This is a genomic window from Cellulomonas sp. NPDC057328, assembly GCF_042667215.1.
Taxonomy (GTDB): domain Bacteria; phylum Actinomycetota; class Actinomycetes; order Actinomycetales; family Cellulomonadaceae; genus Cellulomonas.
Genome location: NZ_JBHUZW010000014.1, coordinates 1 through 55,979, shown reverse-complemented (window position 1 = coordinate 55,979; position 55,979 = coordinate 1). Strand labels below are relative to the sequence as shown.

Sequence of the window (55,979 nt, the reverse complement as noted above, 5' to 3'; positions counted from 1 at the left end):
CTTCCAGCTGGTCGACGGGTGGCGCCTGCTCAACACGGTCGTCGGCCTCGGCATCGTCTACCTCGCGGGGGTCCTGCCGTTCACGCTGTGGACGCTGCGCGGGTTCGTCAACGGCGTGCCCGTCGAGCTCGAGGAGGCCGCCATGATCGACGGCTGCTCGCGCGGGCGGGCGTTCTGGAAGGTGACCTTCCCGCTGCTCGCGCCGGGGCTCGTCGCGACCGGGGTGTTCGCGTTCCTGCAGGCGTGGAACGAGTTCATGATGGCCCTGATCATCATGACGCGGCCCGAGCAGATGACCCTGCCGGTCTGGCTGCGCACGTTCCAGCAGGCGACCAAGGCGACGGACTGGGGGGCGCTCATGGCGGGCTCGGTCCTCGTCGCGGTGCCCGTGATCATCTTCTTCCTGATCGTGCAGGGGCGGATGACCGGCGGGCTCGTGTCCGGAGCGGTCAAGGGCTGAGCGATGGAGACCACCACCCTGCGTGCCGGGGGAGCGGCGGCGCTGCGCGTCGCCGGGCCGGCCGGCACCCCCGACGGCGTGCGCGCGGCCCAGGCGGCGTCCCGGCCGCCCGGCTGGTCCGTGGGCGTCGACGTCGGCGGCACCAAGGTGCTCGCCGTGCTGCTCGACGCCGACGGGCGCGTCGCCCGGACGCACCGTGCCCCGACCGTGGCCGGGCCGGACGGCGTCCTCGACGCGGTCACGACGGCCGTGCGGTCGCTCGCGACGGCCCAGGGGCTCGCGCTCGAGCGGCTCGTCGGCGTGGGCGTCGGCGTGCCCGGCGTCGTCGACCCGGCGACCGGGACCCTCGAGCACGCCGTCAACGTCGGCGTCGCGCACCCGTTCGCCCTCGCCGCCGCCGCCACGGCCGTGCTCGGCGGGCGCACCGTCGTGCGCGTCGAGAACGACCTCAACGTCGCCGTGCTCGGCGCCGCGCACACCGTGCCGGGGCCCGACCGGGCGGGGCACGCGCGGGACCTCGCGTTCCTCGCGCTCGGCACGGGCGTCGCCGCCGGCCTGCTGCTCGACGGGCAGCTGCGCCGCGGCACGCACCGCGCGGCCGGCGAGGTCGGGCACCTGACGCTCGTGCCGGACGGCCTGCCGTGCAAGTGCGGGCAGCGCGGGTGCGTCGAGCAGTACGCGTCGGGCAGCGCGCTCGACGCCGCCTGGCCGTCGACCGACGGGCGGCCCGCGCCCGCGGTGCTGTTCGAGGCGGCCGCGGCCGGGGACCCCGACGCCGTGCGCGTCCGGGACCGGTACGCGTGGGCGGTCGGCGCCGCGGTGCGCGTCCTCGTGCTGACGTGCGACGTCGACCGGGTCGTCGTGGGCGGCGGGGTGAGCACCGTGGGCGAGCCGCTGCTGCGCGCCGTGCGTGCCGCGCTCGACGCCGAGGCCGCCGCGTCGCCGTTCCTCGCGTCGCTGCGCCTGGCGGACCGGGTGCGGCTCGCGCCGCCCGGGGTACCGGTGGGCGCGGTGGGTGCCGCGCTGGTCGGACGGGGGGAGGTCGTCTGATGGAGGTCGTCATCGCCCCCGCGGTGGAGCTCGCGCGGCTCGCCGCCGACGCCGTCGAGCGGCTGCTCGCGGCGCGTCCGCAGGCCGTCCTCGGGCTCGCCACGGGCTCCAGCCCGCTCGCCGTCTACGACGAGCTCGCCCGCCGGCACGCCGAGCAGGGTCTGTCGTTCGCGCGCGCCCGCGCGTTCCTGCTCGACGAGTACGTCGGGCTGCCGGCGGACCACCCCGAGCGGTACCGCACGGTCGTCGAGCGCGAGCTGGTGTCGCGCGTGGACCTCGACCCCGACGCCGTGCTCGGGCCCGACGGGCTCGCCGACGACCTCGCCGGCGCGTGCGCCGCGTACGAGCGCGCCATCGCCGACGCGGGCGGCGTCGACCTGCAGCTGCTCGGCATCGGCACCGACGGGCACGTCGCGTTCAACGAGCCCGGCTCCTCGCTCGCGTCGCGGACGCGGGTCAAGACGCTCACCCGGCAGACGCGCGAGGACAACGCGCGGTTCTTCGGCGGCGACGTCGACGCCGTCCCGACGCACTGCCTGACGCAGGGCCTGGCGACGATCCTGTCCGCGCGGCACCTCGTGCTGCTCGCGCAGGGGCGCGGCAAGGCCGAGGCGGTGCACCAGCTCGTCGAGGGGCCGGTGAGCGCGATGTGGCCCGCGACCGTCCTGCAGATGCACCCGCACGTGAGCGTGCTGGTCGACGAGCCGGCGGCGAGCCGCCTCCAGCTCGCGGGGTACTACCGCGAGACGTGGGCGTCGAAGCCGGCGTGGCAGGGGCTGTAGGGCCGCGGGACGGCGGGTCCGTGCCGGTCGGCGCGCGTGCCGGTCGGCGTCGGTGCCGGCCGGTGCGCGCGCCGGTCATCCGTGCGGGGGAGTGCGCCGCGCCGCGGTGCCGAGGAGGACGCCGCGCACGAGGTCGAGCGCCTCGTCCGGCGTGAGACCCGCCGAGCGCGCCGCGTCCGCGTACGCCGCGGCCGCGGCGCGCGGTGCGTCGTCCGCGGCGGTGGCGCCGGCGGCGACCTGCGTGCCGGCGCGGCGACGGGTCACGACGACGCCGGTCGCCTCCAGCTCGCGGAAGGCGCGGGCGACCGTGCCGGGCGCGACGCCGAGGTCGGTCGCGAGCGCCCGGATGGTGGGCAGCCGGTCGCCGGGACGCAGCCGCCCGGCCGCGACGTGCGCGACGACCTGGGCGCGGACCTGCTCGTACACGGGCACGCCGGAGTCGAGGTCGACCTCGAGCTGCACGCTCACGGCAGCGTCCCGGCGGGGACGACGGGGGCGCCGGCGTCGCGTGCCGCGCGGCGCAGGGCGCGCGCCGCGACGACGAGCGACGCGAGACCGACGAGCATCCCGGCCACCGCCGCCACCGTGCCGACGGCGACGACCCACGGCGCGCCGAGCGCGTACGACGCGCCGTCGACGGCGTACTCGTGCGCCCGGCCCACGAGGCGCAGCGTGGCCCCGCCCACGGCCAGGACGCCGGCGAGCGTGCTGCCGAGCACGAGCTGCGTGCCGGCGAGCACGCGGCGCGCGGACGCGCGCCGCAGCCGCACGTCGTCGTCCTCGGTGGTGGCGGCGACGACCGGGCGTGCGGCGACGAGCCGCAGCACGCCCTCGCCGGCGAGGAGGACGACCAGGGCGGCCGCGGTGAGCGGCACGCCGTACGCCCAGCCGGGGTAGGGGCCGCCGCCCCCGCTGTGCCCGGGTGCGTAGGTGACGGCCACCGAGCGGGCGTCCGGCGCCGCGGTCAGGCCGAACGCGAGCGTCGCGACGACGAGCCCGCCCGCCCACGCCCACGCGAGCCGGCGCAGCGCGGGCGGCGCGACGTCGCGCACGTGCCGGGGGCGCAGGGGCGCCCGGCGCCGCGCCCCGGCGGGTCGCGGCCACGTCCGCTCGCCGATCGCCGCCACCAGCAGGAACGCGAGCCCTGCGGTCACGGGCACGCAGCCCAGCAGCAGCCCCTGCCACCGGCCGGGCGCCGCGAGCACCGGCGCCGGCGTCAGCAGGACGACGGCGAGCAGGGCGCCCCACGCCAGGGCCGCGACGACGCCGGCGTGCCGTCGCGCGCGCCGGTACGCGGCCGGCGCGTGGTCGACGTCGACGGCGCCCGGGGGGCCGTCGGGCGCGGGGGTGGCGGCACCCGACCGCACCGCCACGGTGAGGGCGAGACCCACACCGAGCAGCGCGACGAGCACGAGGACGGCGTAGTGCGACATGCGACTCCTCCTGTAGCAATGTGCCATTACATTGATACAGAGCGGCGCGCGTGTCAAACGCCGTCCCGGTGCGCGCGGACCGGTGGGTGTGTCGGGCCCGGCACGTACGATGGAGGCCATGAGCGACCCGACCCCGCCGCCCGCCGGCCCCGACGACCCGTTCGGCCCGGACACCCGGGGCGGCACGTCGGTCCTCGAGCGCGAGGAGACGACGGAGCAGGTCGAGCCCGGCGACCACGAGCGCTTCTCGCACTACGTGCGCAAGGAGAAGATCATGGAGTCGGCCATGACCGGCCGACCCGTCGTGGCACTGTGCGGCAAGGTCTGGGTGCCGGGCCGCGACCCGAAGAAGTTCCCGGTCTGCCCCGTGTGCAAGGAGATCTACGAGGGTCTGCGCGAGCCGCAGGACGGCGGCGGCGACTCCGGGGGTGAGGGCTCGGGCGGGTCGGGCCGGCGCTGGGGCTTCGGCCGCGGCAAGGGCTCCGGGTCGGGCGGCGCGTGAGCGCGGCACCGCGCCCCACCACCACCCCGCAGCACCCCTCGTCGTCGGCAGCGTCGCAGCTGCCGCCGGCGTTCCCCGCGCGCGCGCCGTGGGGCGCGGCGGGGAGCCTGCGGGCCTGGCAGGCGGAGGCGATCGAGCAGTACCGGCGCGAGTCGCCGCGTGACTTCCTCGCGGTCGCCACGCCCGGCGCCGGCAAGACGACCTTCGCCCTGCGGATCGCGACCGAGCTGCTCGAGGCGCGCGTCGTCCGCCGCGTCACGGTCGTGGCCCCGACGGAGCACCTGAAGAAGCAGTGGGCGGACGCCGCCGCGCGCGTCGGCATCCGCCTCGACCCGCGGTTCACGAACGCGCAGGGCCGCCACGGCGCCGGCTACGACGGCGTGGCCGTGACGTACGCGCAGGTCGCCAGCAAGCCGGCCCTGCACGCCGCCCGCACGGGTGCCGAGCGCACGTTGGTCATCCTCGACGAGGTCCACCACGGCGGCGACGCCCTGTCGTGGGGCGACGCGGTCCGGGAGGCGTTCGAGGGTGCGACCCGCCGCCTCGCCCTGACGGGGACGCCGTTCCGCTCGGACACGGCCCCCATCCCGTTCGTCACGTACGCGCCGGACGGCCAGGGCATCCGCCGCTCGGTGGCCGACTACACGTACGGCTACGGCGACGCGCTGCGCGACCACGTCGTGCGGCCCGTGCTGTTCATGTCCTACTCGGGCTCGATGCGCTGGCGCACGCGCGCGGGCGACGAGATCGCGGCGCGCCTCGGCGAGCCGCTCACCAAGGACATGACCGCGCAGGCGTGGCGGACGGCCCTCGACCCGAACGGCGAGTGGATCCCCTCCGTCATCACGGCGGCCGACCGGCGCCTGACCGAGGTGCGCCGCACGGTGCCCGACGCCGGCGCCATGATCATCGCCACCGACCAGACGGACGCGCGCGCCTACGCCGGGCACATCGCCCGGATCACGGGGGAGTCGCCGACGATCGTCCTGTCCGACGACGACGGCGCCAGCGACCGCATCGAGGAGTTCTCCGCGAGCGACGCGCGCTGGCTCGTGGCCGTGCGGATGGTGTCCGAGGGCGTCGACGTGCCCCGCCTCGCGGTGGGCGTCTACGCGACGAGCGCCGCGACGCCGCTGTTCTTCGCGCAGGTGGTCGGGCGCTTCGTGCGTGCGCGCCGTCGCGGGGAGACCGCGTCGGTCTTCCTGCCGAGCGTGCCGCAGCTGCTCGAGCTCGCGTCGACGATGGAGGTCGAGCGCGACCACGCGCTCGACCGGCCGACGAAGGACGACGCCGACCCCGAGGCCGCGCTGCTCGCGGCCGCCGAGCGCGAGGCGTCGTCGCCCGACGCCGTCGGCAAGGACGGCGTGGCGGGCGCGTTCGAGGCGCTCGAGGCCCAGGCGTCCTTCGACCGCGTGCTGTTCGACGGCGGCGAGTTCGGGACGGGCGCCGAGGTCGGCTCGGAGGAGGAGCTCGACTTCCTCGGGCTCCCCGGGCTGCTCGACGCCGACCAGGTCGCCACGCTGCTGCGGCAGCGCCAGGCGGACCAGCAGGGTGCGCGGCGCGCCCGGGGGCAGGCGGCCGTCGCGCCGGCGGAGATGGACCACCGCAAGCAGGCGGAGCTCCGCAAGGAGCTCGCGCAGCTCGTCGGTGCGTGGGCGCGCCGCAGCGGGCAGCCGCACGCGACGGTGCACGCCGAGCTGCGGCGCCGGTGCGGCGGCCCCGAGGTCGCGCTGGCGGCGCCCGACGAGCTCCAGGCGCGGGTCGCGATGCTGCGCGGGTGGTTCGTCGGCAAGCGGTGACGAACCATCGCGTCTCACTATGCGGACAATGAGATGGGGATGAGATCGCAGGTCAGCGCGCTGGACACGCGACCACATACCAGCGGGTCTTGACGTCGCAAGTCGACCGTTCCGGATGCCGACCGGGCCGCGCGCTGCCAGGCTCTAGCCGTGACAAAACGGACCCGGGACCTCCGGGTCATCACAGGTGGGAGCCCGGCGGCGTGCGCGTCGTCGGCGTCCTAGAAAGAGGTGTCCACATGCCTGCATGGCTCATCCTCATCCTCGTCGGCGTCGTGCTGCTCGTCCTCGGTGTCGCCACCGGCATCGGCGAGTTCCTGATCTGGATCGGCGCCATCGTGCTCGTCGTCAGCCTGATCCTCGGCCTCGTCGGCCGCGGCCGGGGTCGCGCCAGGATCTGAGCACCGCCGCTCGCGCCACCGGCCCACGCGCCGGCCCGCCGCGAGCGGCCACCGCGGTCAGCACCCCCTCCGCCGACCGCGACGGACACCGGGCCGGGACGCCACCAGCGTCCCGGCCCGTTCCCGTGCGTGCGGCGGGCACGCGCCCGCGGGTGACACCCCCCGGTGCCCGCCGTCGTGCCGGCCGGCCGGGCCGGCGGCCGACGCGTCAGCCGACGCGGACCTCGACCGTCGGCACGGCCGCCTCGTCCGCGGACAGCCGGCGTGCGCCGCGCGGCAGCTCGTCCCGGGACGTGCGGTGGCGGCGTGCCGCGGCACGGACGCCCTCCGCGCCCGTCGCACCCGGCAGCACCTCGCCGTCGGCCACGAGCGGGACGTGCAGGAGGCGCAGGTCCGGGCTCGGCTCGCGGCGCTGCGCGGCCGTCCACGCGACCACCGCGTCCTCCGGGCCCGTCACGAGCACCTCCTCGACCGCGCGACCGTCGCCGTCGAGGCGCCGCGCGGCCGACTTCCGGCCGCCGAGGCTCGTCTTCGACCGGGACGCCTTCGCGACCGGCTGCAGGACGCCGTCGCGGTCCTCGCGCGCCACGAGCTTGTAGACCATGCCGCACGTCGGGGCGCCCGAGCCCGTCACCAGCGACGTCCCGACGCCGTAGGAGTCGACCGGCGCGACGGCGAGCGAGGCGATCGCGTGCTCGTCGAGGTCGGACGTCACGACGATCTGCGTGCCCCGGGCCCCGGCGGCGTCGAGCTGCGCACGCACCTCGTGCGCGAGCACGCCGAGGTCGCCGGAGTCGAGCCGGACGGCGCCCAGGCCCGTCCCCGCGGCCGCCAGCGCGTGCTCCACGCCGCGCCGCACGTCGTACGTGTCGACGAGCAGCGTGGTGCCCGACCCGAGCGCGGCGACCTGCGACGCGAACGCCGACGGCTCGTCGTCGTGCAGGAGCGTGTAGGCGTGCGCCGCCGTGCCGATCGTCGGCAGCCCGTACCGGCGGCCGGCCTCCAGGTTCGACGTCGCGGCGAACCCGGCGACCACCGCCGCGCGGGCCGCCGCCACCGCGGCGTGCTCGTGCGCGCGCCGGGCCCCCATCTCGAGGCAGGGCCGGTCGACCGCGGCGCTCGTCATGCGGGACGCGGCGGACGCGATCGCGGAGTCGTAGTTGAGCACCGACAGCACGAGCGTCTCGAGCAGGACCGCCTCGGCGAACGTGCCCTCGACGACCAGCACGGGGGACTGCGGGAAGAACATCTCGCCCTCGGCGTACCCGACGGCCGAGCCGGTGAACCGGTAGCCGGCCAGGAAGTCGAGGGTCGGGTCGTCGACGACGCCCTCGTCCGCGAGCCAGTCGAGCTCCGCGGTGCCGAACCGGAACGTGTCCAGCGCCTCGAGCACGCGGCCGGTGCCGGCGAGCACGCCGTAGCGGCGGCCGTGCGGCAGGCGGCGGCTGAACACCTCGAACACGCACCGGCGGTGCGCCGTGCCGTCGGCCAGCGCGGCCTGCAGCATCGTCAGCTCGTAGCGGTCCGTGAGCAGGGCCGTGCTCGCGTCCGCGCCCGGCCGGGGGAGGGCGGGGTCGGTCGCGGCCCGGGGCGCGACGGCGTCGCGCTCGCGCGTGTCGGTCATGGCGTCAACGTAGACGGCGGCGGTCACCCGCACACGCCGCGCGCCCGACCCCGCACGCGTGCCGCGGCGGGCACGGCGCGGACCGCGCGGCACGCCGTCCGGGCGACGCGGCGGTGGGGCCGCGTGGGCGCCCGCACCTACAGTGGTCACGTGCCCGCCCCGACCGCTGTCCCCGACACGACCGTCGAGGCCGACGAGGCCACCGGTCTCGCGGACGCCTGGGTGACCATCGTGTGGAACGACCCGGTGAACCTGATGTCGTACGTCACGTACGTCTTCCAGACGTACTTCCGCTTCCCGCGGGAGAAGGCGGAGCGGCTCATGCGGCAGGTGCACCAGGAGGGCCGCGCGGTCGTGTCGACCGGCAACCGTGAGGCGATGGAGGTCGACGTGCAGGCGATGCACGGGTACGGCCTGTGGGCGACGCTGCAGCGCGGGGGCGAGTGATGCGGGCGTTCCGCCGGCAGAAGGGCCGGTACGTGGCCCGCATGGACGCCGGCGAGCGTGCCGTCGTCGCGTCCGTCGTCGCCGACGTCGCCGAGCTGCTGGGGGCCGGGCGCTTCGAGGACGGCGTCCCGGCGGCCGGACCCGGGCCGCACGCGGCCGCCGGGCCCGCCCACGGCGCCCCCGCGGGTCCGTGGACCGTCCGCACCGCGCCGCTGCCGCCGCCCGACGACCCCGCGGTGCGTCGCCTCCTGCCCGACGCGTCGCGCGACGACGCCGAGGTGGCGCAGGAGTTCCGCCGCCTCACCGAGGACGACCTGCGCGCGCGCAAGGTCGCCCGGCTGCGGTCCCTGTGGACCGCGCTCGTGCACGGGGAGCCCGGGTGGCCGGACGACGCGTTCGTCGTCGCCCCCGCGTCCGCGGACGACGTCGCCGCGACCCTCACCGACCTGCGGCTCGTCCTGGCCGACCGCCTCGAGATCCGCACCGACGCCGACTCGGAGGCGCTCTACGACGGCCTCGCCGGCGCGGCCGAGGACGACGTGCGCGCGTACCTGGCGTCGGTGTACGGCGCGCTGTCGTGGCTCCAGGAGTCGCTGCTCGCTGTGATGCTCGCCGCACCCGACGAGCGTCGGCCGGGCCGCGGACGCTCCGACGGCTAGTCTCGGCAGGGTGAACGACGCCCCCATCGGCATCTTCGACTCCGGCGTGGGCGGGCTCACGGTCGCACGCGCGGTCCTCGACCAGCTGCCGACGGAGTCGACGCTGTACATCGGCGACACCCTGAACGGCCCCTACGGCCCGAAGCCGCTCGCGGCGGTCCGCGCCCACGCGCTCGAGATCATGGACGACCTCGTCGACGCGGGCGTCAAGATGCTCGTCATCGCGTGCAACAGCGCGTCGTCGGCGGTGCTGCGCGACGCGCGCGAGCGCTACACGCTGCGTCGCGGGCTGCCGGTCGTCGAGGTGATCCTGCCGGCGGCGCGCCGGGCGGTCGCCGCGACGCGCAACGGCCGCATCGGCGTCATCGGGACGCGCGCGACCATCGACTCCCGGTCGTACGACGACGCGTTCGCCGTCGCGCGCGTCGAGCTGACGTCGCAGGCGTGCCCGCGCTTCGTGGAGCTCGTCGAGGCCGGCGTCACGTCCGGCCCCGAGGTCCTCGACGTCGCGCACGAGTACCTCGACCCGGTGCGGGCGGCCGGCGTCGACACGCTCGTCCTCGGCTGCACGCACTACCCCCTGCTCACGGGCGCCATCTCCTACGTCATGGGCGACGACGTCACGCTCGTCTCGAGCGCCGAGGAGACGGCCAAGGACGTGTACCGCCAGCTCGTCGCGCACGACCTCGAGCGCGACCCCGCCGCCGGTCCGCCCACGCACCGCTTCCTCGCCACCGGCGACCCGGTGGGGTTCACGGCCCTCGCGCGCCGGTTCCTCGGCCCGGAGGTCGACGCCGTCGAGCCGCGCGTCGCCCTGCGGGGGGCCCTGCGATGAGGCTCGTCGTGGTCGGCTGCGCCGGCTCGTTCCCCGGGCCGGACTCCGCCGCGTCGTCCTACCTCGTGCAGGCGGACGACGCCGACGGTCGGACGTGGTCGGTCGTGCTCGACCTCGGCAACGGCGCGCTCGGGCCCCTGCAGCGCTACGGCGACCCGGCGGCGCTGGACGCGGTCGCGCTGTCGCACCTGCACGCCGACCACGTCGCCGACATGGCCGTGCTCGGCGTCCTGCGCCGCTACCGCCCGGCCGGGGCGCTGCCGCCGCTGCGGGTGCTCGGGCCCGTCGGCACCGTCGACCGCCTCGCGCAGCTGTCCGGCAAGGACCCGGCGACGCACACCGGCGAGCAGTTCGCCGTCGAGACGTGGGAGCCGGGCCGGACCGTGACGGTCGGCCCGCTGACGCTCGAGCCCGTGCCGGTCGTCCACCCCATCCCGGCGTTCGGCGTGCGCGTCACGGGCCCGTCCGAGGACGACCCCGCCCGCACCGTCACGCTCGCGTACAGCGGCGACACCGACTCGTGCCCGGGCCTCGACGCGCTCGCCGCCGACGCGGACCTGCTGCTCGCGGAGGCGGCCTACGTCGAGGGGCGCGACGACCACCTGCGCGGCGTGCACCTGACGGGCCGCCGCGCCGGCGAGGCGGCCGCCCGCGGCCGGTCCCGACGCCTCGTCCTCACGCACGTGCCCGCCTGGAACGACCCCGCCGTCGCCCTCGCCGAGGCCCGCACCGCGTACGACGGCGACGTCACCCTCGCCCACCCGGGCCTGACGATCCCCCTCTGACCCCCGGTAGCCCCCCCACCCACCCGCGGCACCACGTCGAGTGCGGCACCTCCCACCGAGTGCGGCGGGTGCAGCACCCGCGCTCGGTGCGACGTGCCGCACTCGGCACCCGGTGCCCGGCGCGGTCCGCCAGCCGCGCCGCGGACGTCCGCCGAGTGCTGCATGTACCGCCGAGTGCTGCACGTACCACCGAGTGCGGTAGGTGCACCACCCGCGCTCGGTGCGACGTGCCGCGCTCGGCGTGGTCGTCGGGACACGCGTGGTCGTGTCGACCGTCCGGGGGTGTGGACGGCGGCGCGTGCGCTCCCGCGCCGGCTGGCACCGTGCACCCGTGGACGGGGACGCGGTGACGACGGTGCTCGGGGGACGGGGCGTGCTGGACGCACGTGCCGGTGAGGCCCGTGGGCGGCCGCCGTGGCGCGACGTGCGTCTGCACCGCGTCCGGCGGGGTGCGTACGCGCCGGCGGAGGAGTGGGCGGCATGGAGCCCGGACGACCGTGCGCGGGCCGGCGTGGACGCCGTGGCGGCGGCGGCGCAGCGGCCACCGCTCTTCTCGCACCGGTCGGCGGCGGCCGTGCACGGGCTGCCGGTCGTCGGGTGGCCCGACGACCGTGTGCACGTGACCACCGGCCGGTCGCCCGGCGGGCGGTCCCACGGCGACGTCACGCGGCACACGACGGCGGCTCCTCCGGCGTCGCTCGTCGTCCGGGGCGTCCACGTCACCTCCGTCGCGCGCACCGTGGTCGACCTCGCGCGCCACGGCGGCGTGCTCCCCGCCGTCGTGGCGGGCGACCACGCAGTGCGTACCGGCGCGACGTCGGTGCACGAGGTCGAGGAGGAGCTCGCGTCCCTGCCGCCCGGTACGCGCGGTGTGCGGCGTGCCCGCGCCGCCCTCGGGCTGCTCGACGCCCGCGCCGAGTCGCCGGGGGAGTCGTTGAGCCGCGTCCGGATGGCGGAGAGCGGGTTGGTGGCACCCGTCCTGCAGCACGTCGTCGTCGACGCCCGCGGCGTGGTCGCGCGCGTGGACTTCTGGTGGCCGCGGTGCCGTGTCGTCGGCGAGTTCGACGGCCGCGTGAAGTACCGGTCCGACGTCGTGCCGGGAACCCGCGGCGGCGTCGACCCCGCGGACGTCGTCTGGCGCGAGAAGCTGCGGGAGGACCGCATCCGTGCGACCGGCGCGACGGTCGTGCGCTGGACGTGGGACGAGGCGTGGTCGGGACGCGCCATGACCGACCGCCTCCGCGCCGCGGGCGTCCCGGGCTGACCGCACGACCGGCCGCCGAGACTCCCGACCGCCGAGTGCGGCAGCTCGCGCCGAGTGCGGCAGGTGCAACCACCGCGCTCGGTGCGAGCTACCGCAGTCGGCGCGAGGGGTGGGGGAGGGGGACGTGGGGGGTGGACGGGGGACGGGGTGGGTGGGGTGGGCACGTAGGGTCGGGGCATGGGTGCTTCGACCTCTGACGTCTCCGTGCGCGCCGACGGGCGGCGCGCCGACCAGCTGCGGCCCGTCACCATCACGCGGCGCTTCCTCGACGCCGGCGAGGGCAGCGTCCTCGTCGAGTTCGGCGGGACGAAGGTGCTGTGCGTCGCCTCGTTCACCGAGGGGGTGCCGCGCTGGCGCAAGGGCTCCGGCGAGGGCTGGGTGACCGCCGAGTACGCGATGCTGCCGCGCGCGACGAGCAGCCGGTCGGACCGCGAGTCGGTCAAGGGCCGCGTCGGCGGGCGGACGCACGAGATCTCGCGGCTGGTCGGCCGGTCGCTGCGCGCCGTCATCGACGTCGCCGCCCTCGGCGAGAACACGATCGTGCTCGACTGCGACGTCCTGCAGGCGGACGGCGGCACGCGCACGGCCGCCATCACGGGTGCGTACGTCGCGCTCGCCGACGCGGTCGCGTGGGCGCAGCGCAAGCGCCTCGTGAAGCCGGGCCGGCAGGTGCTGCGCGACTCGGTCGCGGCGGTGAGCGTCGGGGTCGTCGGCGGACGCCCCGTGCTCGACCTGCCGTACGAGGAGGACGTGCGCGCCGAGACCGACATGAACGTCGTCGTCACCGGGTCCGGCACGTTCGTCGAGGTGCAGGGCACCGCGGAGCACGCGCCGTTCGACCGCGCCGAGCTCGACGCGCTGCTGGACCTCGCGCTCGCGGGCACGGCCGAGCTCACGCGCCTGCAGCAGGCGGCGCTCGCCGCCGACCCGTCGGACGGCTCCGCCACGCGCGCGGCCGCCGCCGCCCCCGCCTCCGCCGCCGCGCCCGCCGCCGGGACCACGGCGTGAGCGTCCCCGCCGGTGCGCGCCTCGTCCTCGCGACGCACAACCAGCACAAGGTCGGCGAGCTGCGCGCCATCCTCGCGCCGGCGCTGCCGGGGCTCGCCCCGGAGGCAGTGGTCGGCGCGCGCGACGTGCAGGCGCCCGAGCCCGTCGAGGACGGCGTGACGTTCGCCGAGAACGCGCTCATCAAGGCCCGCGCCCTCGCGGCGCACACCGGCCTGCCGGCGGTCGCGGACGACTCCGGCCTCGCGGTCGACGTGCTCGGCGGCGCGCCGGGCATTTTCTCGGCCCGGTGGTCGGGGCGGCACGGCGACGACGCCGCGAACCTCGCGCTGCTCCTCGCGCAGCTCGCCGACGTGCGCCCGGAGCACCGCCGCGCGCGCTTCGTGTGCGCCGCGGCGCTCGTCACGCCCGACGGGACGGAGCACGTCGAGCTGGGGACGCTCGAGGGCACGCTCGCGACGGCACCCCTCGGGGCGGGCGGGTTCGGCTACGACCCGGTGCTCGTCCCGCTGGGGGACACCCGCACGTGCGCCGAGCTGACGCCGGAGGAGAAGAACGCGATCAGCCACCGCGGGCAGGCGTTCCGCGCGCTCGTGCCCGTCCTCGTCGCGGCGCTCGGCACGTCCGGAGGAGCGCCGCGCGCATGACCGGACCCGTCCCGGACCCCGCGGGACGCCCCGGCGACGTGCAGCTCGTCGCCGAGGGCGTCACGTTCGGCTACCCGGGCCGGCCCGTCCTCGACGCGCTGGACCTCACCGTGTCGCCCGGCGACCGCATCGGGCTCGTCGGCGAGAACGGCGCCGGCAAGTCGACGCTGCTCGCGGTGCTCGCCGGCCGGCTGGTGCCCCAGCAGGGACGCGTGCGCCGGCACGGCTCGCTGGCGGTGGTGGAGCAGGACCTCGACGTCCGCCCGGGCGAGACCGTCGGGACGCTCGTCGACGCGACCCTCGCGGCCGCCCGCACGGCGGCGGACGAGCTGCAGACCGCCATCGACGCGTTCGACCACGACGGCGGCGACGTGACGTGGCTGTCGGCGGCGATCGCGCGGTACGAGCACCTCGCGGCGTGGGACGTGGACCGCCGCGTCGACGAGGCCCTCGCCCGGTTCGGTGCGCCGCGCGACCGCGGGCGTCGGCTCGACGCCCTGAGCGTCGGCGAGCGGTACCGCGTGCGCCTGGCGTGCCGCGTCGCGGAGCGCGCCGACCTGCTGCTGCTCGACGAGCCGACGAACCACCTCGACGTCGCGGGCATCGAGCACCTGACCGAGCGGCTGCGCGGCTGGCAGGGCGGCCTGGTCATCGTCACGCACGACCGCCGGCTGCTCGACGACGTCATGACCGGCATCCTCGACATGGACCCGTCGATGGACGGGCGCCCGGTGCTGTACGGCGCGGCGCGGTACGCCGACTACCGGTTCGCGCGCGACCAGATGCTGCGCCGCTGGCGCGCCCGGTACCGCGCCGAGCGCAAGCGGGCGGCCGTGCTGGCGGCCCGGCTCGACGCGTCGTACGAGGGCCTGTCCGACGAGTGGCGCCCGCCGAAGGGCTCGCAGAAGCACCGGCGCGGCACGCGCGCCCGCACGCACGTCAAGGCCGCCGACCGCCTCGTGCAGCAGCTCGAGCGCGACGCGGTGGACGTCCCGGTCCCGCCGCCGACGCTCACGTTCCCCGACCTGCCGTCGGTCCCGCCCGACTGGCCCGGAGGTCCGCTGCTCGACCTGCGCGCGCCCCGCGTGGACGGCCGGCTGGACCTGCCGGGGCGCCGGGTCGAGGTGCCGCCCGCCGGTCGGCTGCTCGTCACGGGACCCAACGGCTCCGGCAAGTCGACGCTCCTCGCGGCGCTCGCGGGCGCCGTCGCGCTCGACCGCGGCACGCGCGACGTCGGGCCCCACGTGCGCCTGGGCGTGCTGTCGCAGGAGGGGCCCGCCGAGCACGTCGCCGCGCCGGCGCCCGGCGAGGCACCCCTGACGGCGTTCGACGCGTACGCGCGGCACGCGCTCCGGCTGCTGGACGCGGGCGTCCTCGACCCGGACCGGCTCGTGCCCGTCGCGGCCCTCGGGCTGCTCACGGAGGCGGACCTGGAGCGCCCGCTGCGCGAGCTGTCGCTGGGTCAGCGCCGACGGTTCGACCTCGCGTGCGCGCTGCTGGCGGCACCCCACGTGCTGGTCCTCGACGAGCCGACCAACCACCTGTCGGTCGGCCTGGTGGACGAGGTGACGGCGGCGCTGCGTGCGACGTCCGCCGCGGTGGTGGTCGCGACGCACGACCGTGCGCTGCGCGCCGACCTGGCGGACTGGCCGCAGCTCGCGCTCGGCTGACCGGTCAGGGCAGCCGGCCCACCCAGGCCATCGCCTGCCGCAGGAGCAGGCCCTGGCCGCCGTTCATCTCGACCTGGACGGCCTCGGTGCACGCCTCCTCGGGCGTGAGCCACGCGAGGTCGAGCGCGTCCTGCTGCGGCCGGCAGTCGCCGGTGACGGGGACGACGTACGCGAGCGACACCGCGTGCTGGCGGGGGTCGTGGTACGGCGTGACACCGGGCGTGGGGAAGTACTCGGCGACGGTGAACGGCTGCGGCGACGCGGGCACCTGCGGCAGCGCCATCGGGCCGAGGTCCTTCTCGATGTGCCGCAGCAGCGCGTCGCGCACGCGCTCGTGGTGCATGACGCGGCCGCTGACGAGGGCGCGGGACATGACGCCCTCGGGCGTGACGCGCAGCAGCAGGCCGACCGCGACGACGTCGCCGGAGTCGTCGACGCGCACGGGCACGGCGTCCACGTAGAGGATCGGGATCTGGGCGCGGACGGTGGCGATGTCCTCACGGCTGAGCCAGCCGGCGGGACGCTCGGGGTCGCGGGGGAACTCGGCGGACGCGGTCACCGTGCAGTTCTACCGCGTGCCGGGGGGCGTGCGCCCGACCGCCGCGCGCGACGCCGCTCACGTCCCGTGCCGGTCGCGCCCCGGGACCCGGCCGCCGCAACCCCGTGCGGGGAATACCCCGGCGCCCGCGGACGCTGTACCGCACGCAACCGCCAGGAGGGAAGACACATGGCCACCACAGCGCTGACCGTCGACACGATCGCGGAGACCATCAAGGACAACGACATCGTCCTCGTCGACTTCTGGGCGTCCTGGTGCGGCCCGTGCCGCCAGTTCAGCCCGGTGTTCGAGGCGTCGTCCGAGCAGCACCCGGAGATCGTCCACGCGAAGGTGGACACCGAGGCCGAGCAGCAGCTCGCCGCGGAGCTGCAGATCACGTCGATCCCCACGCTCATGGCGTTCCGCGACGGCATCCTCGTCTTCAACCAGGCCGGTGCGCTGCCCGGGCCCGCGCTGGAGCAGGTCGTCACCGCGGTGAAGGACCTCGACATGGACGAGGTCCGCGCGCAGATCGCCGCCCGGCAGGGCGCGCCCGCCGGGGCCTGAGCCGTCGCCCGGGCCGCGGTCCGCGGCCACCGGCAGAACCACGCGAGGAGGGCGTCCGCCGCACGGCGGGCGCCCTTCCGTGCGTCCGGCGGCGTGGACGGCGGAGCGACGCGGTCGTGCGGGGACGCGGCGTTGCGGGCAGGAACCCACGCACTCACGCGGTGGTGCGGGAGACGGGAGTCGAACCCGCACGCCCTCTCGGGCACCAGGACCTAAACCTGGCGTGGCTGCCGTTTCACCACTCCCGCGGCCGGTCGAGTCTGGCACACGCGCGCGCGCCCGCCCCCGACCGGGTGGTCGTCCCGAGGGGGTGTCAGTCCAGGCCGAGGTCGCGCCGCAGCTTGGCGACGTGCCCCGTCGCGCGGACGTTGTACTGCGCGAGCGCGACGGCGCCGTCGGGGTCCACGACGACCGTCGAGCGGATCACGCCCGTGACCGTGCGTCCGTAGTTCTGCTTCTCGCCCCAGGCGCCCCACGCCTCGAGGACGGCGTGCGACGGGTCCGACGCGAGCGGGAACGTCAGCTGCTCCGCCTCCGCGAACGCGGCGAGCTTGTCCACGCCGTCCGGCGAGACGCCGACCACGGCGTAGCCCGCGCCCTGCAGCGACGCGAGGGAGTCGCGGAAGTCGCACGCCTGCTTCGTGCAGCCGGGCGTGCCCGCGGCCGGGTAGAAGTACACGACGACGTGCTGCCCGCGCAGCGCGGACAGGGTGACGCTGCCGCCGTCCGCGGTGGGCAGCGTGAAGTCGGGGGCGGTGTCGCCGACGGCGAGACGGGGCACGGGCGCTCCTGGGCGTGGGGGTGGGGACGGGACGCCGACCACCCTACGTGCGGCGGGTAGCGTCGGCGGCGTGAGCGCACCGACCCCCGGCGGCACGGCCGACCTGCCGATCCGCATGCTGAACGACCGCCTCCTCGTGGCCCTCGAGGGCGACCCGGCGGAGCGCAGGTCCACCGCGGGGATCGTCATCCCGGCCACCGCGGCCATGGGCAAGCGCCTCGCGTGGGCGGACGTCGTGGCGGTCGGGCAGCACGTCCGCCAGGTCGAGGTCGGCGACCGGGTGCTGTTCGACCCCGAGGACCGCGCCGAGGTCGAGCTCGCCGGCCGCACGTACCTGCTGCTGCGCGAGAAGGACGTGCACGGCGTCGCGGAGCCGCGCGGGACGGGTGAGGGAACCGGTCTGTACCTGTGACGTTGTACCGGGAGGGGGGTGCCCCGCGCCGCCCCGGCGACCGCGAGGCGCATGATGGACGCGCCGCACGACGCGCGGCGCGGGGACGACCTGGGACGAGGTGACGCGGTGGACGAGCAGCGGACGAGCCCGGAGGGCGTGCCGCCGGAGGACGTGCCGACGGACGGCGCGGTGCCGGACGGTGCGGTGCAGGACGGCGCGGTGCAGGACGGTGCGGTGCAGGGCGGCGCGGACGCGGCGCTGCCGCCGTCGGTGCAGGCCCTCGAGGAGGTCGTCGGTGCGCGCGGCGTGGACGCGACGCAGCACGCCCAGGAGCTGCTGGCGGAGCACGTGCCGCTCGCCCTGCTCGTCGACCTGCTGACGCCCACGGGCGACACGTCCGCCGACCTGCTCGCGGCCGAGGGTCTGCCCGACGACCCGTGGTGGCAGGACGGGGACGACGCGTCGGCCGGGACGCCCGCGCGCGGCGGCCGGGACGCGTCCGACGAGGTCACCGAGCCGCCGGTCCGCTGACGGGCGCCGCCACGGCCGGGTGCGGCGCCGACCGTGAGTGTCGTCACAGCCGGCCCCTGCGGGCGGGCGCGGGTTCGCAACCGGCGCCCCGGTGCTGTTAATCTCTACGAGCCGCGCGCCTCTAGCTCAACTGGCAGAGCAGCTGACTCTTAATCAGCGGGTTCCGGGTTCGAGTCCCGGGGGGCGTACCAGCCACGAAGCCCCGTCAGGTCACCGACCTGGCGGGGCTTCGTCGTACCCGCCGACGCTGCACGCCTGCCGGTGCGTGCGCCCCGCCGACCCGCTCGCCCCGCCGACCCGCCCCGCGCACCGTGGTGCCCGGCCGCCGCGCCTGCGACGCTGTCCGCACGGCGGCGCCGCCGCCACGAGGAGGAGGCAGCGTGAGCAACGAGGTACGGGAGTTCGACGTCGTGGTCCTCGGCGCCGGCGCGGTGGGCGAGAACGCCGCCGACCGGGCGTCCCGCACGGGCCTGTCCGTCGCGCTCGTCGAGTCGCAGCTCGTGGGCGGTGAGTGCTCCTACTGGGCGTGCATGCCGTCGAAGGCGTTGCTGCGGCCGGGTGACGCGCTCGCCGCCGCCCGCGACGTGCCGGGCGCCTCGGCCGCCGTCACCGGGCACGTCGACGTCGCCGCGACGCTCGCCCGCCGTGACGAGGTCACGTCGCACTGGGACGACGACGGCCAGGTCGCGTGGGTGGAGGGCGCCGGGCTCACGCTGCTGCGCGGGCACGCCCGCCTCACCGGTCCGCGCGAGCTGGTGGTGACGCACGAGGACGAGGACACGCGTGTCGTCGCCCGGCACGCGGTCGTCGTCGCGACGGGGTCGGTCGCGGCCGTGCCGTCGGCGGGCGGGCTCGCCGGCGTGCGCCCGTGGACGAGCCGCGAGGCGACGAGCGCGCACACGGTGCCGCCCCGCCTCGCCGTGGTGGGCGGCGGGGTCGTCGGCGTCGAGATGGCGACGGCGTTCGCCGACCTCGGCAGCGACGTCACGCTGCTCGTCCGGGGCGACCGGCTGCTGCCGCAGGCGGAGCCGTTCGCGGGGGAGGCGCTCGCGCAGGCGCTCACCGAGCGGGGCGTGCGCGTCGCGCTCGGCGCGTCGGTCGTCGGGGCGACGCGCGACGGCGCCGGCGTGCACCTGACCGTGGAGCACGCCGCGTCCGGCGGCACATCGGCGGGCAGCACCGAGCAGGTCGACGCGGACGAGGTGCTCGTGGCCACGGGCCGGCGGCCCAGCACGGAGGACCTGGGGCTCGAGACGGTGGGCCTGACGCCCGGTGCCGCCCTCGAGGTCGACGACGCCCTGCAGGTGCGCGGCGTCGACGGCGGCTGGCTGTTCGCCGTGGGCGACGTGACGGGCCGCACGGGCACCACGCACCAGGGCAAGTACGACGCGCGCGTGGTGGGGGACGTCGTCGCGGCGCGGTTCGACCCGCGCCCCGCCGGTGCGGACCCCGGTCCGGCGGTGCCGCGCGGGCTGTCACGCGCCGGCGAGGCGGGCGCGGGCCCGTGGAGCCGCTACCGCGCGACCGCGGACGACGCGGCGGTCCCGCAGGTCGTCTTCACCCGGCCGCAGGTCGCCTGGGTCGGCCGGACCCAGGCGCAGGCACGGGAGGCGGGCCTCGACGTCGGCGTCGTCGGCTACGACCTCGGCGCGGTCGCGGGGGCGACCGTCACCGGCGAGCACTACACGGGGCGTGTGCAGGTCGTGGTCGACCGGGCCCGGGACGTGCTGGTCGGCGCGACGTTCGTCGGCCCGGACGTCGCGGACATGCTGCACGCGGCGACGGTCGCGGTCGTGGGGGAGGTGCCGCTGGACCGGCTCTGGCACGCGGTGCCGTCGTACCCGACCCTCAGCGAGGTGTGGCTGCGGCTGCTGGAGCAGGACGGCCGCTGACCCGGCGCCGACGCGGCCGAGGACGCCGCGGGGCGGGCACGTCCGACGACGTGCCCGCCCCGCACGCGCGCGAGGTCAGTCGCCGTCGGCGGCGAGGGATCCGTCGGACGACAGGACGAGCCCGATCGCCGCGTCGCCCTGCCGGACGGCCGCGCCGATCAGCGAGAGCTCGTACGACCGGAACTCGGCGATCTCGAGGCCGTAGGTCTCCTCGAGGCCGAGCTGGCAGAACGGGCGCTCCGGGCACTCGGGCGGGCCGGCGAGCACGAGCCCGCCGCACGTCTCGGCGAGCTCGGACAGCGTCTCGACGCCGTGCTCCTGCGCGAACTCCGCCGTGACGGCGAAGGCGTTCTGGTCCTGCGCGGCCGACGGCGCGCCCACGACGAGCCCGCTCTGCTCGGCGAGCGGGGTGAGCGCGGCCACGGTCGCGTCGACGTCGGACGTCGCGCCGGACTCCGCGTCGGGGCCGTTGACCTGCGAGCCGAGGTAGGTGGTCAGCGTCGCGGCGTACTCGGGCACCACGGCCAGCGTGCCGTCCTGCAGGGCGGGCAGGTAGGTCTCGCGCGAGCCGATGCTCTGCGCCTGCGCGTCGAACCCGGCGCTGCGCAGCACCTCCGCGTAGACCTCCGCGAGCGTGAGGCTCTCGGAGAAGTTCGCGGCGCCGACCGTGAGCGCGACGCCCGCGCCGGTCTGCTCGTCCGCCGCCAGCCCCTCGTCCGTGACGAACTCGCGGGCCACCTCGCTCGACGTGCGGCGGTCGATGTCCACCGCCTTGTTGAGCTCGATGAGCGTCTCGGTGTCCAGCGCCGCCGACACGGAGTCGAGCAGCTCGAGGACCACGGGGTGGTCCTGCGCGACCTGGGCGTTGACGGCCGGGATCACGTTGTCGGCGTTCTGCAGGCCCTGGTCGTCCTCGAGCACGACGAGGCTCTCGCCGGCGACGGGCTCGCAGGTGGCGAGGCCCGAGGTGCTCGTGGCGGACGTCTCGGCCTCGCCGCCGCCGGACCCCGGCGCGCCGCAGCCGGCGAGGGCGAGGGTCGCGACGGCGAGCGCGGCGAGCGTGGTGGTGCGGGTGCGCCGTGTGCGCATGGGGTGCTCCTGTCGGTGGGGCGTCGGTCCGGTCGCGGGGGCGGACGGCGTCCGCCGTCGGGCGGCGCGGTGGCGCGTCGTGTCACGACGCACGGCTGCGCCCATTCGACCCGGTCACCGCGGGCTCGGCAACCGCGGTCGCGCGCGGTGGGGTGGTGCGGCGGCGTGCACGCCGGCCCGCGGCGGCGCGGTCGCGGCTGCGCAGGCCCGCCGGGGTGACCGCCCGCTCGACCAGCGCGAGGACCGCCTCCACGAGCAGGCACAGGGCCGCCACCAGCAGCCCGCCGGCGAGGGCCTGGCCGTAGCGCTGGGTGCCGAAGCCCGTGACGACGACCGTGCCGAGGCTCGTGCCGCCCACCAGCGCGGCGAGCGGCACCGTCGCGAGCACCTGCACCGCACCGGTCCGGATGCCGGCCGCGACGAGCGGCACCGCGTTCGGGATCTCGACGGACCGCAGCACGCGCGCCGGCGACATCCCGAGTCCCCGCGCCGCGTCGCGCGCCGCCGGGTCGACGCCGGCGACACCCGTCACCGCGTTCGCCAGCACGGGTGGCACGGCGAAGACGGCGCAGGCCACGGCGGTCGCGCCGTTGCCGAAGAAGCCGCTCGCGGCGAGGAGCATGAGCAGCGCGAGGGTCGGCAGCGCGCGGGTCGTGTTCGCCACGACCACGCCGACCGTCGCTCCGCGGCCGCGGTGCCCGAGCCAGAGGCCGAGCGGCAGCGCGACGACGAGCGCGAGCAGCACCGCGACGGCGGACACCTGGAGGTGGTCGACCGTGAGCGCGAGGACGCCCCGCCGGCCGGTCCAGTTGAGCGGGTCGTTGAGCCAGAGGAACGCCTCGTTCAGGACGTCCATGCGGCCTCCTCGCCGGGACGGGGACGCGCTGCCGTGCCGTCGTCCGTCGTGCCGCCCGCCGCGAGACCGCCGGCGGCCGCGACGCCGGGGACCGCGCCGTCGCGCCGCCCGGACGACCGGTGCCACGGCGTGAGCACCCGGCCGAGCGCCGCGAGCAGCAGGTCGGCCACGAGCGCCAGCAGCAGGCACAGGACCGTCGCGGTGACGACCTCGGCGCGGTAGCTGCTGCGGAAGCCACGGAACATGAGCTGCCCCAGGCCGCCGTAGCCCACCACGACGCCCACCGTGACCAGCGCCACCGTGCTGACGGTCGCGAGCCGCAGCCCCGTCACGACGGCCGGCACCGCCTGCGGGAGCTCCACCGCGAGCAGCATCCGGACCCGGCCGTAGCCCATGCCGCGGGCGGCGTCCCGCACCGCAGGGTCGACGCCCTGCAGCCCGACCAGCACGTTGCGCACGAGCACGAGCAGCGCGTAGACGACGAGCCCGATGAGCACCGTCGTCCGGCCGATGCCGGTGTACGGCGCCAGGACCGCGAACAGCGCGAGGGACGGCACGGTGTACAGGACGCCCGTGCCGGCGAGCACCACGCCCGCGAGCCGGGGGCGCACGTGCGCGAGCGCCGCGAGCGGCAGCGCGACCACGAGGGCGATCAGCACCGCCTGGGCCGTCAGCGTCGCGTGCTGCTCGAGGTAGCGCAGCACGTCGCCCCCGTTGCGCTCGAGGTACGTCCACGAGAACCACGGGTTGGCGGCGGAGACGACCGGGCCGGCGGGCACGGCGCCGACGCTAGCGGCCGGGTCCGACAACCGCGCGCGCGGCCTCCGTGGCCGCAGCCGCGGCCGAGGTCCGCGGTCGCGGGTGTCAGGGGGTACCAGTAGCGTCCGCGGCGTGACGGATCACGAGAGCGGTGCGACCCTCGCCCCGCGCGCCCCCGCGCCCGCCGCGGGCGCCGACCTCGCCTCTGCCGCGCCGGCCGCCATCACGTTCGACGCCGTCCGCAAGGAGTACGCCGGCTCCGTCGCGGTGGACGACCTCACGCTCGCCGTGCGCCCGGGGGAGATGCTCGTGCTCGTCGGGCCGTCCGGCTGCGGCAAGTCGACGACCCTGCGCATGGCCAACCGCCTCGTCGAGCCGACCGCGGGCCGCATCCTCCTCGGCGACGAGGACGTGACGCGGGTCGACCCCGTCACGCTGCGCCGGCGGATCGGGTACGTCATCCAGGACGTCGGCCTGTTCCCGCACCGCACGGTCGCGCAGAACGTCGCCACCGTGCCGGGCCTGCTCGGCTGGGACCGCGCGCGCACGCGGCGCCGCGTCGACGAGCTGCTCGAGCTCGTCGGGCTGGCCCCCGACCGGTACGCCCGCCGGTGGCCGCACGAGCTCTCGGGCGGCGAGCGGCAGCGCGTCGGCGTGGCGCGCGCGCTGGCGGCGGACCCGCCGGTCCTGCTCATGGACGAGCCGTTCGGCGCGGTCGACCCCGTGGGGCGCGCACGCCTGCAGTCGGAGTTCCTGCGGCTCCAGCGCGAGCTCGGCACCACGGTGATGATGGTCACGCACGACGTCGACGAGGCCGTGCGCATGGCCGACCGGGTCGTCGTGCTGAGCCGCGCCGCGCACGTCGAGCAGCTCGCGCCCCCGCTGGAGGTCGTCGCGCGGCCGGCGTCGGCCGCGGTCGCCGATCTCGTGGGGCGGGGCCGGACCGCGCGCCTGCTCGCGCTGGGCCGGCTCGAGCCGGGCGACCTCGTGGCGGACCCCGCCGCGCCTGCGGACGCGTCGGCCGTCGCCCCGACCGGCGGCGACGCGGTCCGGCTGGGTGCGGAGCTCGGCGACGTCGTGGCGGCGCTCGCCCGCGCGGCGGAGGCGCCCGGCACGCGGCCCACGGCGCTCCCGGTGGTGGACGACGGACGCGTGGTGGGCACCGTGACGGCCGACGCGGTGGTGCGCGCGCTGCACCGCCTCACGGCCGCGGACCCCGCAGCGGACGAGGCCGCAGGACGGGCCGTGCGGCCGTGACCTCGGGCGTCATCGTCCGGTCGTCACGCCGTCACACGCCGTGGGTACAGTGCCCCTCGTGAGCGAACCCACCGCACGCCTCGCCCTCGCGACCTGCGCCGAGCTGCCGGAGCTCGACCCCGACGACCACCTGCTCCGCGACGCCCTGGCAGCGCGGGGCGTGGCGTCCGACGTCGTGGTCTGGGACGACCCGACGGTCGACTGGGGCGCGTACCCGCACGTGCTGATCCGCTCGACGTGGGACTACACGGACCGCCCGGCGCAGTTCACCGACTGGACACGGCGCGTGGAGCAGACGTCGACGCTGCTGAACCCGTCGGACGTCGTCGCGTGGAACATCGACAAGACGTACCTGCGCGACCTCGAGCAGCGGGGTATCCCGATCGTGCCGACCATCTGGCTCGACCCCGAGCGGCAGATGAACTCGCGGGCCATCCACACGCGGTTCCCCGCGTTCGGCGACTTCGTCATCAAGCCGACCGTGAGCGCCGGCTCGCGCGACACCGGCCGGTACGACGCGGGGGAGACCCCGTCGCGCTCGCTCGCGATCACCCACGCCAAGAACCTGCTCGCGGTGGGCCGGCACGTCATGCTGCAGCGCTACCTCACGCGCGTCGACACCGAGGGCGAGACGGCCCTCGTGTACGTGGACGGGGAGTTCAGCCACTCGGTCCGCAAGGGCCCCCTGCTCGAGGGCCCGTACCGGGCCGCCGACGCCGAGGGCGTGCTCTACCGGGACGAGGCGATGACGCCCCGCGACGCGACGGCGGCGGAGCGTGCCCTCGCGGACCGCGTGGTCGCCGCGATCGCCGAGATCTTCCCCGACCGGTCCCCGCTGCTGTACACGCGCGTCGACCTCATCCCCGACGACGCGGGCGAGCCCGTCGTGCTCGAGGTGGAGCTCACCGAGCCGTCGTTCTTCTTCGAGCAGGCGGACGGCGCGGCCGAGCGCTTCGCGGAGGCGGTCGCCGTCCGCCTGTGACGGCGCCCACGTCCGTCGAGGCGGACGTGCGTGCCTGCAGAGCCGTGCGGCTCCGCTATGCTTTCTCTCGGCCCGCCGCGGGAGCGGACGGCCGGGACGCGTGCGCGCGTCCGACGTGGTGGCTATAGCTCAGCCTGGTAGAGCACCTGGTTGTGGTCCAGGGGGTCGCGGGTTCAAGTCCCGTTAGCCACCCTCTCGCAGGGCGTCGGTCTTCGGGCCGGCGCCCTGCGTCGTTCCCGGGGAGCCCGAGCCGCCGCCCGCACGGCCGCGACCGGCCGGGCACGGCCGCGGCGACCACGACCGTGCCCGTGGACCCGTCAGGGCGCGAGCACGCCGCGCTTGACGCTCGTCGCGACGACGTCGGCGGCCACGCGCCGGGCGGTCGCGGAGTCGGGGCCGGGCGCCGCGGGCATGAGCGCCGCACGGTAGTACCGCAGCTCGTCGATGCTCTCGAGGATGTCGGCGAGGGCGCGGTGGCCGCCGTTCTTCGCCGGCGCCGCGAAGTACACGCGGGGGTACCAGCGCCGCGCGAGCTCCTTGATCGACGACACGTCGACGACGCGGTAGTGCAGGTGCCCGACGAGCGCGGGCATGTCGCGGTCGAGGAACGCCTTGTCGGTGCCGACGGAGTTGCCCGCGAGCGGCGCCTTGCCCGCGTCGGGCACCCACTGGCGCACGTAGGCGAGGACCTGCTCCTGCGCCTCCTCCAGCGTCACGCCGTGCTCGAGCGCGGGCAGCAGGCCGGACGTCGTGTGCATGGTGCGGACGAAGTCGCCCATCTGCTCGAGCGCGGCCGGCGGGGGCGCGACGACGACGTCGACGCCGTCACCGAGGACGCGGAGCTCGGAGTCGGTGACGACCGCGGCGACCTCGACCAGCGCGTCGTGCTCGAGGTCGAGCCCGGTCATCTCGCAGTCGATCCACACGATCCGGTCGGCGCTCGTGTGCGCCGCTGCGGGTGCGGCGGCCGCCGGGGCGGGTGCGGCGGCGCCCGCGGCGTCGGTGGGGTCGCTGCTGGGGGAGGTGCCTGCGGTGCTCACGCCGGACAGCGTAGGGCGCGTGCGTCAGCGGTCGTCGGACCGCGGCCCCGGCGCGGACCCGCGCGGCGGCGGTCCGGGCGGTCCGTGGACGTGTGCCGACGGCGGTGGGACGGTGGCGGCGAGCGCCGCGGCGACGACGACGAGGACGCCGGCGCCCGCCGCGAGGGCGCGGGCCGAGGTGCCGGTGATGCCGGCCCAGCCGAGGACGACGAGCACGACGGCACCCGTGACGGCGCCGAGCGCGGCGTGCCCCGCCCAGCGCAGGACCGCGCGCCCGAGGCGCCGGGGCCAGGGTGCGGGCGGCTGGCCGCCGCCGGCGTGCCGCCCCATCAGGTGTGCCCCCGCATCGCGCGTGGCAACCCGGCCCCGCGTGCCGCGCGGACGGCGCGGCGGGCGACGGACCGGGTCATGGGCGTCATCGTGGCACGGCCGGCGGTGGCGCGAGGGCACGGCTCCGCACGGACGGTGCCGACGACGACGCGCTCACGACGACGCGGGCGCGACCGTCGCGCCCGCTTCGCCGGTGATGCCCGGACGTGTCACGCGCCGGTGACACGGCGCCTGCCGCGGTCGTGCGGCGGCAACGCCCGGGCAACCGGACCGAAACGCGGCGCTGCGAGCCTGCGGGAGCGCAGGGGGCGCGTCCACGGCCGTACCGGTCCACCGGTGCGCCGTACCGTTCCGAGAGGACCTGCCCATGCGTGACCGCATCCCGAGGTCGAGCCTGCGACGAGGCGCCCTGCGCGCCGCCGTCGTGGCGCTCGGCCTGACCCTCGCCACCGCGGGCGCCGCCGTCGCGGCGCCCGCCGCCGACGAGGTGGCCCTCACGGTCACGCCCGAGGTGACGGCCGGCGGGACCGTCGACGTGCGGCTGGAGCTGCGCGGCGCCGCCGACGTGTTCGCCTACGAGGCGACGCTCGCCCTGGACCCGGCGCTGCTCGCGCTCGACGCCGTGACGGCCACGCCCGAGGGCGGGTTCGACGACATCACCGAGGCGGCGGGCACCGTGACGCTGCGGCACACGCGTCTCGGCACGTCGCCCGCGCTGTCCGGCACCGTGCCGGCGACCACCCTGCGCCTGCGCGCCCTCGCTGCGGGCACGGCGACCGTGACGGTCCGCACCGTGACCCTCGTCGGCTCGGACGGCACCACCACGACCCTCACCGACGCGGCCGCCGCGACGGTCGTCGTCGCCGCGGCGCCCGTCCCGTCGCCCACGGCCACAGCGGCGCCCACCACCGCGCCGACCACCGCGCCGCCGACGGACGGCGTCGCGGCCCCCGGCGCGCCGACGCCGTCGCCGTCCGCCGCGACCGCCGTGCGCGGCCCGCGGGCGGGTGCCCTCAGCGCCACGGGCGTCGAGGCGGGTGCCCTCGTGCTGCTCGCGGCGGCCGCCGTCGCGGCCGGCGCGTTCCTCGTCCGCCGACGGGCGGTGAGCGCCCGATGACGCCGCAGACCGCGGCGGTCACGCCGCCCGACGCCCCGTCCGACCTCACCCGCGGGAGCCGCACCGTGCACCGACACCTCCTCGACCGACGCCTCCTGCGCCGCGGCGTCCCGGCGGCCGCCGCGGCGGCCTGCCTGGCCCTGGTCGCGGCCGGTGCCGCGCCCGCCGTGGCCGCCGCACCGACCGCCTCGGCACCCGCCGAGGCGGCGCCCGCAGCCGCGCCCGGCGCGTCCCTCGCGCCGTGGTGGACCGAGCTCGACCTCACCGGCGACCGGCAGGTGACCGTCGACGACCTCGGCGCGGTGTCCGCGCACCTCGGCGCGACGCCCGCGTCGCCCGGCTGGGCGGACGTGGCCGTGGCCGACGTGGACGCGGACGGCGTCCTCACGGTCGTCGACCTCGCCGCCGTGTCGCAGCGCATGGTGTGGGACGACGGGCCGTTCGAGCTCGTCGAGGCCAGCGCGCTCGACATGCAGGCCGCGATGAACGCGGGCGTCACCACGTCCGTCGCGATCACGCAGGAGTACCTGGACCGGATCGCCGCGTACGACCGCACGGTCGTCGACACGGCCGCCGGCGGCCGGGCCCTCAACTCCGTCATCACGACGAACGGCGCCGCCCTCGCGGCCGCCGCGGCGGCGGACGCGGAGCGCGCCGCCGCGGGCATGACGAGCATGCTGCTCGGCGTCCCGGTCGCGCTCAAGGACAACTACGACACCCGCGACATGCCGACCACCGGCGGCTGCGGCTGCTGGGAGGGGAACCAGACGGCGACCGACGCGACCATGGTCGCGGGCCTGCGCTCGGCGGGTGCCGTGGTGCTGGCGAAGGCGAGCCTCGACGAGTTCGCGTACGGGTTCAGCTCGGAGTTCTCCGCCGGCCTGCCCGTCGGGTCGACGCTGCCGATCGCGAGCCCGTACGTCACGTCGCGCACGGCCGGCGGCTCGAGCGGCGGCACGGGCGCGGCGATCGCGGCGAACCTCGCGGGCATCGGCTTCGGCACGGACACGGGTGGGTCGATCCGCGTGCCGTCGTCGTACAACCAGCTCGTCGGCGTGCGGCCCACGGTGGGCCTGGCGAGCCGCGACGGCATCATCCCGCTCGCGCTCAGCCAGGACACGGGCGGCCCGATGGCGCGGTCGGTGCTCGACGCGGCCGTCGCGCTGGACGCCGTCGTGGGCGTCGACGCGGCCGACCCGGTGACGGCCGCGCAGGCCGGCCGGGTGCCCGAGTCGTACACGGCGTCGCTCGACACCGGTGCGCTGCAGGGGGCGCGGATCGGCTACGTGCCGTCGATGGTCGGCAGCAACCGCACGACGGTGCGGCTGTGGGCGCAGACGCGGGCGGCGCTGGAGGCGCAGGGCGCGACGCTCGTCGAGATCACGCCGCCGGCCGGCTTCGCGGCCGTGCTCAACGAGCCGAGCGGCAGCACGAACGAGTTCCGCCGCGACCTCGCGGGCTACGTCGCCCGGCACCTCGCGCCGCAGGTGCAGGCCCGCACGATCGAGGACATCCTCGCGACGGACCACTTCGTCACCTCGCGCCGCAGCGTGTACGTGCAGCGGGCCGCCGTGACGGACGCGCAGTACGACGCGTGGGCGGGGCCGACGGGCTCGCACACGGTCGCGCTCGCGACCGGGCGCACGCTCGTCACCCAGCTGCTGGACGACCTGGACCTGGACGCGATCGCGTACCCGTCGGGCACGCCGTACGGGACGCAGGGCACGAACATGCGGCTCAGCCCCAACACGGGACTGCCCGCCGTGACGCTGCCGATGGGGCAGGCCACCGCCGAGGACGCGACGATCACCGGGGCCGGCGTCAACGTCGAGCTGCTCGGGCGGGCGTTCGACGAGGGCACCCTGCTGGGGCTCGCGTACGACCTCGAGCAGGCCGTGCAGGCCCGCACGAGCCCGGCGCTGTACGGCCCGCTGGGCTGAGAGGCGCGTCGGGCGCCTGCGCACCGACGGCGACGACCCCCGTCCGGGGACTCCGGACGGGGGTCGTCGTGGGTGCGCGGCGGGCGCGGGCGGTGCGGCGGCGGTGCGCCGGGACGTGGCGCTGGTCACGTCCGGGCCCGCCCGTGCCCGTCAGGACGTGAGCGTCCACCCGTGCGTGCGGGGTGCCCGCGCCGGCGCGGCGGGGCGTTCCGGTGGACGACCGGAGGCGTCGGTGCGGCGTGACGCGCGGCGCTCCTCGCGCGTGCGCAGCCGGGACGAGGTGGCGAGCCGCTCGCGGTGGTCGGAGCGCAGGACGTCGTAGGTGGACAGCGGGTGCATCGTGGGTGCCTCCTGGGCGTGCCGCGGCGCACCCCGGGTCACGGGGTGGTCGCTCGGTGGGTTCGGTGGTGCCATCCCACCAGCGCGGACACGCGATGTCACCGCATTTGTCCGGCCGGCGGCGACGCCCCGCGACAGGGTGCCGGGCGCCGTGGGGGAGGAGGGCGGGACGGCTCGCGTGATACGCGGGTCGTCGCCCGCGGGCCGCGGCGGGGCCCGTGCGGTGAGCGGCGCCCCCGGCAGGACTCGAACCTGCAACCGACGGATTAGAAGGCCGTTGCTCTATCCGTTGAGCTACGGGGGCCGACGCCGACCAAGCCTAGTGGCGTCGTCGCGGGCGCCTCGGGCGGGGTGGCCGCGGGGTGGCCGCGGGCGTCGCGCGGACCGGACTCGTCGGGTGTCACCCGCGTGCCGCGTTTGGCCTGGTCACGCGTGGGACCGAGAATGGGTGCGTGAGCGCCCAGCCCGGCTACGTGCCAGCCCGGACGTCCGCGCCCACGTCGGGGCGCGCCGCCGGCGTGCCCGCGGCCGGTGCGGGCGCGGCCGCGGACATCCTCACGCGGCCCCTCGCGCAGACGTCCCTGCTCGACGCCGTGCGTGACCTGCGCCGCGACGTCGAGGGGACGTCGTTCCCGCTCGAGCTCGACGGGATCGCGGAGGCGCGCGCGTCGCGCGCCCGGCTCGTCGACCAGCTCGCCGAGCACCTCGTGCCGCGCCTGACCGAGCTGTCCGCGCCCGCCGTCGTCGTCGTCGCGGGCTCGACCGGCGCCGGCAAGTCGACCCTCGTCAACTCGCTCGTGGGCCGCGAGGTGACCGCCGCGGGCGTGCTGCGCCCCACGACGCGCGAGCCCGTGCTGGTCCACCACCCGCTGGACGCGGACCTCCTCTCGCACCACCCGGTGCTCGACAGCGTCGAGGCCGTGCCGGTCGACACCGTGCCGCGCGGCATCGCGCTGCTCGACGCCCCCGACCTGGACTCGGTGCTCGAGTCGAACCGGGAGTCGGCGCACCGGCTGCTCGAGGCGGCGGACCTGTGGCTGTTCGTCACGACCGCCGCGCGGTACGGCGACGCGCTGCCCTGGCGGGTGCTCGAGGCGGCCGTCGAGCGCTCGACCTCGATCGCGATGGTCCTCAACCGCGTGCCCGCCGCGAGCCTGCCCACCGTGCGCGGCGACCTGCTGGACCGCCTCCGCGCGCACGGGCTCGCCGGGTCGCCGCTCTTCGTGATCCCCGACGTCGGGCCGCACGAGGGGCTGCTCGAGCAGCGCGTGGTCGCGCCCGTGCTCCGCTGGCTGACGATGCTGGCCGGTCCGGACCGGGCGCGCACGGTCGTCGGCCGCACGCTGCGCGGCGCGCTCGCCGCGCTGCGCCCGTGGGTCGACGAGCTCGCCGACGCGGTCCAGGCCCAGGCGGACGCGGCTGCCGGCATCGCGCAGGCGCTCGACGAGGCGGTCGAGGGGCCGCGGGTCGAGGCGGAGGCGACCGTGCGCTCGGGCGCCGTCGCGGACGGTGCGGTCCGCGCGCGCTGGGCCGAGCTGACGACCCGCGGCGGGCCCTTCGCGCGGCTCGTGCGGCGGTCGGGGCGCGTGCGCGGCGGGTCGCGGCTGGGCCGCACCCGCACCGAGGCCGTGGAGCCGCTGGTGGCCGAGCTGGCGGAGTCCGCCGCCGCCGTCCTCACCGCCGTCGGCGTCCGGGCCGACGAGACGTTGCGCGCCGTCCTGGTCGGACCGGGCGCGCCCGCAGGCGGCCCGTCGCTGCTGCCGCGCTGGCCCGCCGGCGACCAGGCCCGCACCGGCGCGGCCGAGCGCGCGGCCCGCGCGTGGACGGCCGAGGGTGCCCGTGCGGCGCGCGCCGTCCTCGCCGGGGGCGGCGGGGACGAGGCCGCCGCCGCGCGTCGCCGCGACGTCGCCCGCGCCGTGGGGGAGGACGGTCTCGCGGCTGCCGCGCTCGCGGCCGCCGCCGGGCTCCCGGAGGCGCACGAGGCGCTGCGCACGCTGCTGCCCGACGCGGCGGACGCGCTCGTCGAGGACCTCCGCGCCGACCTCGTCCGCCGCGCGCAGGCGCAGGTCGACGTCGAGCGCGTCGGCGCCGACGCGGCGCTCGCCGATCCCGACCTCGCCGCCGACGCGTCCTCCCGGCTGCGCCTGCGGCTCGCCGTCCTCAAGGGGCTGACATGAGCACGGACGACGTCAGGCCGGCCTCCGTCCCGGCGCCCATCCCCGCGGTGCTGCCGGCGGCGGTGCCCGCCCACGGCGCACGCGTCCCCGCGGACGCCGAGCCGGAGATGCTCGACGACGCCCCGGGCGCCGAGGCCCCGGGGGCCGAGCCCGACGGAGCGGGCCCGGCGGGGACCGACGACGGCGCGGTGCGCGGTGAGGACACGGCCGCGCTCACGGCGCGCGTCGACGCGCTCGAGGGCGCCCTGACCATCGGCGGCGACCGTGTCGACCCGGACGTCGTCGCCGCCGTCGGCGCCGCGGTCGACCGCGTCCGCGAGCGGCTCCTGCTGGGCGTCGACCACACCGTCGTCGCGCTCGTCGGCGGCACCGGGTCGGGCAAGTCCAGCCTCTTCAACGCGGTCAGCGGCCTGCGGTTCGCCGACGTGGGTGTCCGCCGGCCGACCACGTCGCGCGTCACCGCGTGCGTGTGGGGCGCGGACGGCGACCCGCTGCTCGACTGGCTCGGTGTCGACGCCGAGCACCGGATCGAGCGCGAGAGCGTCCTCGACGCCGACCACGAGGCCGCGCTGCGCGGGCTCGTGCTGCTCGACCTGCCCGACCACGACTCGATCGCCCCCGAGCACCGCGAGGTCGTCGACCGGGTGCTGCCGCAGGTCGACCTGCTCGTCTGGGTCGTCGACCCGCAGAAGTACGCCGACGACGCGCTGCACTCCGGGTACCTGCGCCGGCTCGCCGGCCGGGACGCGTCGATGCTGCTCGTCATGAACCAGGTCGACACCGTCGCGCCCGAGGTGCGGGGCGCGCTGCTCGCCGACGTGCGGCGCCTGCTCGCGGAGGACGGCCTGCCGGACGTGCCCGTGCACGGCGTGTCGACGGTGACGGGCGACGGCGTCGCGGAGCTGCGCGACGCGCTCGCGGACGCGGTCGCGCAGCGGTCCGTCGCGGCCGCGCACGCGGACGCGGAGGTGGCGCAGGCCGCGCGCCTGGCCGCGACCCAGGTCGGTGCGCGGGAGCCCGCGCCGTCGCAGCTCGCGCTCGGGACGGTCGTCGACAAGCTCGTGTCCGCGGCGGGCCTGCCGGCCGTGGCCGCCGCGGTCGCGGCCGTCGTGCGCGGCGGCGCGTCGCGCCCGCCGCGGCTCGGCGACGTGCACGGCGACGGCGTCGGGCTGGCCCGCTCGGCGTGGGTGACGAGCGTGACGCAGGGGCTGCCGGTGCGCTGGGCCGACGACCTGCGGCACCGGGTGGCCACGCCGGCGGAGCTCCGCCTCGCCGTCACCGACGCGCTCACGCAGGTGACCGTGACGGCCCGGGCGTCGCTGGCCGCGCGCGTGCTGTCGGTGCTCGCCGTGGTGCTCGGCGTCGTCGGGCTCGTCGGTGCGGGTCTGGTCGTCGCCGACGCGGCCGGGGCGGACCCGGGCTGGATGCCGCCGGCCGTGCTCGCCGCCGCGCTGCTCGCCGCGGCGCTCGTGCTCGCGGTGGTGGCGTCGGCCGTGCGCCGCCGGGCCGCCGCGCGCCGGGCCGAGCGGGTCCTGGCCGACGGGCGGGCGGCGATCGAGTCGGCGGCCCGGGCGCGCCTGCTCGCACCGACGCAGGACGTCCTCGCCGAGCACCGGCACGCGCGCGAGCTCGTGGCGCAGGCGGCCGGGGGACCCGCGCCGCGCTGAGGTCCGGGCGTGCGCCGTCCGGGCCCGCACCCGGGACCACGCCGAGCCGTCCCCAGCCCCGGCGCACGGGCGCGCCGTCCACCGGTGCGGGCCCGCGCGCGTCGGCGCCCTCCGGCGGGCCCGGACGCTGTCGCCACACGCCCCGCGCTCGTGCGGGGCCACGGCAGTGAGGACATCGGCATGGGCGCACACACGCAGGACGTGACCGTCGTCGGCTGGGTCGGCTCCGACGTGCGGAGCTACCACCTCGACGGCGGCGGCACCCCGTACGCGCAGTTCCGGCTCGCGTCGACGCGGCGGGTCTACGACCGCGAGAGCGGCACCTACCGCGACGGCCCGACGGTCTGGTGGACGGTGAAGGTGTGGCGGCAGGTGGCGGACAACGTCACGCGCTCGTTGCACAAGGGCGACCCGGTGGTGGTGGTCGGGCGCGTCGGCACGTCGGAGTGGACGTCGCCGGACGGCCCGCGCACCGAGCTGGTCCTCGAGGCCGTCGCGCTCGGCCACGACCTCGTGTTCGGCACGACGGCGTTCCGGCGCAGCACCCGCGGTGGCACGGGCGACGCCGCCGGGGAGACCGGGGGCGCGCGCGGCGCCGCGGCCGAGGGTGCGCCGGGCGCGGCCGTCGACGACCCGTGGGCGCAGGCGCCGCACCTCCCGGAGGACGCGGCCGGCCCCGACGCCGGCCCCACGGCACCGCCCGACGGCGACGCGGACGACCCGCCGGGGCCCGACGCGGGCGCGGACGGCGACGTCCGTGCGGCCGCGGAGCAGGAGCCCGCGCTGGTCGGGCGCGGGTGATCGCCTAGGCTGGGGGACCGGCAACCGACGACGCCGCAGGTCGGCGCGCGCGACCCGGTCGGGGCACGTCCCCGCCCGGCACCGCGCCCGACCGGCGGCGTCCCCACCGAAGCGACCCGAGGCGGACGAGCAGTCAGTGGCTGAGTTCATCTACTCCATGTACAAGGCGCGCAAGGCGCACGGCGACAAGGTCATCCTCGACGACGTCTCCCTGAACTTCCTCCCCGGCGCGAAGATCGGCGTCGTCGGCCCCAACGGCGCCGGGAAGTCCACGATCCTCAAGATCATGGCCGGGCTCGACCAGCCGTCGAACGGCGAGGCGCGGCTGTCGCCCGGCTACACGGTCGGCATCCTGCAGCAGGAGCCGCCGCTGAACGACGAGAAGACGGTGCTCGGCAACGTCGAGGAGGGCGTCGCCGAGATCAAGGGCAAGCTCGACCGCTACAACGAGATCTCGGCCCTCATGGCCGACCCGGACGCAGACTTCGACGCGCTGCTCGCCGAGATGGGCCAGCTGCAGGAGGCGATCGACGCCGCCGACGCGTGGGACCTCGACGCGCAGCTCGAGCAGGCGATGGACGCCCTGCGGTGCCCGCCGCCGGACGCGGACGTCAACGTCCTGTCGGGTGGTGAGCGCCGCCGCGTCGCGCTGTGCAAGCTCCTGCTCGAGAAGCCGGACCTGCTCCTGCTCGACGAGCCCACCAACCACCTGGACGCCGAGTCCGTGCTGTGGCTCGAGCAGCACCTGCAGCAGTACCCCGGCGCGATCCTCGCCGTCACCCACGACCGCTACTTCCTCGACCACGTCGCGGAGTGGATCTGCGAGGTCGACCGCGGGCGCCTCTACCCGTACGAGGGCAACTACTCCACGTACCTGGAGAAGAAGCAGGAGCGCCTGAACGTCCAGGGCAAGAAGGACGCGAAGCTCGCCAAGCGCCTCAAGGACGAGCTCGAGTGGGTCCGCCAGAACGCGAAGGGCCGCCAGACGAAGTCGAAGGCGCGCCTGGCCCGCTACGAGGAGATGGCGGCCGAGGCGGAGCGGACGCGGAAGCTGGACTTCGAGGAGATCCAGATCCCGCCGGGCCCGCGCCTGGGCAACGTCGTGCTCGAGGCCAAGGACCTGGTCAAGGGCTTCGACGGCCGCACGCTCATCGACGGCCTCAGCTTCACGCTGCCGCGCAACGGCATCGTCGGCGTCATCGGCCCGAACGGCGTCGGCAAGACGACGCTGTTCAAGACGATCGTCGGCCTGGAGCCGCTCGACGGCGGCGACCTGAAGATCGGCGAGACCGTCTCGATCTCGTACGTCGACCAGAGCCGCGGCGGCATCGACCCGAAGAAGACGCTGTGGGAGGTCGTGTCCGACGGCCTCGACTTCCTCAAGGTCGGCAACGTCGAGATGCCGTCGCGCGCGTACGTCGCCGCGTTCGGCTTCAAGGGCCCGGACCAGCAGAAGCCCGCCGGCGTGCTGTCGGGCGGTGAGCGCAACCGGCTCAACCTCGCGCTGACGCTCAAGCAGGGCGGCAACCTGCTGCTCCTCGACGAGCCGACCAACGACCTCGACGTCGAGACGCTCGGCTCGCTCGAGAACGCGCTGCTCGAGTTCCCCGGCTGCGCCGTGGTCGTCTCGCACGACCGGTGGTTCCTCGACCGCGTCGCGACGCACATCCTCGCGTACGAGGGCACCGAGGAGGACCCGTCGGCCTGGTACTGGTTCGAGGGCAACTTCGCGTCCTACGAGGAGAACAAGGTGCAGCGCCTCGGCGCCGACGCGGCCCGCCCGCACCGCGTGACGCACCGCAAGCTGCGGCGCGACTGAGGCCGCGGTCAGCATGAGCGACGACGCGCCCGTCCGCCCCGACGCGCCGGACCCCGGGGGTCCGGCGGGGCGGGCGGGCGCGTCGCCTCCCGCTGCTGCGCCCGCCCCTGCTGCGCCCGCCGCTGCTGCGCCCGGCGACGGGCTCGTCGAGGCGCTCGAGGTGCTCGGTCTGCGGCTCGGCCAGGTCGAGCTGCCGCTCGAGGGCACGGGCGTCGCGGAGGCGCGGGCCGTGCGCCGCCAGGCGGTCGAGCAGCTCGACGACTACCTGCTGCCGCGGCTGCGCGCGGCCGCCGCGCCGGTGCTCGCGGTCCTCGGTGGCTCCACCGGCGCGGGCAAGTCCACGCTGGTCAACTCGCTGCTCGGTGCCCCGGTGTCGACGGCGGGCGTGCTGCGGCCGACGACGCGGTGGCCCGTGCTGGTGCACCACCCGCTCGACGGCCGCTGGTTCACCACGGACCGGGTGCTGCCGGGCCTGGCGCGGCTCGTCGGCGGGCACGGCGCCGGGTCGGACGCGGTCGCCCCCGGTGCCGCGGGCGCCGCGTCCCCGGACGGCACGGGCGCCGCCGGGCACGCCGGCCTGCGGCTCGTCCCGAGCGACGCCGTGCCGCAGGGGCTGGCGCTGCTCGACGCGCCGGACATCGACTCCGTCGTCGACGAGAACCGTGCGCTGGCACGGCAGCTGCTCGGTGCCGCGGACCTCTGGCTGTTCGTCACCACGGCCGCGCGCTACGCCGACGCCGTGCCGTGGGAGCTGCTCGCGACGGCCGCGCAGCGGCGCGTCGAGCTGGCGCTCGTGCTCGACCGCGTCGACCCCGGCGAGGAGGACGCGGTCCGCACGCACCTCACGTCGATGCTCGCGGAGCACGGGCTCGCGGGCACGCCCGTGCTCGTGGTCCCCGAGGTCGAGCCCGAGGACGGGCTCCTGCCGGCGTGGGCCGTGGCGCCCGTCGCCGAGTGGCTGACCCGGCTCGCGGCCGACCCGGCCGCGCGGCGCGGCGTCGTCGAGCGGACGCGCGACGGGCTCGTCGCCGACCTCGTCGTCCGCGCGGGCCTGGTGGCCGACGCGGCGGACGCGCAGGAGGCGGCGGACGCCCGCCTGCGCGCGGCCGTGCGCACCGCGTACGGGGCGGCGCTCGTCGACGTCGGGCGCGCGACGTCCGACGGGCGCATGCTGCGCGGCGAGGTGCTCGCGCGGTGGCAGGACGTCGTCGGCACGGGTGAGTTCATGCGGTCCGTCGAGGAGCGCGTCTCGCGCTGGCGGGACCGCCTGACGTCCGCTGTGCGCGGGCGGCGTGCGGAGGAGCCGGCGCTCGCCGCCGCCATCGGCCGCAGCCTCGACGCCGTGGTGCTCGACGCGGCCGAGCAGGCGGCCGACCGTGCGTACGCCGCGTGGCGCGCCGACCCCGCCGGTGCGGCCCTGCTCGACGGGCTGGCCCTCTCGCGGTCGTCCGCGCGGCTGCGCGACGCGATCGCCGCGCAGGTCCGCGGCTGGCAGGACGACGTGCTCGCGCTGGTCGCCGACGAGGGCGCGGACCGGCGGACGCAGGCGCGGGCGCTGTCGTTCGGCGTCAACGGCCTCGGTGCCGCGCTCATGCTCGCGGTCTTCGCCTCGACGGGCGGGCTGACCGGCGCGGAGGTCGGCATCGCCGGCGGCACCGCCGTGCTCGCGCAGCGGCTGCTCGAGGCGGTCTTCGGTGACGACGCCGTGCGCCGCCTCACGGAGTCCGCGCACGAGCGGCTGCTCGCGCGCGTGCGGGGCGTGCTCGACGCGGAGGCGGCGCGCTACACCGCCCAGCTCGACGCGCTCGGCACGGCGGACGCGGGCGGCGCCGGCGTGCGCGCGGCCGCGGCGCGCGTGGCGGCGGTGCCGCTGCGGGGCGCCGGCGCGGACGACGGGGCGGGCGCGCCCGGCCCGACCGCGGACGACGTCAGCGGCCGCACCGGCGGGCTGCGGGGCGTGGGTGCGCGCCGCCCGGGCGCCGCGCCGTCGGCCACGGCGGCCGCCGACGCACCCGCCCCCGGCGGCCTGCGCGGCTGGTGGCGCCGGGTCACGGGCCGCGACGAGGACGCCCGGTGAGCCGGCCGGACGACCTGGCCGAGCGGACCGACGCCCTCGACGGGCTCCTGCGCACGGCCGGGCACCGGCTCGACCCGGTGCTCGCCGCGGAGGGCGCACGCGTCGTCGCGCAGGTCCGCGAACGGCTCGCGCTCGCACCGTCCACGACGGTCGTCGCGCTCGCCGGCGCGACGGGCTCGGGCAAGTCGTCGCTGTTCAACGCCCTGGCCGGGGCCGACGTCGCGCGCCCCGGCACGCTGCGTCCGACGACGTCGCGCCCGCTCGCCGCGGTCGCCACCGCGGAGGACGTGCATGCGCTGCTCGACTGGCTCGAGGTGGGGGACCGCCGCGAGCTCCCCGTGGACGACCCCGCGACCCGCGGGCTGCCGACGGGCCTCGTCCTGCTCGACCTGCCCGACCACGACTCCGTCGTGCAGGAGCACCGGGCCACCGCCGAGCGGCTGTACGCGCGCGCCGACCTGCTCGTGTGGGTGCTCGACCCGCAGAAGTACGCCGACGCGGTGCTCCACGAGCGCTACCTGCGCCCGCTGGCGGGCCACGCCGGCGTCATGGTGCTCGCGCTCAACCACGCGGACCGGCTCCGGCCGGACGAGCGGGAGACGTGGCGGGCCGACGTGCGGCGGCTCGCGTCCGAGGACGGCCTCGGCGACGTGCCGACGGTGCCCGTGAGCGCGCGCACCGGCGAGGGCGTCGACGACCTGCGCGCGCTGCTGGCGCGCGCGGCGGAGCGGCGGCGTGCGGCGGCCGACCGCCTGCGCGCCGACGTCGCGCGGGTCGCCGGTGCCGTGGCCGACGCGCTCGACGGCGACGCCGACGCGCGCCGGGACGTGCCGCCGGCCGACCGGCTCGTCACCGCCCTCGAGCACGCCGCGGGGGTGCCGACGGTCGTCGACGCGGTCCGCCGCTCTGCCGCGCGCCGGGTGCGTGCCCGCACCGGCTGGCCGCCGCTGCGCCTGGTCGGGCGCCTGCGTCCCGACCCGCTGCGTCGCCTGCACCTGCAGACCGGCCCGCGCGACGCCGCCGACGCCGACCGCACGTCGCTCCCGCCCGCCGGCCCGCAGGTGCAGGCGCAGGCCGCGAACGCCGTGCGGGGCTGGCTCGACGACGCCACGACGGGCCTGCCCGACGCGTGGGTGCTCGCCGTGCGCGCCGACGTGCGCACGGGCGGCCTCGCCGACGACCTCGACGTGGCGGTCGCCTCGACGACGCTGCTGCCCGCGCGGGCGCCGTGGTGGGCGCGCGCCGTCGACGTGCTCCAGTGGGCCGGCGTCGCCGCGCTCGTGGGCGGCCTCGTGTGGCTCGGGGTGCTCGCCGGCCTGACGTACCTGCGGCTCCCGGAGCCGGTGACGCCCGAGTGGGGTCCGCTGCCGGCGCCGACGGTCCTCGTGGCGGGCGGCCTCGCGCTCGGCCTCCTGCTCACGTTGCTCGGCACGGTCGGCGCGTGGGCGGAAGGGCGCCGGCAGGCGGCCCGGGCGCGCCGGCGTCTGCGGGCGTCGGTCGCCGCCGTCGCCACCGCGCGCGTCGTCGACCCGGTCACCACCGAGCTCGCCCGCTGGCGCTCGTGCCGGGACCTGGCCCGGCGGGCCGCCGGCGACGGAGGTCGCCGCCGACGCTGAACGCCGACCGGCCGTCACCCTGCGTGGCGGCCACGCACCGACCGCCGCACGGGCACGCCGCGCCCGACGGCGCCGGCACAGGCACGCTGCGCACGGGCCGCGACACGCCCCGCGCGCCGCACGGACGGCACCCCCGGTGCCCGCAGGGAAGGACACGGATGGCACGGCTCGAGGTCCCGGTGCAGCTGCGCTGGTCGGACATGGACGCGTACGGGCACGTCAACAACGTCGAGATGCTGCGCCTCCTCGAGGAGGCACGCATCGAGGCGTTCTGGAGCCACCCCGTCGGCGCGGACGGCACGCGCCCCGACGGTGCGTGGCCGACGGCGGTGCTCGACGCGAGCCCCGGGTCCGGGCTGGCGACGCTCGTCGCCCGGCAGGAGATCGAGTACGTGCGCCCGCTCGCGTACCGGCGGGCGCCCGTCGTCGTCGAGATGTGGATCGGCCACCTCGGGGGCGCGAGCCTCGACGTCTGCTACGAGGTGCGGGACGCCCCCGCGGCGGTGGACACGTCCGCCCCGTACGCGCGTGCCGTCACCACCCTCGTGCTCGTCGACGTCGGCACCGGGGCCCCGCAGCGGATCGCCGCGGAGCAGCGGGCGGCGTGGGAGGCGTTCGTCGAGGAGCCCGTCCGGCTGCGCCGCCGCCGCTGACGGCGCGGGCGCACCGCGCGCGACCACCGCGCGACACGACCCGCGTGGGCCGGGCCGGCCCCGTCAGAGGCGACCGTCCGCGTTCGGCGCCCGGTCCGTCCGTGCGCGCTCGGCGGTCTCCGCGGCGCGCGCGATGTTGCGCTGCATGCCGCCGAAGACCACGCCGTGGAACGGGTACACCGACCACCAGTAGAGCTGCCCGGCGAGCCCGTGCGGGTGGAACAGCGCACGCTGCGCGAACACCGTCGGCGGCCTCGTCCACGCGTCGCCGTCGTCGTGCCCGCCGTCGCCGTGACCCGCGTCGTCGTGCGTCCGGTCCGACGGCTCGACCCGCAGCTCGAGCCACGCGAGCCCGGGCAGGCGCATCTCGGCGCGCAGCCGCAGCAGGCGTCCCGGCTCGAGCGCCTCGACCCGCCAGAAGTCGACGGCGTCGTCGAGCAGGAGCCGGCTCGGGTCGCGGCGCCCGCGGCGCAGGCCGGGACCGCCGACGACCCGGTCCAGGAGACCGCGCACGCGCCACGCGAGCGACCACGAGAACCACCCGCGCTCGCCACCGACGGCCTCGATGACGCGCCACAGCGCCGCGGGGGAGGCGTCGACGTCGACGCGCCGCTCGTCGACGTACAGCGAGCCCCCGGCCCAGTCCGGGTCCGACGGCAGCGGGTCGCTGGGCGCGCCCGGCACGGCGGCCGACGACCACCGCGTGGTGACGCTCGCCTCCCGGATGCGCGTGAGCGCGAGCCGCACGGCGCGGTCGAAGCCGATGAGCCCGCCGGGCGGGTCGGGGACGTACCGGGCGACGTCGTGCTCGTCGCACACGACCTCGTGCACGAGCGACTCCACCAGCGGGCGCGCGAGCCCGCCGGGCACGGGCGTCACCAGCGACACCCAGTGGCTCGACAGCCGCGGCGTGAGCACCGGCACGCCCACGATGACCCGGCGCCGCAGCTCGGCGATCTCCGCGTAGTGCTGCATCATCTCGCGGTACGTGAGGACGTCGGGCCCGCCGATGTCGAAGGCCCGCGACACGTCCGCCGGCATCGCCGCCGACCCGACGAGGTAGCGCAGCACGTCCCGGACCGCGATCGGCTGGATGCGGTTGTCCACCCACGTCGGCACCGTCATCGCGGGCAGCCGCTCGGTGAGGTAGCGCATCATCTCGAACGACGCGGAGCCCGACCCGAGGATCACCGCGGCGCGCAGCACGGTCGTCGGCACGCCCGAGGCGAGCAGGATCTCGCCGACCTCGGTGCGCGACGCCAGGTGCGGCGACAGCTCCTCGCCCTCCGGGTGCAGGCCCCCGAGGTAGACGATCCGGCCGACGCCCGCCTCGCGCGCCGCCTGCGCGAACGTCAGCGCCGTCCGCCGGTCGCGCTGCTCGAAGGACCGCCCCGTGCCGAGGGAGTGGATGAGGTAGTAGGCGACGGACGTGCCGGTCAGGGCCGCCCGGATGTCGTCGAGGTCGGACGCGTCGCCCTCCACGACCTCGACGTCGTCGTACCAGGGGCGTCCGCGGAGCCGGTCGGGGTGCCGGGCGACAGCCCGCACGCGGTAGCCGGCGGCCAGCAGCTCCGGCACGAGGCGCCCGCCGACGTAGCCGGTGACGCCGGTGACGGCCACGAGCGGCGCGTCGGGGCGCGGTCGGCCGTCGGGCCCGGTGCCGGGCACCAGCCCGGCGAGGGTGGTCGCGACCGGCTCGGGGGCGAGGCCCGGCCCGGCGGCGTCGTCGGGCCGGGCGGCGTCGTGGGTCACCCGGGCAGTGTGCGGCCGGTGCACGGGCACCGCACCCGGAGCCCGTGCCGGTCGGCGCCTCCGCCTACCGACCCCTCCGCCTGCCGGCGCCACCGCCCGCCGGCCCGTCCGCCCGCCGTCCCGCCGTCCCGCCGTCCGTCGGCCGGTCAGCCGCCCAGCAGCGCGAGCGTGCGCTTCTCCGCCACCGCCTGCGACCGCGTCGGCGCGATCGTCTCGCCGCGCTCCCACAGCTCGACGACGCGCGGGTCCACGTACGACGCGCGGGCGACCGCCGGCGTGTTGCCCAGCTCCTCCGCGACGGCCTTCACCACGGTCGCGACCACGCGGCGCCGCCCGCGCTCGCTCGTCGGCGGGGGACCCGCCGCGGCGAACCCTCGGGCGGCGAGCACGGTCGCGTGCCACGTGCGGAAGTCCTTCGGCGAGGCGTCACCGAGCCGGTCCTTGACGTACGCGGCGACGTCGCTGCTCGTGACGTCGTGCCAGCCGGCGTCGTCGCGCCACGCCAGCAGCTCGGGGCTGGGGTCGCGGCGGCGCAGCAGCGTGCGGCACAGCTCGGCGACGACCTCGTCCTCGACCACCGTGTCGCGCACCTGCCCCGACTTCGCGGGGAACACGAGGTGCACGGCGCCGGGGTCGGCGTCGTGCGCGGGCGCGAGCACCTGGACGTGCTCGCGGCGCAGGGTCGCGAGCCCGAACGAGCCGTTGCGGCGCGCGTACCCCTCGCCGCCGACGCGCAGGTACGCGAGGTCGAGCAGCCGGAACGCGAGCGCGAGCGCCTTGTCGCGCGGCATGCCCTCGAGCCCGAGGTCCTGCCGGACGCGCCGCCGCGCCGCGGGCAGGCGCCGGGCGACCTCGAGCACGTGGTCGTGCTTGAGCCGCGCCCGCCGCGCGTGCCACTGCTGGTGGTAGAGGTACTGACGGCGCTGCGCGTCGTCGAACCCGGCCGCCTGGATGTGCCCGTTCGGCCACGGGCAGATCCACACGTCCTTCCACGCGGGCGGGATCGCCAGCGTGGTGACGCGCTCGAGGTGCTCGGGGTCGTCGATGCGCCGGCGGTCGGCGTCGAGGTACACGAAGCCGCTGCCGGCCCGGCGTCGCGTCCAGCCGGGCTGGTCGATGCGCACACGTCGGAGCCGGACCATGGCCGGAAGTGTCACCCGGCGCGGGCGCCGGCGCTCGTCGAGGCGTGCACGGGCGTCACGGCGGGTCGTCGACGAACCGGAAGCGCACCCGGGCGTCGTCCGGGTCGACCACGTAGGTGGACCCCGCCGGGGACCACCGCTCCGGCACGAGGAAGAGCCGGCCGTCGCCCTCGGCGAGCAGGCGCAGGCCGCGGTAGCGGAAGCGCTGACCGGTGGCCGTGCCGTCCGGTCCGGCCAGCACGGTCTGCCCGACGACGGGGTCGGCGGGGAACAGCGGCTCGGACGTGTCGACGACCACGGCGGGCAGGCGGGTCAGGTCGCGCGCGAGCGCCTTCGCCTGCCCGAGGCCCGACCACTGCGCGAGCGTCGCCGCGGCCCAGAACACGGACGCGACGACGACGAGGACGAGCACGACGGCGGTGGTGCGCGTGCCGGGCGCCGTACCGCCGCGGGCCGCACCCAGGGCGTCGGCGCCCGCCCACGTGAGCGCCCGCGCGAGCAGCAGCGCCCCGAGCCCCAGCGCGACCGGCGTGACGAGGGCGTACGGCGGCCACCGGCCGACGGCGGGGTAGGCGAGCAGGAGCGCCCCGGCGGCCCCGACCAGCGTCCCGCCCACCGCCCGCAGGGCGCGCTGCCACGCCCGGACGTGCCCCGCACCGGCGTCGCGCGCCCACCGGCGCAGGCGTCCGTCGGCCCACACGAGCGCGGCGGTGAGCAGGAGCAGCCCGAGGGTCGGCACGAGCAGCGGCTGCGGCGCGCGCATGACGTAGTCCTGCGTGGCCATCCCCAGCACGTCGACGTCGACGCCGAAGTACGCCAGCTGCGCGCGGGTGGACACGTACCCGAAGTAGAACAGCAGCGCGCTGACGCCCGTCGCCGGCGCGACGACGGTGCCGAGCACGCTGCCGACCCGCGCCAGCGTCGCGGCGGTGCCGGCCGTCGCCGCGCCGTCGTCGGTGGCGGGCCCGGTCATCACCCCTCCGTGCCGTGTGCGCCCGGACCCGGGTCGTCCGGACCCGCGTCGTCCGGACCCGCGTCGTCCGCCCCCGGCGCCTCGGTGCCCGGCGCCTCCGCGCCGTCACCGCCGTCCCAGGTGTCGGTGCCGGTGCCCGTGCCGTCGCCCGGCTCGGTCGCCGTCGCCGCGCGGGCCGGCGCGTCCAGCCACTGCCACCCCGCGCCGCGGACCGCGTCGCACTGCGCCCGCTCGGTGCACCGCACCGTCGCGTCGAGCGCGACCCGCACGCCCGTCACCTCGGGCGAGGGCGGCGTGACGAGCAGGCTGCAGCTGCCGGCGCCCCCGACCAGCCGGGCACCGGCGCACGGCGGCCGGCCGTCGCAGGGCTCGTCCCGGACGGTGGCGCCGGGATCCTCGACGCGCACGGTGTGGATGTCGACGACGACGCCGTCGGCTTCCGCGTCGGACCAGAAGAGCGGGAAGCACCACGTGCCGTCCTGGTCGAGCGGCGCGTTGCCGCCCACCGGCAGCCCGGCCACCTCGATCGCGATGCCGCCGCCGTCGCCCGGGGCGGCTCCCTCCACGGCGTCGGGGTCCTCCGGCACCACCGGGTCGGCGGTCTCGACGGCGTCCGCGGGGGCGCTCGTGCCCGCCGTGCCGGGCGGCCCGCTCGCACCCGGTGCCTCGGGCCCGCCGGGAGCACCTGCCCCGCAGCCCGCCAGCAGCAGCGCAACGACGGCGGCGGGCAGCGCCCCGCGTCCCCGCGCGCGCGCCCCGCGTCCCGTCCCCGCGACGACCATGACGACCACCGTCCCGTCGGCCCCGGGAGCCGTCCGGCCCCCGCTGGGAGGAGGCGGCGACGGCGTGACGAGATACGCCGGGTCCGTCGGGTCGGCCGGCCCGTCGGGTCGGCGCGCCGTCGGGTCAGTCGGGCAGGCGCACCATGCCCTCCTGGGCGACCGACGCGACGAGCGTGCCGTCGCGGGTGAAGACGCGCGCGGCGCCGAGCCCGCGGCCGCCCTGCGCGCTCGGCGTCGACTGCACGTACAGCAGCCAGTCGTCGACGCGCACGTCGCGGTGCCACCACATCGCGTGGTCGAGGCTCGCCATCGACAGCCCCGGCGTCACCCAGGACCGGCCGGCGCGGCGCAGGACCGGCTCGAGCATCACCTGGTCGCACGCGTAGGCGAGCAGCGCGCGGTGCAGCAGGCGGTCGTCGGGCAGGGGGCGGCGCGAGCGCATCCACACCATCTGGCGGCCGAGCCCGGGGTCGCGGTCGGCGCGCAGGTACAGCGACCCGCCGACGTGCCGCACGTCGAAGGCGGCCTCCTGGGTCCAGAACTTCGCGACGGGGTGGTCGATGCCGCCGAGCTGGTCGAGGGCCGAGACGACGTCCTCGGGCGCGGGCACGTCCGCCGGCATCTCCTCGGCGTAGTCGGTGCCCGGCTGCTCCTCCTGGAACGACGCGATCATCGACAGGATCGGCTGCCCGTCCTGGAGCGCGTGGGTGCGCCGCGCGGTGAACGAGCGCCCGTCGCGCAGCCGCTCGACCGTCAGCGCGATCGGCTTGGTCACGTCGCCGGGGCGCAGGAAGTACCCGTGCAGCGAGTGCGGAAGCCGGTCCGGCGCGACCGTGCGGCCCGCGGCGAGCAGCGCCTGCGCGAGCACCTGGCCGCCGAACACCCGGCCGCCGGGCTGGGCGAGGCTGGTCGCGTGGAAGAGGTCGGGCGTCTCGTCGTCGGCGGCGACGTCGAGGACGCGCAGGACGGCGGCCGTGGGGTCGTCGGTGCCGGTGAGGTCGGTCATGGCGGCGGTGGTCCCGTCAGTCCTCGAACGTGTTGAGCATGGAGAACGCCGCGCGCTCGAGGTAGTCCCACAGCTGCGCCTGGTGCAGCGGGGCCAGGCCGAGGCTGTCGACGGCCGTGCGCATGTGCGCGAGCCAGCGGTCGCGGGCGTCGGGGTTGACCTTGTACGGCGCGTGCCGCATCCGCAGCCGCGGGTGCCCGCGCTGCTCGGAGTAGGTGGTCGGCCCGCCCCAGTACTGCTCGAGGAAGAGGGTGAGGCGCTCGGCGGCGGGGCCGAGGTCCTCCTCGGGGTACATGGGCTTGAGCACCGGGTCCTCGGCGACGCCGCGGTAGAACTCGTCGACGAGCCGCACGAAGGTCGCGTGCCCGCCGACGGCCTCGTAGAAGGAGTCGGCTCTCACGCCGCCCATCCTCACACGCGGGGACCGGCGACCGGCCCGCGCGCACCGGCGCCGCGGCGCACGTCACACGCCTGCCGGGGGCGTGCCGCACGGGGTGCGCGGCGCGCCGGCGGGGCGTGCCCCGTCACAGGCCCAGCTCGTCGAGCACGGGCAGCTCCCGGCGGACGACGGCGCGGGCGTGCTCCGCGCCGGGCGACGTCACCGCCAGCCGGGCGAGGCGGCGGCACTCGTCCCACGTCGTCGCGCCCAGCACCGCCGCGACGTCGGGCAGCGCGCGCGGCGTCATCGACAGCGACGTGACGCCGAGGCCAACGAGGACGACGGCCAGCGCCGGGTCCGCGGCGGCCTCACCGCAGACGCCGACCGGGCGGCCCTGCGCGGCACCGCCCTGCGCGGTCGCCTCGACGAGCCGCAGCACGGCCGGCTGCCACGCGTCGGACAGGCGCGCCACGGCGCCGAGCAGCCGGTCCGCGGCCATCGTGTACTGCGTGAGGTCGTTGGTCCCGACGCTCGCGAAGGCGGCGTGCGCGAGCATCGGCGCCGCGAGGAGGGCGGCGCTCGGCACCTCGACCATGATCCCCGCGGTGCCCAGCCCGTGCCGCGCGCACGCGGCGACGAACGTCTCGGTCTCGTCCACGGTGGCGACCATCGGCGCCATCACCCACGTCGTCGTGCCGGGGTGCCCCGCGGCGGCCCGCGCGATCGCCGTCAGCTGGTCCTCGAGCACCTGCGGGTGCGTCTCGGCGACGCGCAGCCCGCGCACGCCGAGGGCGGGATTCGCCTCGGGGGCCGCGTGCAGGAAGGGCAGCGGCTTGTCGGCTCCCGCGTCGAGCGTGCGGACGACGACCTTGCGCCCCTCGAACGCGGCCAGCACCCGCCCGTAGGCCGCGACCTGCTCGTCCACGGTCGGCGCCTCCGTCCGGTCGAGGAACGCGAACTCGGTGCGGAACAGCCCCACGCCCTGGGCGCCGGAGGCGGCCGCGGCCTCGGCCTCCGCGGGGTCGCCGACGTTCGCGAGCAGCTCGACGCGCCGCCCGTCGGCGGTGCGGCCGTCCCCGTCGAAGGTGCGGACGGCCGCCGCGAGCGCCCGCACGCGCTCGACCGCGTCGGCCGGCGGGTCGAGTGTGACGGTCCCGGACGCGCCGTCGACGAGGAGCGTCGTCCCCTCCGCGACGTCCGCGGCCCCGGCGGCCGCGACGACGGCGGGGATGCCCCGCGCGCGGGCGAGGATCGCGGTGTGCGACGTCGGGCCGCCGGCCGCCGTGACGACGGCGAGCACGCGCGCCGGGTCGAGCGTCGCGGTGAGGGCGGGCGCGAGGTCGTGCGCGACGAGCACGTACGGGTGCGGACGGGCCGGCAGGCCGGGTGCCGGGCGGCCGGTGAGGCGGGCGACGAGCCGGTCGCGGACGTCGACGATGTCGCGGACGCGCTCCGCCATGTACCCGCCGAGCTCGGCGAGCTGCGCGGCCACCGCGTCGGCGGCCTCCCACACGGCGCGCTCCGGCACCAGGTGCTCGGCGCGGACCCGCTCCTGCGCGTCCGCGACGAGCGACGGGTCGGCCGCCATCGCGGCGGTCGCGAACAGCAGGGCGGCGCTCGCGCCGTCGGCGGCCTCCGCGGCGGCGTCGAGCTCCGCGCGCACGGCGTCCGCGGCGGCGGCGACGCGGGCCGCCGCGGCCTCCGTGTCGGCGCCCGGTGGCAGGCGGCGTCCGGCGGGCGGCTCGGCGACGGGGTCGGGCAGGTGCGCCGCGGGTGCGACCGCCCGGCCCGGGCTCACGCCGATGCCGGTGACGACGGACGTGCTGCCCACGCGTGCCTCCTCGCTGCTCACCGCGGTGCGCCGGCCGGCGGGCGGGGCCCGGGTGCGGCGGCGCACCGCACCGACGGCGGCGTCGGTGCGTGGGCAGTCTGTCGCGGACGGCCCCCGACGTGCCAGCGCCGACACGCGGGCCGCCCCGCCGCAGGGGCGGCGGACCACACGGCGCGGCGCCGCGCCACGGACGAAGGACCGGACCGGTGGGTGCACGCCCGGCGACGGCGGTAGCCTGGGACAGCACGCACGTGACGTGCGCCCGCGCCGAGGCGGTGCGCGGGACGTGCGGCACGCGACGACCCGTGGGGAGAACCACTTGAGCAAGGCACAGCAGATCCTGGCCGCCCTGGGCGGGGAGACCAACGTGGTCGACCTCGAGCCCTGCATCACGCGGCTGCGGGTCGAGGTGGGCGACGCGGAGCTGGTCGACGAGGCCGCGCTCAAGGCGAGCGGCGCCTTCGGCGTCGTGCGCTCCGGCCACGTCGTGCAGGTCATCGTCGGCCCGGAGGCCGACAACCTCGCGGCCGAGCTCGACACGCTGCGCTGACCGGCCCGGCCCGGACGACCGTGCCCCGGACGACGGCGTGACCACCCTCCGGCTGGTCAGCCCCGTGCCGGGGCTCGTGCGCGCCATGGCGGACGTGCCCGACCCGGTCTTCGCCGAGGAGATGGTCGGCCCCGGCGTCGCGGTGGAGCCCGACGCGGTCGCCCGGATGGACGTGGTCTCCCCGTGCGACGGCGTCGTCGGGTCGCTGCACCCCCACGCCGTGGCGCTCGAGCTCGGTGACGAGCGCGCGGTGCTCGTGCACGTCGGCATCGACACCGTCGGCCTCGCCGGCGCGGGCTTCACGCTGCACGTCGAGCGCGGGCAGCACGTGCGCACGGGCGACCGCCTGCTGACGTGGTCACCGGTCGACGTCGCCGCCGCGGGCCTCGCGACCGTGTGCCCGCTCGTCGTCCTGCAGGGCGACCCCGCGACGCTGACGCGCCTCGTCGACGACGGCGCCCGCGTCGAGGCCGGCGCGCCCCTCCTCGACTGGACGCCCGCGGGCTGACCCGCCCGCACGGTCCCACCCGCCGCCGGACGGGACCGTGCGCCGGCGCGTCAGGCGCCGCGCTGCCGGTCGGGGTCGGGGTGCACGGCGTCGTGGATCGGCGTGTCGTGCGGGTCGCGGTCCTCCTGCACGGCCGCGGGGTCGGCCGCGGGGCGCCCGCCGCCCTCGGGCGGCGCCACCGCGTCGGGTGCCGTCGCGTCGGGTGCCGCTTCGTCGGGCGCCGCGGCGTCCCCCGCGGGCGCGGCCCCGCCGTCCGCCTCCGCCCGGTGCGCCGCCAGCAGGTCCCGCTGACCGCCGAGCGGGATGCCCGCCTCGGCGAGCCGGCGCCGCACGGACGCGCGCAGGTGCCGGCCGACCTCCCAGTGCTTGCCCGGCTCCGTCCGCACGCTCAGCTTCACGGTGACGGCCTCGGCGCTCAGCCGCTCGGCGCCCGTGACCGTCGCCGAGCCCTGCACGAACGCGCCGACCACCGGCTCGGCGGCCACCTCGGCCGCGGCCTGCTCGAGCACGCCGCGGACCTCGTCGAGGTCCGCGAAGTAGTCGACGTCGAGCTCGACGGTCGCGGTGCCGAAGCCCTGCGTCTTGTTGCCGACCCGCAGCATCGACCCGTTCGGCACGTACCAGAGGGTGCCGTCACCGTCGCGCACCTTCGTCACGCGCAGCCCGACCGCCTCGACCGTGCCGGTGGCGGGGCCCACGTCGACGACGTCGCCGACGCCGTACTGGTCCTCCAGCAGCATGAACAGGCCCGAGAGGAAGTCCTTGACGAGGGCCTGCGCGCCGAAGCCGACCGCGACGCCCACGATCCCGGCCGACGCGATGAGCGGCGCGATGTTCACGCCGAGGGCGTCGAGCACGAGGACGACGGTGATGGACCCGACCACGATCGACGCCGTCGAGCGCAGCACGGAGCCGATCGTGCGGGCCCGCTGCGCCCGGCGTGCGGCGGCGACGGGGTTCGCGCGCTGCAGCACGGAGCGCACCTCGGTGCCGCCGAGCGGTTTCAGCACGCCGCGCTCGAGCAGGGAGTCGCCCTTCGCGATGTGGTTGGTGACGGAGGTGACGAACCGGCGCAGCACCGCGAGCACGAGCGCGCCGATCAGCAGGATCAGCACGATCCGCAGCGGCAGGCCCACGAACCAGCTCCAGAAGGCGTCCCACCACGCGACCGGGTTGAACCGCTCGTCGGGCGGCGGCACGTCGGGCAGGAGCGTGCTGCGGTCCGTCGGCTCGGCGGTCGACGTCGGCGCGGGCGTGGCGGTCGCGGCCCGCAGGGGTGCGGCCCTCACGCGGCCCCCTCCGCGTCGGCGTCGCCCGCGAGCGACGTGAGCAGCCCCGTCCGGTCGGCGACGAACTGCAGCTGCTCGACCGACAGCCCGATGGTGCGCGACAGCGCGCGCCCGCCGTGCCCGACGCCGACCTCGCGTCGCACGAGCACGGGCCGCTCGTCGGAGTCCGCGGACGTCGCCGCCTGCAGCGCCGCCCCGAGCTTGCGCGCGTGCAGCGGGTCGACGCGGGTGTCGCCCTCGAAGACCGTGAACAGCACGGCCGGGTACGCGGTGCCGTCCACGACGCGGTGGTACGGCGAGTAGCCGAGCAGCCAGTCGAGCTCCTCGGGCACGCCCGCGTCGCCGTACTCCTCGGTCCACGTGACGCCCAGGCCGAAGCGCTGGTAGCGCACCATGTCGAGCAGCGGCGCGGAGCACACGGCGGCCGCCCACAGGTCCGGGCGCTGCGTCACGGCCGCGCCGACGAGCAGGCCGCCGTTCGAGCCGCCCCACACGGCGAGCCGGTCGGTCGTGGTCCAGCCGTCCGCGACGAGGTGCTCGGCGACCGCGAACAGGTCGTCGAACACGTTCTGCTTGGCGCCGCGCATGCCGGCGCGGTGCCACTCCTCGCCCTCCTCGCCGCCGCCGCGCAGGTTCGCGACGACGTAGACGCCGCCGGCCTCCACCCACGCCAGCGTGCTCGCCGAGTAGGCGGGGTCGAGCGAGATCTGGAAGCCGCCGTACCCGTAGAGCACGGTCGGGGCGGGGGCGAGCGGGCGGCCGTCGGCGTCGAGCCGGTCGGCGCGCGCGAGCACGAACGCGCGCACGGTCGTCCCGTCGGCGCTCGTCACCTCCACCTGCCGCGCCCGCACGTCGGGCAGGTCCGGGACGGCGCCCGGCGGCGTCGCCCACACGGTCAGCTCACCGGTGGTGGCGTCGAAGCGGTGCACGCGCGGCACCGTCACGTTGTCCGTGTAGGAGAACCACAGGGACGTGCCGCCGTCGGGACGCGTGACGAGGCCGGACACCGAGCCGAGGCCCGGCAGCGCGAGGCGTCCGGCGTCGCCGGGGTGCCGCGCACCCGTCGCGGGGTCGTGCAGCGTCACCTCGCTCACGGCGTGCCGGCGCCACGACGCGACCAGCAGCGTCGGGGTCGTGTCGTCGCCGCCGCCGTCCAGCAGCGCGACGTCCTCGAGCACCGCCTCGTCGTCCTGCGCCACCAGCGTGGTCCAGTGCGCGACGCCCGGGGTGGTGGGGTCCGTGACGCACACGCGCCCGCGCGGCGCGTCGAGGTCGGTGTGCACGTACAGGCGGCCGTCACGGCCCACCCACGCCCCGACCTCGGCGTCCAGGCCGACGGCGACCTCGGTGAACGCGGGTGCCTCGGCCCCGCCGGCGGCCGTGAGGTCCGCGATCCACACGTCGGTGCGCGGCGCCGTCCCCGCGGACGCCGAGACGATCAGCCAGCGCCCGTCCCGGCTCACGGACACCCCGTAGTAGTTCGTCATGTCGAGGCCGGCGCCGAAGACCTCGACGTCCTGCTCGGGCGACGTGCCGACGCGGTGCAGCCAGACGCGCCGGTGGTACTGCTGCTCGTCGGCGGGCAGCAGCGCGGGCGCGAGGCGGCGGACGTAGTAGAACGCCTCGCCGCCGGGCAGCCACGCGACGGGGGAGTAGCGCGCGCGGTCCACCGGCCCGTCGACGAGCTCGCCCGTCGCGACGTCCAGCACGTGCAGCACGCTCTCCTCGGTGCCGCCCGAGGAGACCTGGTACGCGAGCAGGTCGCCCTCCTTGGACGGCTGCCACGCGTCGAGCGTCGTCGTGCCGGCCGGGTCCAGCGCGAGGGGGTCGACGAGGACGCGCTCGCGCTCGCCGCCGGCGCCGTCCGGCTCGACCACCACGACGACGGCGTGCTCCTGGTCGCCCGCCCGGCGCGAGACGAACCGGCGCGCGCCGCGCCACGCGGGCGCGCTGACGAAGCCGGCGCCGAGGAGCGCGCCCAGCCGGTCGCGCAGCGCGTCGCCCGCGAACGGCCCGGTCGCCGCGGCGCCCACGACCCGCGCGCGGTACGCGGCGTACAGCGCGTCCTGCGCCGCCGACCACGCCTGCGTCGCGGGGTCCTGCGGGTCCTCGAGGCGGCGGTACGGGTCGGCGACGCGCCGCCCGTGGAGGTCCTCGACGAGGTCCTCCCGCGGCACGGGCGGATAGGTCAGGTGGTGCGGCGCGGCGGCGCTCGGCAAGGCGTCGGTCATGGTCCGACAGGCTACGGACCGAAGGTCCGCGTCCGCGTCCGGGGCGCGCGAGGTCGCGGGACGTGTGCCACCTCGCGGGCTGCGGCCCGCGACGTCGCGACCGACCCGCGACCTCGTGCGGTCGACCGCGGACGCCCTACCCCCGCTGTCCGGGCAGGTCACGGACCTGCGTGGCAGGATCGACGCGTGCCCGAGCAGCCCGACCGCCCCTCCGACGACCTGCTGCGCCTCGCGGAGGCGTACGACATCGTCGCCCGCTACCAGGGCCACGACGGCGAGCAGCACGAGTCGAGCGCGCACACGCTGCGCGCCGTGCTCGCCGCGCTCGGCGTCGACGCGTCGTCGCCCGAGCGCATCGCGCTGGCCCTCGCGCACGTCGAGAACACGCCGTGGCGGCGCGCGCTGCCGCCGGTGGTCGTGGTGCGGCAGGGACGCACCGCGCAGGTGCCCGTGCACGTGACGCACGGTGACCCCGTGGACGTGTGGCTCGAGCTCGACCCCGAGGTCGGCGGCGGCCGGCGCGAGATCGTGCAGGCCGACGTCTACGTCGAGCCGAGGACCGTCGACGGGCGACTCGTCGGGCGCGCCACCTTCGAGCTGCCGGCGGACCTGCCGCTCGGGTGGCACGAGATCCGCGCCGAGGGCCCGAGCGCGCACGCGCACAGCCCCGTCGTCGTGACGCCCGACCGCCTCGAGCTGCCCGAGCAGCTGCGGGACGGCGGTCGCGCCTGGGGCCTCATGGCGCAGCTGTACTCGGTGCGCTCGCGGGCGTCGTGGGGCGTCGGCGACCTCGCGGACCTCGCCGACCTCGGCTGGCTCGCGGGCCGGCACGGCGCCGACTTCCTGCTCATCAACCCGCTGCACGCCGCCGAGCCGGTCGAGCCGCTCACCCCCAGCCCGTACCTGCCGACGACGCGTCGGTTCGTCAACCCGCTGTACGTCCGCGTGGAGGACGTGCGCGAGACCGCGTACCTGTCGGCCGCGGACCGCGCGCTCGTCGAGTGGGCCGGCGAGCCGGTCCTGCCGCTCGACACCGACCCCGGGCCGATCGACCGTGACGCCGCGTGGGCGGCCAAGCGCGCCGCCCTCGAGGTGGTGTTCGCGCAGCCCCGCTCGGCCGCGCGGCAGGCCGCGTTCGACGCGTTCGTCGAGGAGCAGGGCGAGGGGCTGCGCACCTTCGCGCTGTGGTGCGCGCTCGTCGAGCGGCACGGCTCCCCGGAGTCGTGGCCGGCGGCGCTGCACGACCCGTGGTCGGACGAGGTCGTCGCCGCGGCGGTCGAGCTCGCGGACCGCGTGCGGTTCTGGTCGTGGCTGCAGTGGGTCGCCGACGAGCAGCTCGGCCACGCGCAGCAGGCCGCCCTCGACGGCGGCATGACGCTCGGGATCATGCACGACCTCGCGGTGGGCGTGCACCCCGTCGGCGCGGACTCGTGGGCACTGCGCGACGTCCTCGCGACCGGCGCCTCCGTGGGTGCCCCGCCGGACATGTACAACCAGCAGGGGCAGGACTGGTCCCAGCCGCCGTGGCACCCGACCGAGCTGGCGCGCGCCGCGTACCGGCCGTACCGGGACATGCTGCGGACGGTGCTGCGGCACGCGGGCGCGATCCGCATCGACCACGTCATCGGCCTCTTCCGGCTGTGGTGGGTGCCGGAGGGCAACGGCGCCGCCGAGGGCGCGTACGTGCGCTACGACCACGAGGCGCTCGTCGGGATCCTCGCGCTCGAGGCGCAGCGCGCCGGCGCGGTCGTCATCGGCGAGGACCTCGGCACCGTCGAGCCGTGGGTGCGCGACTACCTCGCGGAGCGCGGCGTGCTCGGCACGTCCGTCCTGTGGTTCGAGCAGACGCCCGACGGCCCGCTGCCGCCGGAGCGGTACCGCCGCGAGGTGCTCGCGACCGTGACCACGCACGACCTGCCGCCCACCGCGGGGTACCTCGCCGGGGAGCACGTGCAGCTGCGCGACCGGCTCGGGCTGCTCACCAAGCCGCTGCGCGAGGTGCAGGCCGAGGCCGTCGCGGAGCGCGACCGCATGCTCGACGCGCTGCGCGAGCGGGGCGTCCTCGGCGCCGACCCGTCCGAGCGCGAGGTCGTCGAGGCGCTGCACCGGTGGGTGCTCGCGACGCCGTCCGTGCTGGTGGGCGTCTCGCTCGCCGACGCGGTGGGGGAGCGGCGCGCGCAGAACCAGCCCGGCACCGACCAGGAGTACCCGAACTGGAAGGTGCCGCTCGCCGACGGCACCGGCACGGTGGTGCTCCTCGAGGACCTGATGACCAGCCCGCGGCTCGCGTCGCTCGCGCGCGTCATGAACGAGGGATGACGCCGGGTCCGGTGCCCACGGCGCCGGACCCGCTGCCGCGCCGCGTGCGCGTGGTGGGCAACTCCGGCGCGGGCAAGACGACGTACGCGCGGGCCCTCGCCCGTGCGCTCGACGTCCCGCACGTGGAGCTCGACGACGTGTTCTGGGCGCCCGGCTGGGTGCACCGCGACGCCGCGGAGGGCCGCGCCGACCTCGCCGGCCGGCTCGCGGGCGCGCCCGGCTGGGTCGTCGACGGCAGCTGGCAGTCGAGGCTCGGCGGCATGCTCGACGACGCCGACACCGTCGTGTGGCTCGACTACCCGCGGCGCACGGTCATGGCGCGCGTCGTGCGCCGCACGCTGCGCCGCGGCGTCACCCGGCAGGAGCTGTGGCACGGCAACCGCGAGCGGCTGGTGAACCTGCTGCGCCGCGACCCGGAGCAGAACATCGTCCGCTGGGCGTGGACGATGCACGACGCCTACCGGGAGAGGTACGCGGCGCTTGCCGCCGCCGGGACGACGCGGGTCGTGCGGCTCGGCTCGCCCCGGGAGGCGGCGGCCTTCCTCCGTGCGGTGACGGACGCCGGCTGACGCCCGCACGGGCCGTCCGGTCACGCGGGATCGCACCGACGCGCCGAGGGGCGACGCGCCGTG

The 55,979-nt window shown here is 77.3% G+C and carries 53 protein-coding genes and 4 tRNA genes (1 of these 57 running past the window's edge); 35 read left to right on the top strand and 22 right to left on the bottom strand.

The genetic code is table 11. The annotated features are described in order from the left end of the window. The 3 genes in view from ACFUMH_RS04700 to nagB are tightly spaced (at most 3 nt apart) and all read left to right on the top strand, a layout consistent with a single transcriptional unit that may run on beyond the window. On the top strand, positions 1-460 hold the end of the coding sequence (locus ACFUMH_RS04700; protein WP_378201141.1) for a carbohydrate ABC transporter permease. The gene continues 473 nt to the left of window position 1, outside the view; 460 of the gene's 933 nt are visible here — the last part of the coding sequence; its start codon lies off the left edge, out of view; it ends in the stop codon at positions 458-460. 3 nt (positions 461-463) lie between these two features. After that, positions 464-1,510 (top strand): ROK family protein, encoded by a 1,047-nt coding sequence (locus ACFUMH_RS04695; RefSeq protein WP_378201138.1) that lies wholly within the window; start codon positions 464-466, stop codon positions 1,508-1,510. Next, positions 1,510-2,292: a glucosamine-6-phosphate deaminase gene (gene nagB / locus ACFUMH_RS04690; RefSeq protein WP_378201135.1), complete on the top strand. Its 783-nt coding sequence runs from the start codon at positions 1,510-1,512 to the stop codon at positions 2,290-2,292. Before ACFUMH_RS04695 ends, nagB begins: the two co-directional genes overlap by 1 nt. 75 nt (positions 2,293-2,367) lie before the next feature. On the opposite strand, the gene ACFUMH_RS04685 is transcribed toward nagB, so the two are convergent. Further along, on the bottom strand, positions 2,368-2,760 hold the full coding sequence (locus tag ACFUMH_RS04685; RefSeq protein WP_378201132.1) for a GntR family transcriptional regulator: 393 nt from the start codon (positions 2,758-2,760) through the stop codon (positions 2,368-2,370). Next, positions 2,757-3,725 carry a hypothetical protein gene (locus ACFUMH_RS04680; RefSeq protein WP_378201129.1) on the bottom strand — a complete coding sequence of 323 codons (969 nt, stop codon included), beginning with the start codon at positions 3,723-3,725 and terminating at the stop codon, positions 2,757-2,759. The genes ACFUMH_RS04685 and ACFUMH_RS04680 overlap by 4 nt, the downstream gene beginning before the upstream one ends. A gap of 118 nt (positions 3,726-3,843) precedes the next feature. On the opposite strand from ACFUMH_RS04680, the gene ACFUMH_RS04675 reads away from it, so the two are divergent. From ACFUMH_RS04675 to ACFUMH_RS04665, 3 genes are all read left to right on the top strand, one after another. Then, positions 3,844-4,227 carry a DUF3039 domain-containing protein gene (locus tag ACFUMH_RS04675; protein WP_378201126.1) on the top strand — a complete coding sequence of 128 codons (384 nt, stop codon included), beginning with the start codon at positions 3,844-3,846 and terminating at the stop codon, positions 4,225-4,227. Further along, entirely contained in the window at positions 4,224-6,026 is a 1,803-nt protein-coding gene (locus ACFUMH_RS04670) for a DEAD/DEAH box helicase (protein ID WP_378201123.1), read from the top strand. Before ACFUMH_RS04675 ends, ACFUMH_RS04670 begins: the two co-directional genes overlap by 4 nt. A gap of 239 nt (positions 6,027-6,265) precedes the next feature. Further along, positions 6,266-6,427, top strand: coding sequence for a hypothetical protein (locus ACFUMH_RS04665; RefSeq protein ID WP_166435985.1), 162 nt, complete (start codon positions 6,266-6,268; stop codon positions 6,425-6,427). Between the two features lie 208 nt (positions 6,428-6,635). Here the strand turns inward: ACFUMH_RS04665 and ACFUMH_RS04660 are convergent, their stop codons facing one another. Further along, the gene (locus tag ACFUMH_RS04660; RefSeq protein ID WP_378201119.1) at positions 6,636-8,051 is read right to left on the bottom strand and encodes a nicotinate phosphoribosyltransferase; all 1,416 of its coding nucleotides are present in this window, start codon (positions 8,049-8,051) and stop codon (positions 6,636-6,638) included. 150 nt (positions 8,052-8,201) lie between these two features. On the opposite strand from ACFUMH_RS04660, the gene clpS reads away from it, so the two are divergent. The 8 genes from clpS (at position 8,202) to ACFUMH_RS04620 (ending at position 15,363) form a co-directional block, all read left to right on the top strand. Continuing rightward, entirely contained in the window at positions 8,202-8,498 is a 297-nt protein-coding gene (gene clpS, locus ACFUMH_RS04655) for an ATP-dependent Clp protease adapter ClpS (RefSeq protein ID WP_378201117.1), read from the top strand. After that, positions 8,498-9,157: a DUF2017 family protein gene (locus ACFUMH_RS04650; RefSeq protein ID WP_378201114.1), complete on the top strand. Its 660-nt coding sequence runs from the start codon at positions 8,498-8,500 to the stop codon at positions 9,155-9,157. Before clpS ends, ACFUMH_RS04650 begins: the two co-directional genes overlap by 1 nt. A 10-nt stretch (positions 9,158-9,167) precedes the next feature. Next, on the top strand, positions 9,168-9,992 hold the full coding sequence (gene murI / locus ACFUMH_RS04645) for a glutamate racemase (protein ID WP_378201111.1): 825 nt from the start codon (positions 9,168-9,170) through the stop codon (positions 9,990-9,992). Next, positions 9,989-10,777 carry an MBL fold metallo-hydrolase gene (locus ACFUMH_RS04640; RefSeq protein WP_378201108.1) on the top strand — a complete coding sequence of 263 codons (789 nt, stop codon included), beginning with the start codon at positions 9,989-9,991 and terminating at the stop codon, positions 10,775-10,777. The genes murI and ACFUMH_RS04640 overlap by 4 nt, the downstream gene beginning before the upstream one ends. A gap of 331 nt (positions 10,778-11,108) precedes the next feature. Then, the gene (locus tag ACFUMH_RS04635) at positions 11,109-12,041 is read left to right on the top strand and encodes a hypothetical protein (RefSeq protein WP_378201105.1); all 933 of its coding nucleotides are present in this window, start codon (positions 11,109-11,111) and stop codon (positions 12,039-12,041) included. A 177-nt stretch (positions 12,042-12,218) separates the two neighbouring features. Next, positions 12,219-13,049 (top strand): ribonuclease PH, encoded by an 831-nt coding sequence (gene rph / locus ACFUMH_RS04630; RefSeq protein WP_378201102.1) that lies wholly within the window; start codon positions 12,219-12,221, stop codon positions 13,047-13,049. Beyond that, positions 13,046-13,693, top strand: coding sequence for an RdgB/HAM1 family non-canonical purine NTP pyrophosphatase (gene rdgB, locus ACFUMH_RS04625; protein WP_378201099.1), 648 nt, complete (start codon positions 13,046-13,048; stop codon positions 13,691-13,693). Before rph ends, rdgB begins: the two co-directional genes overlap by 4 nt. Next, a complete protein-coding gene (locus ACFUMH_RS04620; protein ID WP_378201096.1) occupies positions 13,690-15,363 on the top strand; it encodes an ATP-binding cassette domain-containing protein in 1,674 nt (557 codons plus the stop codon). The genes rdgB and ACFUMH_RS04620 overlap by 4 nt, the downstream gene beginning before the upstream one ends. 4 nt (positions 15,364-15,367) lie before the next feature. Here ACFUMH_RS04620 and ACFUMH_RS04615 read toward each other — a convergent pair whose 3' ends face one another. Beyond that, on the bottom strand, positions 15,368-15,922 hold the full coding sequence (locus tag ACFUMH_RS04615) for an NUDIX hydrolase family protein (protein ID WP_378201094.1): 555 nt from the start codon (positions 15,920-15,922) through the stop codon (positions 15,368-15,370). A 168-nt stretch (positions 15,923-16,090) separates the two neighbouring features. On the opposite strand from ACFUMH_RS04615, the gene trxA reads away from it, so the two are divergent. Next, entirely contained in the window at positions 16,091-16,468 is a 378-nt protein-coding gene (gene trxA, locus ACFUMH_RS04610) for a thioredoxin (protein ID WP_378201091.1), read from the top strand. A gap of 162 nt (positions 16,469-16,630) precedes the next feature. On the opposite strand, the gene ACFUMH_RS04605 is transcribed toward trxA, so the two are convergent. Together ACFUMH_RS04605 and bcp are read right to left on the bottom strand one after the other, a co-directional pair. Next, positions 16,631-16,716 (bottom strand) — tRNA-Leu (locus ACFUMH_RS04605). Positions 16,717-16,781: 65 nt separating this feature from the next. Continuing rightward, complete coding sequence (gene bcp / locus ACFUMH_RS04600) at positions 16,782-17,249, bottom strand: thioredoxin-dependent thiol peroxidase (protein ID WP_378201088.1); 468 nt, start codon at positions 17,247-17,249, stop codon at positions 16,782-16,784. Between the two features lie 115 nt (positions 17,250-17,364). On the opposite strand from bcp, the gene ACFUMH_RS04595 reads away from it, so the two are divergent. The 4 genes from ACFUMH_RS04595 (at position 17,365) to ACFUMH_RS04580 (ending at position 20,066) form a co-directional block, all read left to right on the top strand. Continuing rightward, entirely contained in the window at positions 17,365-17,661 is a 297-nt protein-coding gene (locus tag ACFUMH_RS04595) for a GroES family chaperonin (protein WP_378201150.1), read from the top strand. A gap of 108 nt (positions 17,662-17,769) precedes the next feature. Then, entirely contained in the window at positions 17,770-18,174 is a 405-nt protein-coding gene (locus ACFUMH_RS04590; RefSeq protein WP_378201085.1) for a hypothetical protein, read from the top strand. Positions 18,175-18,289: 115 nt separating this feature from the next. Beyond that, positions 18,290-18,365 (top strand) — tRNA-Lys (locus ACFUMH_RS04585). Positions 18,366-18,554: 189 nt separating this feature from the next. Continuing rightward, positions 18,555-20,066, top strand: coding sequence for a dihydrolipoyl dehydrogenase family protein (locus ACFUMH_RS04580; RefSeq protein ID WP_378201082.1), 1,512 nt, complete (start codon positions 18,555-18,557; stop codon positions 20,064-20,066). 75 nt (positions 20,067-20,141) lie between these two features. On the opposite strand, the gene ACFUMH_RS04575 is transcribed toward ACFUMH_RS04580, so the two are convergent. From ACFUMH_RS04575 to ACFUMH_RS04565, 3 genes are all read right to left on the bottom strand, one after another. Then, positions 20,142-21,155 carry a glycine betaine ABC transporter substrate-binding protein gene (locus ACFUMH_RS04575; protein WP_378201079.1) on the bottom strand — a complete coding sequence of 338 codons (1,014 nt, stop codon included), beginning with the start codon at positions 21,153-21,155 and terminating at the stop codon, positions 20,142-20,144. A gap of 82 nt (positions 21,156-21,237) precedes the next feature. Beyond that, positions 21,238-22,011: an ABC transporter permease gene (locus ACFUMH_RS04570; protein ID WP_378201076.1), complete on the bottom strand. Its 774-nt coding sequence runs from the start codon at positions 22,009-22,011 to the stop codon at positions 21,238-21,240. Continuing rightward, positions 21,999-22,790 carry an ABC transporter permease gene (locus ACFUMH_RS04565; RefSeq protein ID WP_378201073.1) on the bottom strand — a complete coding sequence of 264 codons (792 nt, stop codon included), beginning with the start codon at positions 22,788-22,790 and terminating at the stop codon, positions 21,999-22,001. Before ACFUMH_RS04565 ends, ACFUMH_RS04570 begins: the two co-directional genes overlap by 13 nt. 202 nt (positions 22,791-22,992) lie before the next feature. Here ACFUMH_RS04565 and ACFUMH_RS04560 point away from each other — a divergent pair, with 202 nt between their 5' ends. From ACFUMH_RS04560 to ACFUMH_RS04550, 3 genes are all read left to right on the top strand, one after another. Beyond that, positions 22,993-24,027: an ABC transporter ATP-binding protein gene (locus ACFUMH_RS04560; protein ID WP_378201147.1), complete on the top strand. Its 1,035-nt coding sequence runs from the start codon at positions 22,993-22,995 to the stop codon at positions 24,025-24,027. Positions 24,028-24,085: 58 nt separating this feature from the next. Then, positions 24,086-25,009: a RimK family alpha-L-glutamate ligase gene (locus ACFUMH_RS04555; RefSeq protein WP_378201070.1), complete on the top strand. Its 924-nt coding sequence runs from the start codon at positions 24,086-24,088 to the stop codon at positions 25,007-25,009. A 118-nt stretch (positions 25,010-25,127) separates the two neighbouring features. Then, positions 25,128-25,201, top strand: a tRNA-His gene (locus ACFUMH_RS04550). 125 nt (positions 25,202-25,326) lie between these two features. On the opposite strand, the gene orn is transcribed toward ACFUMH_RS04550, so the two are convergent. Continuing rightward, positions 25,327-26,049, bottom strand: coding sequence for an oligoribonuclease (orn, locus tag ACFUMH_RS04545; RefSeq protein ID WP_378201068.1), 723 nt, complete (start codon positions 26,047-26,049; stop codon positions 25,327-25,329). Between the two features lie 24 nt (positions 26,050-26,073). Next, complete coding sequence (locus tag ACFUMH_RS04540; RefSeq protein WP_378201065.1) at positions 26,074-26,379, bottom strand: hypothetical protein; 306 nt, start codon at positions 26,377-26,379, stop codon at positions 26,074-26,076. Positions 26,380-26,746: 367 nt separating this feature from the next. Here ACFUMH_RS04540 and ACFUMH_RS04535 point away from each other — a divergent pair, with 367 nt between their 5' ends. Together ACFUMH_RS04535 and ACFUMH_RS04530 are read left to right on the top strand one after the other, a co-directional pair. Next, the gene (locus tag ACFUMH_RS04535) at positions 26,747-27,496 is read left to right on the top strand and encodes a hypothetical protein (RefSeq protein ID WP_378201062.1); all 750 of its coding nucleotides are present in this window, start codon (positions 26,747-26,749) and stop codon (positions 27,494-27,496) included. Then, complete coding sequence (locus ACFUMH_RS04530; protein ID WP_378201059.1) at positions 27,493-29,436, top strand: amidase family protein; 1,944 nt, start codon at positions 27,493-27,495, stop codon at positions 29,434-29,436. The genes ACFUMH_RS04535 and ACFUMH_RS04530 overlap by 4 nt, the downstream gene beginning before the upstream one ends. Positions 29,437-29,586: 150 nt before the next feature. Here the strand turns inward: ACFUMH_RS04530 and ACFUMH_RS04525 are convergent, their stop codons facing one another. Continuing rightward, complete coding sequence (locus ACFUMH_RS04525) at positions 29,587-29,775, bottom strand: hypothetical protein (protein WP_378201056.1); 189 nt, start codon at positions 29,773-29,775, stop codon at positions 29,587-29,589. A 231-nt stretch (positions 29,776-30,006) separates the two neighbouring features. Further along, positions 30,007-30,079, bottom strand: a tRNA-Arg gene (locus ACFUMH_RS04520). Positions 30,080-30,227: 148 nt separating this feature from the next. On the opposite strand from ACFUMH_RS04520, the gene ACFUMH_RS04515 reads away from it, so the two are divergent. The 7 genes from ACFUMH_RS04515 to ACFUMH_RS04485 all read left to right on the top strand — a co-directional run bounded on the left by ACFUMH_RS04515 (position 30,228) and on the right by ACFUMH_RS04485 (position 40,585). After that, positions 30,228-31,952: a dynamin family protein gene (locus ACFUMH_RS04515; protein WP_378201053.1), complete on the top strand. Its 1,725-nt coding sequence runs from the start codon at positions 30,228-30,230 to the stop codon at positions 31,950-31,952. Next, positions 31,949-33,619 carry a GTPase gene (locus ACFUMH_RS04510; protein WP_378201050.1) on the top strand — a complete coding sequence of 557 codons (1,671 nt, stop codon included), beginning with the start codon at positions 31,949-31,951 and terminating at the stop codon, positions 33,617-33,619. The genes ACFUMH_RS04515 and ACFUMH_RS04510 overlap by 4 nt, the downstream gene beginning before the upstream one ends. A gap of 180 nt (positions 33,620-33,799) precedes the next feature. Next, complete coding sequence (locus tag ACFUMH_RS04505; protein ID WP_378201047.1) at positions 33,800-34,420, top strand: single-stranded DNA-binding protein; 621 nt, start codon at positions 33,800-33,802, stop codon at positions 34,418-34,420. A gap of 136 nt (positions 34,421-34,556) precedes the next feature. Then, complete coding sequence (ettA, locus tag ACFUMH_RS04500) at positions 34,557-36,239, top strand: energy-dependent translational throttle protein EttA (protein ID WP_378201044.1); 1,683 nt, start codon at positions 34,557-34,559, stop codon at positions 36,237-36,239. A 13-nt stretch (positions 36,240-36,252) separates the two neighbouring features. Beyond that, on the top strand, positions 36,253-38,316 hold the full coding sequence (locus ACFUMH_RS04495) for an ABC transporter (protein WP_378201041.1): 2,064 nt from the start codon (positions 36,253-36,255) through the stop codon (positions 38,314-38,316). Continuing rightward, the gene (locus ACFUMH_RS04490; RefSeq protein ID WP_378201038.1) at positions 38,313-39,932 is read left to right on the top strand and encodes a GTPase; all 1,620 of its coding nucleotides are present in this window, start codon (positions 38,313-38,315) and stop codon (positions 39,930-39,932) included. The genes ACFUMH_RS04495 and ACFUMH_RS04490 overlap by 4 nt, the downstream gene beginning before the upstream one ends. Before the next feature lie 158 nt (positions 39,933-40,090). Continuing rightward, positions 40,091-40,585 (top strand): acyl-CoA thioesterase, encoded by a 495-nt coding sequence (locus tag ACFUMH_RS04485; RefSeq protein ID WP_378201035.1) that lies wholly within the window; start codon positions 40,091-40,093, stop codon positions 40,583-40,585. Positions 40,586-40,648: 63 nt separating this feature from the next. Here ACFUMH_RS04485 and ACFUMH_RS04480 read toward each other — a convergent pair whose 3' ends face one another. The 7 genes from ACFUMH_RS04480 to ptsP all read right to left on the bottom strand — a co-directional run bounded on the left by ACFUMH_RS04480 (position 40,649) and on the right by ptsP (position 48,450). Next, entirely contained in the window at positions 40,649-42,337 is a 1,689-nt protein-coding gene (locus ACFUMH_RS04480; RefSeq protein ID WP_378201032.1) for an SDR family oxidoreductase, read from the bottom strand. Between the two features lie 146 nt (positions 42,338-42,483). Then, positions 42,484-43,479, bottom strand: a complete 996-nt coding sequence (locus ACFUMH_RS04475) for a DNA topoisomerase IB (protein WP_378201029.1) — start codon at positions 43,477-43,479, stop codon at positions 42,484-42,486. Between the two features lie 55 nt (positions 43,480-43,534). Then, complete coding sequence (locus ACFUMH_RS04470) at positions 43,535-44,452, bottom strand: hypothetical protein (protein WP_378201026.1); 918 nt, start codon at positions 44,450-44,452, stop codon at positions 43,535-43,537. After that, positions 44,452-45,234 (bottom strand): hypothetical protein, encoded by a 783-nt coding sequence (locus ACFUMH_RS04465; protein WP_378201023.1) that lies wholly within the window; start codon positions 45,232-45,234, stop codon positions 44,452-44,454. The genes ACFUMH_RS04470 and ACFUMH_RS04465 overlap by 1 nt, the downstream gene beginning before the upstream one ends. Positions 45,235-45,358: 124 nt before the next feature. Next, positions 45,359-46,240, bottom strand: coding sequence for an acyl-CoA thioesterase (locus ACFUMH_RS04460; RefSeq protein ID WP_378201020.1), 882 nt, complete (start codon positions 46,238-46,240; stop codon positions 45,359-45,361). Between the two features lie 16 nt (positions 46,241-46,256). Beyond that, on the bottom strand, positions 46,257-46,640 hold the full coding sequence (locus ACFUMH_RS04455) for a globin (protein WP_378201017.1): 384 nt from the start codon (positions 46,638-46,640) through the stop codon (positions 46,257-46,259). Between the two features lie 124 nt (positions 46,641-46,764). Beyond that, a complete protein-coding gene (gene ptsP / locus ACFUMH_RS04450) occupies positions 46,765-48,450 on the bottom strand; it encodes a phosphoenolpyruvate--protein phosphotransferase (RefSeq protein ID WP_378201014.1) in 1,686 nt (561 codons plus the stop codon). Between ptsP and ACFUMH_RS04445 the strand changes: the two genes are divergently transcribed. Further along, positions 48,422-49,000, top strand: coding sequence for a glucose PTS transporter subunit EIIB (locus ACFUMH_RS04445; protein WP_378201011.1), 579 nt, complete (start codon positions 48,422-48,424; stop codon positions 48,998-49,000). The two genes, ptsP and ACFUMH_RS04445, sit on opposite strands and share 29 nt — an antisense overlap. Before the next feature lie 37 nt (positions 49,001-49,037). Then, entirely contained in the window at positions 49,038-49,508 is a 471-nt protein-coding gene (locus ACFUMH_RS04440; RefSeq protein ID WP_378201008.1) for a PTS glucose transporter subunit IIA, read from the top strand. Between the two features lie 50 nt (positions 49,509-49,558). Here ACFUMH_RS04440 and ACFUMH_RS04435 read toward each other — a convergent pair whose 3' ends face one another. Both ACFUMH_RS04435 and ACFUMH_RS04430 read right to left on the bottom strand, forming a co-directional pair. Then, positions 49,559-50,797, bottom strand: coding sequence for a mechanosensitive ion channel family protein (locus tag ACFUMH_RS04435; protein WP_378201005.1), 1,239 nt, complete (start codon positions 50,795-50,797; stop codon positions 49,559-49,561). Continuing rightward, positions 50,794-53,028 (bottom strand): prolyl oligopeptidase family protein, encoded by a 2,235-nt coding sequence (locus tag ACFUMH_RS04430; protein ID WP_378201002.1) that lies wholly within the window; start codon positions 53,026-53,028, stop codon positions 50,794-50,796. The genes ACFUMH_RS04435 and ACFUMH_RS04430 overlap by 4 nt, the downstream gene beginning before the upstream one ends. 186 nt (positions 53,029-53,214) lie before the next feature. Between ACFUMH_RS04430 and malQ the strand changes: the two genes are divergently transcribed. Both malQ and ACFUMH_RS04420 read left to right on the top strand, forming a co-directional pair. Further along, a complete protein-coding gene (gene malQ / locus ACFUMH_RS04425; RefSeq protein WP_378200999.1) occupies positions 53,215-55,347 on the top strand; it encodes a 4-alpha-glucanotransferase in 2,133 nt (710 codons plus the stop codon). Next, entirely contained in the window at positions 55,344-55,916 is a 573-nt protein-coding gene (locus ACFUMH_RS04420; protein WP_378200997.1) for a toxin, read from the top strand. Before malQ ends, ACFUMH_RS04420 begins: the two co-directional genes overlap by 4 nt. Positions 55,917-55,979: the final 63 nt, after the last annotated feature.

Coding starts and splice junctions, on each gene's coding strand:
- ACFUMH_RS04495 (WP_378201041.1), top strand. CDS start 36,253: ATGAGCGACGACGCGCCCGTCCGCCCCGACGCGCCGGACCCCGGGGGT.
- ACFUMH_RS04675 (WP_378201126.1), top strand. CDS start 3,844: ATGAGCGACCCGACCCCGCCGCCCGCCGGCCCCGACGACCCGTTCGGC.
- ACFUMH_RS04570 (WP_378201076.1), bottom strand. CDS start 22,011: ATGGACGTCCTGAACGAGGCGTTCCTCTGGCTCAACGACCCGCTCAAC.
- ACFUMH_RS04695 (WP_378201138.1), top strand. CDS start 464: ATGGAGACCACCACCCTGCGTGCCGGGGGAGCGGCGGCGCTGCGCGTC.
- ACFUMH_RS04485 (WP_378201035.1), top strand. CDS start 40,091: ATGGCACGGCTCGAGGTCCCGGTGCAGCTGCGCTGGTCGGACATGGAC.
- ACFUMH_RS04535 (WP_378201062.1), top strand. CDS start 26,747: ATGCGTGACCGCATCCCGAGGTCGAGCCTGCGACGAGGCGCCCTGCGC.
- ACFUMH_RS04660 (WP_378201119.1), bottom strand. CDS start 8,051: ATGACCGACACGCGCGAGCGCGACGCCGTCGCGCCCCGGGCCGCGACC.
- ACFUMH_RS04460 (WP_378201020.1), bottom strand. CDS start 46,240: ATGACCGACCTCACCGGCACCGACGACCCCACGGCCGCCGTCCTGCGC.
- ACFUMH_RS04505 (WP_378201047.1), top strand. CDS start 33,800: ATGGGCGCACACACGCAGGACGTGACCGTCGTCGGCTGGGTCGGCTCC.
- ACFUMH_RS04620 (WP_378201096.1), top strand. CDS start 13,690: ATGACCGGACCCGTCCCGGACCCCGCGGGACGCCCCGGCGACGTGCAG.
- ACFUMH_RS04595 (WP_378201150.1), top strand. CDS start 17,365: ATGCTGAACGACCGCCTCCTCGTGGCCCTCGAGGGCGACCCGGCGGAG.
- ACFUMH_RS04470 (WP_378201026.1), bottom strand. CDS start 44,452: ATGACCGGGCCCGCCACCGACGACGGCGCGGCGACGGCCGGCACCGCC.
- ACFUMH_RS04530 (WP_378201059.1), top strand. CDS start 27,493: ATGACGCCGCAGACCGCGGCGGTCACGCCGCCCGACGCCCCGTCCGAC.
- trxA (WP_378201091.1), top strand. CDS start 16,091: ATGGCCACCACAGCGCTGACCGTCGACACGATCGCGGAGACCATCAAG.
- ACFUMH_RS04525 (WP_378201056.1), bottom strand. CDS start 29,775: ATGCACCCGCTGTCCACCTACGACGTCCTGCGCTCCGACCACCGCGAG.
- ACFUMH_RS04430 (WP_378201002.1), bottom strand. CDS start 53,028: ATGACCGACGCCTTGCCGAGCGCCGCCGCGCCGCACCACCTGACCTAT.
- rph (WP_378201102.1), top strand. CDS start 12,219: ATGGGTGCTTCGACCTCTGACGTCTCCGTGCGCGCCGACGGGCGGCGC.
- ACFUMH_RS04640 (WP_378201108.1), top strand. CDS start 9,989: ATGAGGCTCGTCGTGGTCGGCTGCGCCGGCTCGTTCCCCGGGCCGGAC.
- ACFUMH_RS04420 (WP_378200997.1), top strand. CDS start 55,344: ATGACGCCGGGTCCGGTGCCCACGGCGCCGGACCCGCTGCCGCGCCGC.
- ACFUMH_RS04465 (WP_378201023.1), bottom strand. CDS start 45,234: ATGGTCGTCGCGGGGACGGGACGCGGGGCGCGCGCGCGGGGACGCGGG.
- nagB (WP_378201135.1), top strand. CDS start 1,510: ATGGAGGTCGTCATCGCCCCCGCGGTGGAGCTCGCGCGGCTCGCCGCC.
- ACFUMH_RS04540 (WP_378201065.1), bottom strand. CDS start 26,379: ATGGGGCGGCACGCCGGCGGCGGCCAGCCGCCCGCACCCTGGCCCCGG.
- ACFUMH_RS04650 (WP_378201114.1), top strand. CDS start 8,498: ATGCGGGCGTTCCGCCGGCAGAAGGGCCGGTACGTGGCCCGCATGGAC.
- ACFUMH_RS04510 (WP_378201050.1), top strand. CDS start 31,949: ATGAGCACGGACGACGTCAGGCCGGCCTCCGTCCCGGCGCCCATCCCC.
- ACFUMH_RS04475 (WP_378201029.1), bottom strand. CDS start 43,479: ATGGTCCGGCTCCGACGTGTGCGCATCGACCAGCCCGGCTGGACGCGA.
- ACFUMH_RS04680 (WP_378201129.1), bottom strand. CDS start 3,725: ATGTCGCACTACGCCGTCCTCGTGCTCGTCGCGCTGCTCGGTGTGGGT.
- ACFUMH_RS04445 (WP_378201011.1), top strand. CDS start 48,422: ATGCCGGTGACGACGGACGTGCTGCCCACGCGTGCCTCCTCGCTGCTC.
- ACFUMH_RS04575 (WP_378201079.1), bottom strand. CDS start 21,155: ATGCGCACACGGCGCACCCGCACCACCACGCTCGCCGCGCTCGCCGTC.
- ACFUMH_RS04665 (WP_166435985.1), top strand. CDS start 6,266: ATGCCTGCATGGCTCATCCTCATCCTCGTCGGCGTCGTGCTGCTCGTC.